At 48.4% G+C, this 57,671-nt stretch carries 47 protein-coding genes; 22 read left to right on the top strand and 25 right to left on the bottom strand.

Annotated elements, in window-relative coordinates:
- Positions 1–150: 150 nt before the first annotated feature.
- The 4 genes from kbl to ACTTKA_RS00220 are packed head-to-tail and all read left to right on the top strand — an operon-like array spanning position 151 to position 4,018.
- Positions 151–1,341: a glycine C-acetyltransferase gene (gene kbl, locus ACTTKA_RS00235; protein ID WP_442723524.1), complete on the top strand. Its 1,191-nt coding sequence runs from the start codon at positions 151–153 to the stop codon at positions 1,339–1,341.
- 40 nt (positions 1,342–1,381) lie between these two features.
- Positions 1,382–2,230: a histidinol-phosphatase gene (locus ACTTKA_RS00230; protein ID WP_442723523.1), complete on the top strand. Its 849-nt coding sequence runs from the start codon at positions 1,382–1,384 to the stop codon at positions 2,228–2,230.
- Positions 2,231–2,258: 28 nt separating this feature from the next.
- On the top strand, positions 2,259–3,170 hold the full coding sequence (locus ACTTKA_RS00225; RefSeq protein WP_442723522.1) for a DUF2156 domain-containing protein: 912 nt from the start codon (positions 2,259–2,261) through the stop codon (positions 3,168–3,170).
- Entirely contained in the window at positions 3,167–4,018 is an 852-nt protein-coding gene (locus ACTTKA_RS00220) for a GNAT family N-acetyltransferase (RefSeq protein ID WP_442723521.1), read from the top strand. The genes ACTTKA_RS00225 and ACTTKA_RS00220 overlap by 4 nt, the downstream gene beginning before the upstream one ends.
- A gap of 318 nt (positions 4,019–4,336) precedes the next feature.
- On the opposite strand, the gene ACTTKA_RS00215 is transcribed toward ACTTKA_RS00220, so the two are convergent.
- Positions 4,337–5,854, bottom strand: a complete 1,518-nt coding sequence (locus ACTTKA_RS00215) for a polysaccharide deacetylase family protein (RefSeq protein ID WP_442723520.1) — start codon at positions 5,852–5,854, stop codon at positions 4,337–4,339.
- Between the two features lie 145 nt (positions 5,855–5,999).
- Here ACTTKA_RS00215 and ACTTKA_RS00210 point away from each other — a divergent pair, with 145 nt between their 5' ends.
- From ACTTKA_RS00210 to ACTTKA_RS00170, 9 genes are all read left to right on the top strand, one after another.
- The gene (locus ACTTKA_RS00210) at positions 6,000–6,227 is read left to right on the top strand and encodes a hypothetical protein (protein WP_442723519.1); all 228 of its coding nucleotides are present in this window, start codon (positions 6,000–6,002) and stop codon (positions 6,225–6,227) included.
- A gap of 333 nt (positions 6,228–6,560) precedes the next feature.
- A complete protein-coding gene (gene coaA, locus ACTTKA_RS00205; protein WP_014225555.1) occupies positions 6,561–7,514 on the top strand; it encodes a type I pantothenate kinase in 954 nt (317 codons plus the stop codon).
- Between the two features lie 151 nt (positions 7,515–7,665).
- The gene (locus tag ACTTKA_RS00200; protein ID WP_014225556.1) at positions 7,666–8,286 is read left to right on the top strand and encodes a TetR/AcrR family transcriptional regulator; all 621 of its coding nucleotides are present in this window, start codon (positions 7,666–7,668) and stop codon (positions 8,284–8,286) included.
- A 101-nt stretch (positions 8,287–8,387) separates the two neighbouring features.
- Positions 8,388–9,665 carry a TolC family protein gene (locus tag ACTTKA_RS00195; RefSeq protein WP_442723518.1) on the top strand — a complete coding sequence of 426 codons (1,278 nt, stop codon included), beginning with the start codon at positions 8,388–8,390 and terminating at the stop codon, positions 9,663–9,665.
- An 18-nt stretch (positions 9,666–9,683) separates the two neighbouring features.
- Positions 9,684–10,619 carry an HlyD family secretion protein gene (locus ACTTKA_RS00190; protein WP_442723517.1) on the top strand — a complete coding sequence of 312 codons (936 nt, stop codon included), beginning with the start codon at positions 9,684–9,686 and terminating at the stop codon, positions 10,617–10,619.
- Entirely contained in the window at positions 10,616–11,536 is a 921-nt protein-coding gene (locus ACTTKA_RS00185; protein WP_442723516.1) for an ABC transporter ATP-binding protein, read from the top strand. Before ACTTKA_RS00190 ends, ACTTKA_RS00185 begins: the two co-directional genes overlap by 4 nt.
- On the top strand, positions 11,533–12,276 hold the full coding sequence (locus tag ACTTKA_RS00180; RefSeq protein ID WP_315303170.1) for an ABC transporter ATP-binding protein: 744 nt from the start codon (positions 11,533–11,535) through the stop codon (positions 12,274–12,276). Before ACTTKA_RS00185 ends, ACTTKA_RS00180 begins: the two co-directional genes overlap by 4 nt.
- A gap of 7 nt (positions 12,277–12,283) precedes the next feature.
- The gene (locus ACTTKA_RS00175; protein WP_442723515.1) at positions 12,284–13,390 is read left to right on the top strand and encodes an ABC transporter permease; all 1,107 of its coding nucleotides are present in this window, start codon (positions 12,284–12,286) and stop codon (positions 13,388–13,390) included.
- A 7-nt stretch (positions 13,391–13,397) separates the two neighbouring features.
- Positions 13,398–14,516 (top strand): ABC transporter permease, encoded by a 1,119-nt coding sequence (locus ACTTKA_RS00170; protein ID WP_442723514.1) that lies wholly within the window; start codon positions 13,398–13,400, stop codon positions 14,514–14,516.
- Between the two features lie 20 nt (positions 14,517–14,536).
- On the opposite strand, the gene ACTTKA_RS00165 is transcribed toward ACTTKA_RS00170, so the two are convergent.
- The 7 genes from ACTTKA_RS00165 to ACTTKA_RS00135 all read right to left on the bottom strand — a co-directional run bounded on the left by ACTTKA_RS00165 (position 14,537) and on the right by ACTTKA_RS00135 (position 24,464).
- The gene (locus tag ACTTKA_RS00165) at positions 14,537–15,160 is read right to left on the bottom strand and encodes a DNA alkylation repair protein (RefSeq protein WP_442723513.1); all 624 of its coding nucleotides are present in this window, start codon (positions 15,158–15,160) and stop codon (positions 14,537–14,539) included.
- Entirely contained in the window at positions 15,157–17,643 is a 2,487-nt protein-coding gene (locus tag ACTTKA_RS00160) for a M1 family aminopeptidase (protein WP_442723512.1), read from the bottom strand. Before ACTTKA_RS00160 ends, ACTTKA_RS00165 begins: the two co-directional genes overlap by 4 nt.
- Before the next feature lie 788 nt (positions 17,644–18,431).
- Positions 18,432–19,187 (bottom strand): FKBP-type peptidyl-prolyl cis-trans isomerase, encoded by a 756-nt coding sequence (locus ACTTKA_RS00155; protein WP_442723511.1) that lies wholly within the window; start codon positions 19,185–19,187, stop codon positions 18,432–18,434.
- On the bottom strand, positions 19,184–19,900 hold the full coding sequence (locus ACTTKA_RS00150; RefSeq protein ID WP_442723510.1) for an FKBP-type peptidyl-prolyl cis-trans isomerase: 717 nt from the start codon (positions 19,898–19,900) through the stop codon (positions 19,184–19,186). Before ACTTKA_RS00150 ends, ACTTKA_RS00155 begins: the two co-directional genes overlap by 4 nt.
- A 37-nt stretch (positions 19,901–19,937) precedes the next feature.
- A complete protein-coding gene (locus ACTTKA_RS00145; protein WP_442713209.1) occupies positions 19,938–20,522 on the bottom strand; it encodes an FKBP-type peptidyl-prolyl cis-trans isomerase in 585 nt (194 codons plus the stop codon).
- 286 nt (positions 20,523–20,808) lie between these two features.
- The gene (locus ACTTKA_RS00140) at positions 20,809–21,882 is read right to left on the bottom strand and encodes a T9SS type A sorting domain-containing protein (RefSeq protein WP_442723509.1); all 1,074 of its coding nucleotides are present in this window, start codon (positions 21,880–21,882) and stop codon (positions 20,809–20,811) included.
- 77 nt (positions 21,883–21,959) lie between these two features.
- Entirely contained in the window at positions 21,960–24,464 is a 2,505-nt protein-coding gene (locus tag ACTTKA_RS00135; protein ID WP_442723508.1) for a hypothetical protein, read from the bottom strand.
- Between the two features lie 348 nt (positions 24,465–24,812).
- On the opposite strand from ACTTKA_RS00135, the gene ACTTKA_RS00130 reads away from it, so the two are divergent.
- Positions 24,813–25,157: a hypothetical protein gene (locus tag ACTTKA_RS00130; RefSeq protein ID WP_442713213.1), complete on the top strand. Its 345-nt coding sequence runs from the start codon at positions 24,813–24,815 to the stop codon at positions 25,155–25,157.
- Positions 25,158–25,422: 265 nt separating this feature from the next.
- On the top strand, positions 25,423–28,029 hold the full coding sequence (locus ACTTKA_RS00125; protein ID WP_442713214.1) for a TonB-dependent receptor: 2,607 nt from the start codon (positions 25,423–25,425) through the stop codon (positions 28,027–28,029).
- Positions 28,030–28,380: 351 nt separating this feature from the next.
- Here ACTTKA_RS00125 and ACTTKA_RS00120 read toward each other — a convergent pair whose 3' ends face one another.
- From ACTTKA_RS00120 to ACTTKA_RS00085, 8 genes are all read right to left on the bottom strand, one after another.
- Complete coding sequence (locus ACTTKA_RS00120; protein ID WP_442713215.1) at positions 28,381–28,848, bottom strand: outer membrane beta-barrel protein; 468 nt, start codon at positions 28,846–28,848, stop codon at positions 28,381–28,383.
- Between the two features lie 32 nt (positions 28,849–28,880).
- Positions 28,881–30,521 carry a dipeptidase gene (locus ACTTKA_RS00115; RefSeq protein ID WP_442713216.1) on the bottom strand — a complete coding sequence of 547 codons (1,641 nt, stop codon included), beginning with the start codon at positions 30,519–30,521 and terminating at the stop codon, positions 28,881–28,883.
- Between the two features lie 282 nt (positions 30,522–30,803).
- Positions 30,804–31,730: a hypothetical protein gene (locus ACTTKA_RS00110; RefSeq protein ID WP_442723507.1), complete on the bottom strand. Its 927-nt coding sequence runs from the start codon at positions 31,728–31,730 to the stop codon at positions 30,804–30,806.
- 79 nt (positions 31,731–31,809) lie between these two features.
- Positions 31,810–32,379: a hypothetical protein gene (locus tag ACTTKA_RS00105; RefSeq protein ID WP_442723506.1), complete on the bottom strand. Its 570-nt coding sequence runs from the start codon at positions 32,377–32,379 to the stop codon at positions 31,810–31,812.
- A 125-nt stretch (positions 32,380–32,504) separates the two neighbouring features.
- Positions 32,505–33,260 carry a hypothetical protein gene (locus tag ACTTKA_RS00100; protein ID WP_442723505.1) on the bottom strand — a complete coding sequence of 252 codons (756 nt, stop codon included), beginning with the start codon at positions 33,258–33,260 and terminating at the stop codon, positions 32,505–32,507.
- Between the two features lie 60 nt (positions 33,261–33,320).
- Positions 33,321–33,863 (bottom strand): LemA family protein, encoded by a 543-nt coding sequence (locus ACTTKA_RS00095; RefSeq protein ID WP_442723504.1) that lies wholly within the window; start codon positions 33,861–33,863, stop codon positions 33,321–33,323.
- Between the two features lie 65 nt (positions 33,864–33,928).
- Positions 33,929–34,120 carry a hypothetical protein gene (locus ACTTKA_RS00090; protein WP_442713221.1) on the bottom strand — a complete coding sequence of 64 codons (192 nt, stop codon included), beginning with the start codon at positions 34,118–34,120 and terminating at the stop codon, positions 33,929–33,931.
- A gap of 37 nt (positions 34,121–34,157) precedes the next feature.
- Entirely contained in the window at positions 34,158–35,474 is a 1,317-nt protein-coding gene (locus ACTTKA_RS00085; protein WP_442723503.1) for a TMEM43 family protein, read from the bottom strand.
- Positions 35,475–35,876: 402 nt separating this feature from the next.
- Here ACTTKA_RS00085 and ACTTKA_RS00080 point away from each other — a divergent pair, with 402 nt between their 5' ends.
- Both ACTTKA_RS00080 and ACTTKA_RS00075 read left to right on the top strand, forming a co-directional pair.
- Entirely contained in the window at positions 35,877–36,521 is a 645-nt protein-coding gene (locus tag ACTTKA_RS00080; RefSeq protein ID WP_442713223.1) for a response regulator transcription factor, read from the top strand.
- A gap of 105 nt (positions 36,522–36,626) precedes the next feature.
- Positions 36,627–38,573: a tetratricopeptide repeat-containing sensor histidine kinase gene (locus tag ACTTKA_RS00075; protein ID WP_442723502.1), complete on the top strand. Its 1,947-nt coding sequence runs from the start codon at positions 36,627–36,629 to the stop codon at positions 38,571–38,573.
- On the opposite strand, the gene cbiD is transcribed toward ACTTKA_RS00075, so the two are convergent.
- Genes cbiD through ACTTKA_RS00050 form a run of 5 tightly spaced genes read right to left on the bottom strand, consistent with a single transcriptional unit; the run spans position 38,561 to position 45,407 of the window.
- The gene (gene cbiD / locus ACTTKA_RS00070) at positions 38,561–40,369 is read right to left on the bottom strand and encodes a cobalt-precorrin-5B (C(1))-methyltransferase CbiD (protein WP_442723501.1); all 1,809 of its coding nucleotides are present in this window, start codon (positions 40,367–40,369) and stop codon (positions 38,561–38,563) included. The two genes, ACTTKA_RS00075 and cbiD, sit on opposite strands and share 13 nt — an antisense overlap.
- Positions 40,366–42,186, bottom strand: a complete 1,821-nt coding sequence (gene cobM / locus ACTTKA_RS00065) for a precorrin-4 C(11)-methyltransferase (RefSeq protein WP_442723500.1) — start codon at positions 42,184–42,186, stop codon at positions 40,366–40,368. Before cobM ends, cbiD begins: the two co-directional genes overlap by 4 nt.
- Positions 42,183–43,364 (bottom strand): precorrin-6y C5,15-methyltransferase (decarboxylating) subunit CbiE, encoded by a 1,182-nt coding sequence (gene cbiE, locus ACTTKA_RS00060; RefSeq protein WP_442723499.1) that lies wholly within the window; start codon positions 43,362–43,364, stop codon positions 42,183–42,185. Before cbiE ends, cobM begins: the two co-directional genes overlap by 4 nt.
- 14 nt (positions 43,365–43,378) lie before the next feature.
- Entirely contained in the window at positions 43,379–44,797 is a 1,419-nt protein-coding gene (gene cobJ / locus ACTTKA_RS00055; protein WP_442723498.1) for a precorrin-3B C(17)-methyltransferase, read from the bottom strand.
- Positions 44,798–44,831: 34 nt separating this feature from the next.
- Positions 44,832–45,407 (bottom strand): cob(I)yrinic acid a,c-diamide adenosyltransferase, encoded by a 576-nt coding sequence (locus ACTTKA_RS00050; protein WP_046825347.1) that lies wholly within the window; start codon positions 45,405–45,407, stop codon positions 44,832–44,834.
- Between the two features lie 266 nt (positions 45,408–45,673).
- Between ACTTKA_RS00050 and ACTTKA_RS00045 the strand changes: the two genes are divergently transcribed.
- Positions 45,674–47,263: a sulfatase family protein gene (locus ACTTKA_RS00045; protein WP_442723497.1), complete on the top strand. Its 1,590-nt coding sequence runs from the start codon at positions 45,674–45,676 to the stop codon at positions 47,261–47,263.
- Between the two features lie 26 nt (positions 47,264–47,289).
- The gene (locus tag ACTTKA_RS00040) at positions 47,290–48,723 is read left to right on the top strand and encodes a DUF4832 domain-containing protein (RefSeq protein WP_442723496.1); all 1,434 of its coding nucleotides are present in this window, start codon (positions 47,290–47,292) and stop codon (positions 48,721–48,723) included.
- 89 nt (positions 48,724–48,812) lie between these two features.
- On the opposite strand, the gene ACTTKA_RS00035 is transcribed toward ACTTKA_RS00040, so the two are convergent.
- The 4 genes from ACTTKA_RS00035 to ACTTKA_RS00020 form a co-directional block, all read right to left on the bottom strand.
- Positions 48,813–49,526 carry a precorrin-2 C(20)-methyltransferase gene (locus ACTTKA_RS00035; protein ID WP_442723495.1) on the bottom strand — a complete coding sequence of 238 codons (714 nt, stop codon included), beginning with the start codon at positions 49,524–49,526 and terminating at the stop codon, positions 48,813–48,815.
- 6 nt (positions 49,527–49,532) lie between these two features.
- Positions 49,533–50,417: a restriction endonuclease gene (locus ACTTKA_RS00030; RefSeq protein ID WP_442723494.1), complete on the bottom strand. Its 885-nt coding sequence runs from the start codon at positions 50,415–50,417 to the stop codon at positions 49,533–49,535.
- 491 nt (positions 50,418–50,908) lie between these two features.
- Entirely contained in the window at positions 50,909–51,244 is a 336-nt protein-coding gene (locus ACTTKA_RS00025; RefSeq protein ID WP_442713233.1) for a YtxH domain-containing protein, read from the bottom strand.
- 130 nt (positions 51,245–51,374) lie between these two features.
- Complete coding sequence (locus tag ACTTKA_RS00020) at positions 51,375–52,136, bottom strand: YaaA family protein (protein ID WP_442723493.1); 762 nt, start codon at positions 52,134–52,136, stop codon at positions 51,375–51,377.
- Positions 52,137–52,303: 167 nt separating this feature from the next.
- Here ACTTKA_RS00020 and ACTTKA_RS00015 point away from each other — a divergent pair, with 167 nt between their 5' ends.
- The 3 genes from ACTTKA_RS00015 (at position 52,304) to ACTTKA_RS00005 (ending at position 57,474) form a co-directional block, all read left to right on the top strand.
- A complete protein-coding gene (locus ACTTKA_RS00015; protein WP_442723492.1) occupies positions 52,304–52,600 on the top strand; it encodes a hypothetical protein in 297 nt (98 codons plus the stop codon).
- A gap of 83 nt (positions 52,601–52,683) precedes the next feature.
- Entirely contained in the window at positions 52,684–55,800 is a 3,117-nt protein-coding gene (locus ACTTKA_RS00010; RefSeq protein WP_442723587.1) for a SusC/RagA family TonB-linked outer membrane protein, read from the top strand.
- A 39-nt stretch (positions 55,801–55,839) separates the two neighbouring features.
- Positions 55,840–57,474 (top strand): RagB/SusD family nutrient uptake outer membrane protein, encoded by a 1,635-nt coding sequence (locus tag ACTTKA_RS00005; protein WP_371327246.1) that lies wholly within the window; start codon positions 55,840–55,842, stop codon positions 57,472–57,474.
- Positions 57,475–57,671: the final 197 nt, after the last annotated feature.

Below are 57,671 nucleotides of genomic sequence, written 5' to 3'. Positions count from 1 at the left end.
AAGTAAGTGTATTGTATGTGCTTTGAGGAGTACCGGTGAGCTGCTCGCAGGTTTATGTTTTCGGTACGGAAATATCGGGGAAGTAAAATCCGTATTCTAAAAAAATGACTACTTTTGTCGCAATAAAATGATCATAAACTTCAAACATTTATGTACGGAAAATTTCAATCTTTCCTGCAACAGGAATTGGCTGATATCGAATCAGCGGGATTATACAAAAAGGAACGCATTATCAAGACACCCCAGAAAGCGGATATTCGGGTGAATGAAGGAGAAGAAGTGCTGAACTTCTGCGCGAACAATTATCTTGGTCTATCAGATCATCCGCGTCTTATCGAGGCGGCTAAAAAGGCGATGGATCATCGCGGGTACGGCATGTCGTCCGTTCGTTTCATCTGCGGTACGCAAGATTTGCATAAACAGCTCGAAGCCGAGGTATCCGAGTATTTCAGAACGGAAGATACGATTCTTTACAGTTCTTGTTTCGACGCGAACGGCGGGCTTTTCGAGCCGTTGCTCGGTGAAAACGACGCGATTATTTCGGATGCGCTGAACCATGCCTCGATTATCGACGGTGTGCGTCTTTGCAAAGCCAAACGTTATCGTTATGCCAATGCCGATATGGACGACCTTGAGCGTTGTCTGAAGGAAGCACAGGCACAGCGGTTCCGCATCATCGCCACCGACGGAGTCTTCTCGATGGACGGCAACGTGGCGCCGATGGATAAGATTTGCGATCTGGCAGAGAAATATGACGCGCTGGTGATGGTCGACGAGTCTCACTCGGCAGGAGTGGTTGGGCCGACAGGGCGCGGAGTGGCCGAACAGTTCGGAGCTTACGGCCGGATCGATATCTTCACTGGCACGCTTGGTAAGGCTTTCGGAGGCGCCATGGGCGGTTTTACGACCGGTCGGAAAGAAATTATAGACCTGCTGCGTCAGCGTTCGCGTCCGTATCTGTTCTCCAATTCGCTGGCGCCGGCTATCGTCGGAGCAAGCATCGAGATGTTTAAGATGCTCAAAGAAAGTGACGCGTTGCATACGAAGTTGGCCGAAAACGTGACTTACTTCCGCGACAGCATGCTGCAGGCGGGCTTCGATATCAAACCGACGCAATCGGCTATCTGTGCCGTGATGCTTTACGATGCGAAGCTGTCGCAGGTGTTTGCGCAACGTATGCAGGAAGAGGGTATATACGTGACGGGATTTTATTATCCGGTCGTGCCGAAAGAGCAGGCGCGCATCCGGGTTCAACTGTCGGCCGGTCACGAAAAAGAACATCTCGACAAGGCGATCGCTGCATTTATCAAGGTGGGCAAAGCGCTGAACGTAATTAAATAATGAGTTTCAGATCGGAGAAAGAAAACAATGAATCATCCCTATGATGGACAGTAACTTTCATAGTCACTGTACTTTTTGCGACGGACGCAGTCATCCGGAAGATTTTGTAAAGTTTGCCGTCGCGCGCGGTTTTCGCGCGTACGGCTTTTCTTCACATGCGCCTCTTCCGTTCGAGACAAGCTGGAATATGACGAAGGACGATATGCCCGAGTATCTGGCCGAAATTGACCGACTGAAAAAGAAATATGAAGGGAAAATCGAACTGTATGTCGGTCTGGAAATTGATTATCTGGACAAGACGTATCATGCTGCAATTCCTTTTTTTCAGGAACTGCCGCTCGACTATCGGATCGGGTCGCTTCATTACCTTCCTTGGCAAAAGCCGTTGGCCGAAGCGAATATGGTGTGTATCGACGGACCGTACGAAGATTTCAGGGCGAGTGTCGATACGCATTATGGCGGGGATATCGGTCGATTGACGACCGACTTCTTCGAGACCTCGATGCGGATGGTCGAAACGGGTGGATTCGATGTAGTCGGGCATATCGATAAGGTTTATATGAATGGCTGTCGTTATCCCGGATTCGACCGAAATACCGATCGTTACCGGAAGCCTTTCCTTGCGCTTCTCGATCTGATTGCCGAGAAAGGGCTGATAGTCGAAGTGAACAGTAAGAATGCGCAACGGAAGGGACAAACTTATCCCCATGCCGATACATATTGCGCGTTGAAAGAGTGGAATATCCCCGTGATGGTCAATTCCGACTGCCATTTTCCCGATCTGGTCAACGATGGCCGCAACGAAACCGTCGAGTTGCTCCGCACCGTGGGCTTCCGAACACTGCGCGAACTGGTGGGAGGCGTATGGACGGATGTGCCGATAGACTGACCGTATTGATAAACCGTAACTGCTTTATATGGTATTTAAACCGATCTGTATTGAGGACAAAGAGCTTATAACGTCTTTTACCTATCCTTCCGCGTATCAGAACTGCGATTTCGCCTTTTCGAACATGTGCAGCTGGAGGTTTCTGTACGAAAGCGAATATGCTGTTTTCGAAGGATGTCTGCTTATACGTTTTTATATCGAAGAGAAAGATCCGAAGCGTATGGCCTATATGTTCCCTGTCGGGAACGGGGACTTAAGACAGGCTGTGGAAGCACTCGAAAAAGATTCTTACGAGATGATGGGAGAAGGACATCCGCTGCTCATCCTCGGGGTGACTTCCGAAGCCCGGAAAAAGCTGGAAGAACTGTTTCCGAACGAATTCGCATACGTTGCCGAGCGAGACTATTTCGACTATATCTATCTGCGTGAAGACCTTCAGACGCTGAAAGGCAAGAAATGGCAGGCTAAACGTAATCATATCAACAAATTCAAGAAGCAGTATGAATATACGTATATCCCCATTACGTCCGAAATCGTTCCGCAATGTATGGCGCTTGAACGGAGGTGGGTACGGGCGAACGAGAATGGGGAAAATACGGACGAACTCTCGAACGAGCATCGTTCCATGACGTTTGCCATGCACCATTTCAAAGAGTTGGGGCTGCTCGGAGGTGCGATTGTGGTTGAGGGGGAAATCGTGGCATTTACGTACGGCTCGCCGATTAATTATCAGACCTTCGGAGTGCATGTCGAAAAGGCAGATACGAACTACGAGGGCATTTTCAGCCTCATCAATCAGGAATTTGTTTCGCATATTCCCGAACAATACATTTACATCAACCGTGAGGAAGATTTGGGCATTCCGGGGCTGCGTCAGTCAAAGCTGTCGTACAATCCGGTGATCCTGCTCGAAAAGAACGGGGCAATCAAAAGGCGATGAAGTTAACCGACAGGCGAAGGTCGTTGGAAATCCTTTGGCAAACGGTCTTTCACGATTCGGACGAATACGTGCGGATGTTCTTCGATCGGGTTTATCAGCCGGAAAATACATTCGTCATCGAACAGGAGGGTAAGGGAGTCGTCGCCATGTTGCAGACTGTTCCGTATGAGGTGAAGATCGAGTCTGCCATTCTGCCTTGTGCATATGTGTGCGGGGTCTGTACGCATCCTTCGGCACGAGGCAAAGGATATATGAAAACCCTGATGCAGGAAGCGATACGTGTGATGCGGAAACGAGGGTTTGCCCTGTCGGTGCTTATCCCCGCCGAACCTTGGCTGTTTGAGGTTTACAGACGCTACGGATATACGGTGCCAATTAACGTGGGTGTAGAGCAATATGTGCCCGACCGGATGGAGCAGACGGATACCTGTCGAATCGTACCTTGTCCCGAAAAAACGTATGACGCATATTTCGATCTTGCCCAGCAGCGCCGCCGATGTGCCGTTCTTCACGATGCTGCCGATTTCGAAACGATCCGCCTCGACTGCCTTGCCGATGGCGGTCATGTCTGGGTGGCTCTCGATGGGGAGTGCCCTGTTGGCATGGCGTTCGAAGCTCCCGAATCCTCTACGGATGTTTTGATCAAAGAGATTTTGTACGACGATCCGGCCGTTAAGGATGCGTTGATACGGTATATTTTGCATCGTCATCGTGCACAGACGGCTTTTGTGCGCGTACCGCATTCAGCAGACCTTCCTGCGCGGCCTTACGGACTTGCCTGCCCGCTTGACGAAACGCTTCAACCCTCCGACTTGCAGCGTCTTTTTATGTCGCTGATGTTGGATTGATAAGGTTGATTATATCTTGCCGAATAGCATTTCGATTCCGGACAAAGCCCCTCTCACACAGGACGGAATGTTTTCCATGCGGGGGAAGGCATTTCCCATGTAGGGGAAACAATATCCCACGTGGGGGAAAACATTTCCCACATGGGGGAAGAAATTTCCCATGTGGGGGAAACAATTTCCCAGTTATTTACTTTTAATCCACTTATTCATATCATTCTTCCATTTTTTTATTTCCCCTTTGTCCACACACATTATTTATTGCAATAACTGACAATGCTAAAATAAGTGCTTTCATTTTTCCATGTTTGCCGTTTACACTTATTTTCCGCTGCTGTACACCTTATTGTTTTGGATGGATTTGCCGGCAAACAGTTCGTCGAGCGTTACGATGCGGTAGCCTTTGGCTTTGAGGTTGCGGATGACTTGCGGGATGGCCTCGACGGTCGTTTTATGGATGTCGTGCGCCAGAATGATCGCATTGGGAGATGCTTTCGACATTTCCGCAGCCACCCTTTCGGCATCGCGGTATTTCCAGTCGAGCGGGTCGATGTTCCAACCGATAACGGGACGATTGACGAGCGTCAGTTTATCGTTGGTGAAGGCTCCGTAGGGGAAGCGGAAATAGGTCGGTTTACTGCCCGTAATCTCCTGAGTGATGTCGTCGGTGAGCGTTATCTGACGGCGGGCTTCGTCGAGCGATATTTTGGCAAAATTCTTATGGTCGTAGGAATGGTTGCCGATGTTGTGCCCCTCTTCGGCCATGCGCCGCAGGGTTTGTTTCTGTACGGCGGCCGACTTGCCGAGGATGAAGAATGTCGCTTTTACGTTCTCCTCCCGGAGGATGTCGAGCAGGCGGGAAGTATAGACCGACGGACCGTCGTCGAAGGTAAGGGCTACACAGGGAGCTTGCGGGTCTTGCTCCGCAGGGCGGGCTTGCGGACGCGAAGGAGTTGCCGGAGCAACGGGAGCAAGGGCCTCGTCTGCCTGTTTTGACTGTGCAAAAAGCGTCGCAAACTTCCGATTCAGGTATTTGCCGATTACCGACTGCGGTATCTTTACGGTAAACGAGCCCATCGCACCGCTGGCAATTTGATATTTGTCGAAGATAACGTACCACTCCTTGTTCTCATCGAAAAAGAGAGCGTCGTAATTCTCTTCGTTCGCTGCGGTACCTTCGTCAATGCCGGGCAACATCTCCATCCACACCGTTTCACGCTCCTGCTGATTGGCGAAATTGTCACTTTCGTTCAGCTTTTGGCGAACGGCCTTTGCCGCCATCTCCCGCATATCCGTGGCAAAAGCTTCGAAAGATTCCGGGCTTTCAAAAAGTTCGGCGACCGATATGCGTTTTCCGCTTTTGAGGTCGAACATGGAGGCGATAAAGGTATCTTCGTAATTATTTCCCAACGACTTGCTGCGGGTATAAAGGAAGACCATCAGTTCGTCCGAGCGATGTTTGATCTCAAAATGCTGGTTGAAGTCCGCCGCCGAAGTGGCATCGTTGCCGAAATTAGCGGCTTCGCTCTTGAACTCATCGATAAACTGCTGCGAGAAATTGCGTTCGTGCTCATTGATAAAGGCGTATTTCGTAACCGGGAACGATGCGGTGAGGTGACTTTTCTGAGGGTCGTTGCCGATTTTCATCGTAAAGACCTGAATGTCTTCGTCCGAGTCGTTAAGCGTTAATTCTTCGGTAAGTTCCGACAGTTGCGTAATTTCCGTCGTGTCTGCCGTAGCGTTGTTCTCTGTGGTAGCTTCTTTGGTTTGTCGGGCTCCGCAACTTGTCAGGAAGATGGAAAGCGCTGCTCCCATCAGTAAGATTCTATATTTGTTCATAAGTTCACTGTTATTTTCAGGCAAATTTAGATAAAATCTCCGAGATTTTACACCGGCAGGATAAAAAGACAAGGCTGACACTCTGTTTCCTGTCGCCTCCTGCGTGTTCTTAGTCAAAGTTTTACTGTCATTTTAGAAAAAACTGATGAAGCGTTTACTCCGGAGTTGCGTCAGATACGTGAAGGATGCCCGGTGGATTGCGGAGTGCATGTTGAAGGATTCGGTTTGTGGCAGCTTCGTTTCGCCCGGACGCATCCGGCAACTGCTACAGTACGAGCTCTGCGTTTATAACCTTGATGATGAGGTCGTCCGGGGATGGGCAGGCCGGAAGCTGCCGTGCAACAGTGTACGGAATCTCAAAAATACCTTTTAGAGGAAAGGTACGAAAAAACGGACATTCCGCATCGGCGGATAAAAAGGATTGAGACGCTTGTTTCTATTTTAAATTGTTCTTCTTGGCCGCTGTAGGTCTCTTAAAGAACAGCTACGTATCCGCTTTCGTCAATCACCTTTCGTGCGGCCTTGCTCGAAAGTAACTCAAACATTTGAAGATGTTTTGTATCTGTTCGGTTGTCAAGGAGCGAACGGGATTATCGGGGTTGACGATAAGGCGCTTTTATTTCTTGTCTTCGGCATATTTTTCACAAAAACCGGTATCCCGAAAGAAAAGAACCTTATCTTTGCGACTTAAACAATAATAACGTGTATGAATCGGAAGACTTACGACGCGACCTTTTCACCTTTCCGCAGTTTTACGCGCGAAGAATGGAAACAGCTGGAAGAACATCCCCAGTTTCCGGTTGCCGATATGGATTTAACGCAGTTGCAAGCCTTGAACGAGCCGCTTACGATCGCCGAGGTAGAGGATATTTATATGCCGCTGATCCGTTTATTGCAGATTCATATTACGCATTATCGTCACCTGCACAAAGAACGTGAGGACTTTTTCAAGAATCCCGGCCGTCAGGTTCCTTACATCATTGGGATTGCCGGAAGCGTGGCGGTAGGAAAAAGCACGACGGCTAAAGTTTTACAAAAGCTGCTGTCCATGCTTCCTGAAAAGCCGGAAGTGGAGCTTGTCACCACCGACGGATTTCTCTATTCCAACGCCGAACTCGAAAAACGAGGACTGTTACATAAAAAAGGATTTCCCGAGAGCTACGACGCCAAGAGGCTATTGGCGTTTCTGGCTGGTGCAAAGTCGGGACGCGAAATACTCGAAGCGCCGGTCTATTCTCATCTTTATTACGATATTATCCCTGGAGAAGTATGTCGTATCCGGAAGCCCGATATCCTGATAATCGAAGGGATTAACGCGTTGCAGGTGACCTTGAACACCCAACCGTGCCGGCGCGTCTTCGTATCCGATTTTTTCGACTATTCCATCTATGTCGATGCCAGTGAAAAAGATATCAGACAATGGTATATCGAACGATTCAAGAAGTTGCAGACCTCTGCTTTCGCCAATCCCGACTCATATTTCCATCAGTACGCCTCATACGATGAAGAGACTCTAAGGCAACTCGCTGTCAGGGTCTGGGAAGAGATTAACCGCCCCAATCTTGAGCAACACATCCTTCCTACCCGCTTCCGTGCCGATCTGATTCTTGAAAAAGGCGAGCATCATTTTGTCCGAAACATACGGATCAGGAAAATCTAAATCTGATACCGTAAAGCGTTCAATCGTCTGAAAGACCTTACCGAGAAAGTTGAGCAACGCCGATCTCTGTTAAAAAAAACAAAAAAAACACTGATTCCTTTTGTTGGATTCATTGCATGATTTAATTTTGCGATTAAATCATCTGATTAGTATGAAGCCAAAAGAAGAAAACATGGAGTACAAGATTCTGAAAGCAGCCGAAAAACTGTTTTTGGAACAGGGATTTATCCGTACCAAGATGGCGCAGATAGCCGAAGAGGCGGGATGCAATCAAGCGCTGGTACATTACTATTACCGGACGAAAGAGCTCCTTTTCGAAAAAATCTACGAGGAGAAGATCGAACAGATGCTTTCGAATCTGCTAATCACTACTTCGTCTGATGCTCCGTTTGAAGAAAAGATCCTGAACTTGATCAGCGTACATTTCGAGTTCTTGAAACAGAACCCGCAGCTTCCGGCGTTCTCGCTTAACGAAGGGCTGAACAACTCATCAGAAAACATGACATTTCTGATCCAGAAGTTTAAGAAAGCATTACAAACGGTTATTATTCCGATGGAAGCGGAACTGAAGAAAGAAATCGAGAAAGGGACAATCCGCCCGATCTCAACGATAGACTTGCTGTTTACCGTCTTATCGTTGAATATAGCACCGTTTCTCATTGCTCCCATCTTTCGGAATGTATGGGAATTGTCGGAAGAGGAATTTCATGCGTTGCTCGACCAACGGAAAGAAGAAGTGTCGCGAACCATCTTGGCTCGTCTGAAAAATTAATTTGTTGAGGGATTGATCCGAACTCCGGTTCTCATGGTCGATCCTTTCATTTTATACGCGAATTAACTAAGAAATTAAATAAATGAATTAATACAACGGTTATGAAAAAGATGATCATGGTCACCCTGATATTGACGAACGGTCTTTGTGGTTTCGCTCAGGTCACGATCGAAGAATGTCAGCGACGGGCGCAGGAGCACTATCCGCTGGTCAAGCAGTACGTACAGATTGAAGAGGCCGAAGTATCCCGGCTGGCCAATGCCGGAAAAGGCTATTTGCCGCAGGTGAAGATTTCGGGTAACGCTTCGTACCGTTCGGAGGTCACCCGTCTTCCGTTCGATGCGTCTCAATGGGGAATACCGGGATTGGATATACCGGCGCTCAGCAAAGATCAATATGCACTTTCGCTCGATGCGCTGCAGGTTCTTTGGGATGGAGGCGAAATAAAGTCGGGAAAAGAAAGTGTACGTACGGCGGCGCAGGTGGAGAAGAGACGTGTAGCGGTTGGACTTTATGCGTTGTATCAGCAGGTCAATACTGCCTTTTTCGGGGTCTTGCTGGCAGATGCCGGCCTGCATCAAAACAAGTTATTACAGGAAGAACTAGCACGAAACTATCAACGCGTGCAGGCTTGTGTGCAGCATGGCATATCCGAAGAAACAGACCTCCATGTCGTGCGCGTGGAACAGTTGAAAGCGGAGCAGCACGCTACGGAGCTTGCCGGCGTTCGTGCCGCTTGTATCGCTATCTTGGCGAATCTGACCGGAATGGAAGCCGATGAAACGACAGATTTTGTCAGGCCGGTACTTCTACCCACCGTTGCAACATCCGTCAGCCGTCCCGAATTATCCCTGTATGACGCACAAATCAAAAATTACGAAGCGGAGAATGCTCTTGTTACGGCCGGACTATTTCCCAAATTTGCGCTTTTTGCGACAGGAGGATACGGAAAGCCCGGACTGAATATGCTGGAGAATAGATTCGCTCCCTATTACATTGTCGGCATGAAATTCGAATGGAACATCGGCCGTTTTTACACGCTGAAGAACCGTCGGAAGCTGATCCGCAACCATATCGGACAAACGGAGATACAACGTGAACTGTTTCTGTTCAATACCCGGTTAGATATGATCCGGAAAAACAAAGAGATTAAACAGTGCGCCGAACAATTGAAATACGACGACGAGATCATTCGCCTGAAAACGGCAATCCGGAAGGCTTCGGAAGCTAAAATGACCAACGGCGTCTTATCGGTCACCGAATTGATGAGAGATCTCCATGCCGAACAGATGGCCATACAGGATAAAATCCGTCATGAGATCGCGTATATGCAAGCTCTTTACGATCTTAAATTTACCGCCGGACACACGAACGAATAATCATTTAATCATAGATTTATGCAAGCAAATAAATTCTTAATCATCGCAATGGCCATGATTGTCGCAGCCTGCGGAAATAAAGACGGAGACTGCGATGCCTCAGGCATATTCGAAGCGACTGAGGTCATGATCTCGGCCGGAGAAACGGGAGAACTGTTACGAATAACGGTTCGGGAAGGAAAAAGCGTGAAAGCGCATGAGTCACTTGGGCTGATCGATACAACCCGGCTATACCTGCAAAAAATACAACTCTCGGCCGGCCTGATGGCCATTGAGAGTCGACGGTACAACATCCCCCGTCAGATTGCCTCACTCAAACAGCAGATTGCCACACAACAGAAAGAGTACAAACGATACGCGAACTTAGTCGAAGCGCAGGCTGCCGCTCCGAAAATACTCGACGATATCGGCGCACAAATCGCCATGCTCGAAAAACAATTGGCGGCTCAGGAAGACGTACTGGCTAACGGAAACCGAAGCATCGCGGGTGAGCGTATGGGATTGCAGGCACAGATCGCACAGATCGACTACCGGATCGGAAAAAGCATTGTGTCCAGCCCGATAGATGGCATTGTGCTGTGCCGCTATGCCGAACCGGGAGAACTCGCCGTACAGGGACGACCACTTCTGAAAGTCGGTGACCTCGAAAACATGATTTTGCGGGCTTACTTCACAGCCGACCAGCTCACTCGGCTTCGCATCGGGCAAAAAGTAAGCGTATATGCCGACAGGGGTACTTCGGAACGGAAAGAATATGCCGGAACAGTTATCTGGATCTCGGATAAGGCCGAATTTACACCTAAAACGATCTCTACAAGGGATGAACGTGCCAATTTAGTGTATGCCGTAAAAGTCGCAGTTCGGAATGACGGATATATTAAACGGGGAATGTACGGCGAAATCCGCGTCGCCCCCGCTGCAACCGAAATCTCCCAAATAAAAGCCGGATCATGAAAGCTGTTTCAGTACATCATCTCAGTAAAAAATACGGTCGCGTGACAGCATTGCACGATGTGAGCTTCGAGGTAGAGCGAGGTGAAATCTACGGTATCATCGGTCCCGACGGGTCCGGAAAGACGACTCTTTTTCGTATATTGGCGACGCTCCTGCTCCCTGATAACGGAAATGTCATCATCGGAGGATATGATGCCGTGAAGGAATACTGCGCCGTACGACGCATCATCGGCTATATGCCCGGACGATTCTCGCTCTATCAAGATCTTACGGTCGAAGAAAACCTGAACTTTTTTGCTACTGTCTTCCATACGACGGTACAGGCAAACTATCCCCTGATCGCAGACATCTACCGGCAGATCGAGCCTTTTAAGAAACGGCCGGCCGGCAAACTGTCGGGGGGCATGAAACAAAAGCTGGCGCTGAGTTGCGCGTTAATACACAAGCCGGATATATTACTGCTCGATGAACCCACGACGGGGGTAGATCCTGTTTCGCGCAAAGAGTTTTGGGAAATGCTCTTCAGACTTAAAGCGCAAGGCGTCACGATCCTCGTCTCCACGCCTTACATGGATGAAGCGAAGCGGTGCGACCGGATCGCCCTGATTCAGGGAGGACTCTTTCTGCGGGTAGATACTCCCGAAGGCATTGTGGCCGGATACCCGCATACATTGTTCGCTCTTCGTTCATCGAGAGACATGTATCATTTGCTGAACGATCTGCGATCGCATGCTCATGTACGGTCGGCCTTCTCGTTCGGGGAAAATTGCCATGTTACGTTGCGGACAGATTGTACAGCAGACAAACTGCTCCATTATCTGAATAAGAAAGGACATGCGGGTATTGAAATGACTCCGATCTGTCCTTCGGTTGAAGATTGTTTTATGGATATACTCGGCGAGAAGGAGGAATCATGAAAAAAGATGTGATTATAGCCGAAACGTTAACGAAACAATTCGGAACGTTTACAGCCGTCGATCGTATCTCGTTTACCGTCGGCGAAGGAGATATCTTTGGTTTTCTGGGTGCAAACGGCGCGGGCAAAACAACGGCTATGCGGATGCTGTGCGGGTTGAGTCGTCCGACGTCGGGACGAGGCTTCGTCGCAGGGTTCGACATCTGTAAGCAAGCAGAAGAGGTGAAACGACACATCGGCTATATGAGTCAGCGATTTTCGTTATACGAAGATTTGAAAGTGTGGGAAAACCTGCGACTCTTTGGCGGTATCTACGGAATGAAAGACCGTGAAATTACAGCGAAAACGGAGAGCATCTTGCACGAATTAGGCTTTGAGCGCGAACGCAACACACTTGTCAAAGCCTTACCCTTAGGGTGGAAGCAAAAACTCTCTTTTTCCGTGGCGGTCTTTCATGAGCCGAAGGTCGTTTTTCTCGACGAACCGACGGGAGGAGTCGATCCCATCACCCGTCGCCGTTTCTGGGAACTGATTTATCAGGCCTCCGCAAGAGATATCACGGTCTTCGTGACGACGCACTATATGGATGAGGCCGAATACTGCGATCGGGTATCGATCATGGTAGACGGAAAAATCAGCGTGCTGGACAGCCCGAGAAATCTGAAAAAGCAATTTGGCGTCTTGACGATGGACGAAGTTTTTCGTCGACTGGCGCGCGAAGCAACACGGAAAGGAGATTGATAAAGCGATGAGACAGTTTCTATCATTTGTAAAAAAAGAATGGTATCATATCATCCGAGACAGAAGGACGGTACTTATTCTGCTCGGGATTCCCGTCATGCAGATTCTGCTGTTCGGCTTTGCCATTACAACGGAAGTAAAAAACGCGCGTCTTGCCGTATTCGATCCGTCGCACGACGAGATGACACAACAAATCAAAAGCCATTTTCAGGCAAGCGAGCGTTTTATCCTTACGGAAGAACTGACTTCTCCGCACGAAATAAATGATGTGTTTACACGCGGAAAGGCTGATTTGGTGCTCATCTTCGGCGAACGGTTTGCCGAAAACCTGCGTCATACGGGCGAAGCCTCCGTGCAACTGATCATAGACGGTGCCGAGCCTAATCAGGCCTCGATGATGAACTGCTATGCACAACAGATACTTTACATGTACCGACAGGAACTGGCCGGAGAACACCTACCTTCCTGCCGAATCACAGCACAGGTGAAGATGCTCTATAACCCACAAGGCAAAAGCGTCTTTTATTTTGTGCCGGGAATTATGGGGATGATTTTGACACTTATCTGCGGGATGATGACGTCCATTGCCATCGTTCGGGAAAAAGAAACAGGTACGATGGAACTGTTACTCGCCTCACCGATGAAGCCGGCGTATATTATTTTAGCCAAAATCGTGCCTTATTTCGTACTGTCGGTATTGAATCTCGCCACCATTCTGATCCTGTCCGTTTCCGTACTGCACGTACCGATAGCCGGAAACTTGATCTTGCTGACTGCTGTTTCGCTACTGTTCATTTTTCTTGCTCTGTCAGTAGGGCTGTTTATTTCAGGCCTTGTCGACAATCAAACAGCAGCCATGCTGGCCTCGGGCATGGGCATGATGATGCCCGTGATGTTGCTTTCGGGTATGATCTTTCCCGTGTCCAGCATGCCCGATGCGTTACAGTGGCTCTCGGCCGCCGTGCCTGCCCGCTGGTACATTCAGGCCGTAAAGAAAATCATGATACAAGGTGTCGGACTGCGCTTTGTGCTGAAAGAGATTGCCATTCTTACAGCTATGGCTTCGGTCTTTGTCGCCTTAAGCTTGAAACAATTTAAAACCCGTCTGAACTGAGAATATCATGTTGAAATATTTAATCGAAAAAGAATGTAAGCAGTTTTTCCGGAATCCTTTCCTCCCGAAACTGATTCTTGTGATGCCTCTGACGGTGATTCTGATTATGCCGTGGGCTGCGAATCAGGAGATCAAAGACATCAGGCTGGCAGTGGTAGATAACGATCGCAGCTCCGTTTCGCAAAGGTTAATTGCCAAAGCAACGGCCTCCGGCTATTTTCGGCTGATCGATGTTTTACCGACTTATTCTGCTGCAATGGATGGAATTGAGTCGGGTGAGACAGACATGATCTTGGAGATTCCTTCAGGATTCGAAAAGAAGATTATCAGCGAAGGACACAGTGACGCGATGATTTCGGCCAATGCGGTTAACGGAACAAAAGGAAGTTTGGGGACCTTCTATCTGACAAACATACTGAATGACTATTCGGCCGAATCAAGGGAAAGCTACGGCATGTACACGTACATCTCGCTCCTGCCCGTCGAAACATTCGATGTCGTGGCGCGATATCGCTTCAATCCCCGTCTGGACTACAAGGTTTTTATGGTGCCGGCGCTGATGGTCATGCTGCTGACGATGCTCACCGGCTTTCTTCCGGCCCTGAACATTGTCGGAGAAAAAGAAACGGGTACTATCGAACAACTCAATGTTTCTCCGGTCGGACGAATGGCTTTTGTGGCAGCTAAACTTATTCCTTACTGGATGATCGGCTTCTTTGTCTTGTCGCTATGTATGGTATTGGCGGTATGGGTATACGGAATTTTTCCGGCAGGCAACCTGTTAACGATTTATATTTTTGCGACGATCTATATTGCGGTCGTGTCGGGAATAGGGCTTGTGATCTCAAACTATTCCGAGACGATGCAACAAGCTATGTTCGTGATGTATTTCTTTATGATGGTGCTTATTCTGATGAGCGGTCTGTTTACTCCCATCGCGTCCATGCCTTCGTGGGCACAAATGATCGCGGCGTTCAATCCGTTGAAATATTTTGTCGAAGTGATGCGATCGATCTATCTCAAAGGCAGCTCGTTTACGGAACTAACAAATCCGTTTCTTATTTTGTGCGGCTTCGCAGCCGTTTTCAACTTCTGGGCTATCCGGAGTTATAAGAAAAACAGCTAAAAAACACTGTTGATAAGCTGTTATATACATTTACTTGCCAATGTATATACCTGCCGGATTTCTTTGCCGTTCAGGCTCCATCCGCTCAGCTCCTGCCGAACCGGGTCGGGATGTTTTTTACTGATATCTCTCAGTGCGTTTCCCACTGATTTCCGTACATACTCGCTTGCGTCCTGTTTCAGCGAAGCGAGGCGCGCAACGGCCTCTTCGGGATGTTCCCTGAAAAAATCACGACTTGTCCAGATTCTCAAACCTTCGGTAACGGCGCGTCTCGTATTCGGATGTCCGGACTGCAACCAGTCGTCTATCGTGTCGAGCGAATTTCCATAGCCTTTTCTTCGGCAGTATCCGTCGAAAGCCTTGGCCAGTATCTCCTGAACGCGCCAGTTGTCGTCCTTGGCAACTTCCTCTTTCAGGAACTTCAGTATGGCCGCGTCGTCCGATAAATACCCGAACAGAAAAACCGCATACATCCTCGCCTGATACAGTTCCGAGCGATAGGTCAAGCGGGCCAAATGAGCTACTTCGGCCTTGTCTTTCGAACGAAAATCGGCCAAGGCTCGTTCTTCTATCTCTTTAAAGCCATTTTTTATCGTGGAAAAATCCTTTTCCAGGCTCTTCACATATTTCTCTGCAGGCATCATGGTTTAATCTCTTCTATTGTTCGGAGGAGCAGGTCGGTCTGTTTCCTGACCGATGGCGTTTGGGGCAATCCTTTCTTGATGCGCAGGCCGTTTTCGAGAACTTCGAGAATGCGTCTTTGCGTTTCGTCGTCGCCGTCGAGGTAGGGCTTCATCTCCCGGAAGTGCTGTGCGGTTTTCTCGACCGGCGCCACATCGTCGAGCGACATTGCCCACTCGTAGCCCCGGCGGAGGAGGGCAGCCTGATCCGGATTATCCTCCTCCGTGAAGGGATAATAAGCCAGATAGCTCATCAGCTGGGGCAGGTACTTCGCCATCCGGTGGCGGACGATGACCGGAAGCAGCCCGACAAGCTGGTCGCCGGTAAGCTCTTCGGGCCTGGCTTGCATGAGGAAGCGTTTGGCCAGTTCGGGCGTGATTTGAGCAATACCGCTCAGCGCGGCGTTTCTGACCGATGCCGAATGCATCTCCAGGCCTTTTTCGAAGAGGGGCAGATAGCGTTTGTCGCGCGTGCCTGCCAGCGTCCACATAGCGGCCGACCTGACGAGGTTCTTCGGATCGGACTTTGCGATTTGGGCTACGACATCCAGCTCCTTCCGGTTGAGCTGCTCGACCGGAAGCGCCGACAAAGCCTTGATTCGTATCTGATAACAAGGGTCGTGGACGGCGGCAAGCAGGAAGGACTTATCGGCATGCTCTACGGCAAAGGCAAGAGCCTGGTATCTGCTTTTAAAGTCCTTCGCATGACGATACTGGAAGCGGTATTCTGCGGAGCTTTTCCTGTTTATTTCCTCCATCAGGATGATTCCTCTCGGATCGATGTCCGTGAGCAAAGGCTGTTTCCCGACAGCGAAGATGAAGGTGTTTTCTTGCTTTGCGGATACCCATACGCTGTGGCGTTGGCGCCGGTCGTCTTCGTAGAGGTCTATTTCGAGCGGAAACTCGAAGAGGAGGCTGCTGTCCTGCGTCTGACGGATGTGCAGGGAAAGGCTTCGGCTTCCGGCATCGTATCGGGTCGATACTTCGACGGTAGGATGCCCGCAACCGAAGAACCACTGATTGAAGAACCAGTTGAGGTCTTTTCCGCTCAGCTCCTCGAAGGCGAGGCGGAGGTCGTGGGCTTCGGCAGTACCGAACTCGTGTCGGCGGAGAAAAAGCCCGACGGCTTCGAAAAAGGCTTCGTCACCCAGATAATTGCGGAGCATGTGCAGCACGGCTCCCGCTTTGTTATAGGAAACCTTATCGAACATATCCTCCCGGTCTTGGTAACCGAAGCGTACGGCGGGTTTATCGAAATCGCCGGTATGAGCGCAGTATTCATTGATTTTCTCACTGCGGTGAAAATCGGCCTCGTCGCGTCCGTATTTGTGTTCCTTCCAGAGGTATTCGGCGTAGTTGGCAAAGGCTTCGTTGACGATGAGATTCGCCCAGCTCTCGGCCGTTACCAGATTGCCGAACCAGTGGTGAGCCGCTTCGTGGGCAATGACCGACTCCCAGTAGTTGTGATCGGCCAAAACCTCCGCCGGTTGTATCGCCGATTCGGCATGAGCGACGGCAGTGGTGTTTTCCATACCGCCGGCGATAAAATCGCGCAATACGATTTGAGCGTATTTCTGCCACGGGAAGTCGTAACGGAATGTTTGCGAGAAAAACTCAATCATCTGCGAGGTAGCGCCAAACACCTCTTTGGCAAGGGCTTCATCGCCTTTTTCCACATAGTAGTCGATGGGTACCTTTCCCCGCCAGGGCGTGTCGCTTACGACGGTAAACTCGCCCGCTGCCATAAAAAAGAGATAGGGCGCGTGTGGATGTTTCATCACCCAATGGTCGGTGCGGGTACCGTCGTCGTGCCGTTCGGAGGCTTGCAGCAGACCGTTCGAGAGGGTTTGGTAACAATCGGGCACGGTGATGTAAATCTCCTGCGTGCTTTTCTGATTGGGTTTGTCGATGGTGGGGAACCAGCAGGAGGCATACTCGGTCTCTCCCTGCGTCCAGACCTGCGTGGGGCGTTCGGGGTCTTTTCCGTCAGGGTCGATAAAGTAAAGCCCCTTGGTGTCGGCAAAAGTGCGCTTGCCCTTGTCGGCAACCTCTTCGGGCTGTGCCGTGTAACGGATATAAACGCTATAGTTTTCGTCGCGGCGGTAGGTTCTGTCCAGCTGGATTTCCAACGAGTCGTTCCGGTACAGATAACGGAGCGGTTTCTGTTCTCCCTCCTGCACGATGCCTACCTCATGTATCCGCATCGCTTTGGCATCGAGCGTCAGACGGTCGGTGGGGTAGAAGTGCGGAGTAGCCGTGAGCCAGGCTTCGCCGTTCATCGTCCGGTTGTTGAAATCGAAACCTACCTTCAGACGCGTATGTATCAGCCGGGTCTGCTTTTCAGGCGTATGCCGGTAAAGGCCGCCCCTACCCGAAGTCTCGGTTTGTGCCCTCAGCGCCAATACGCATAGAAGAAGAAGAAGAAAGAATATAAAACTTTTTTTCATGTTAAGTAATGAATCAAAATTAATTGTATATATAATGTAAGTGTCAAAACGTATAGCAAAACCGATTTTTACCTGTATTATTGTATAAGCTAATTATGAACACTTACTTACAAATTTAGATGAAATCCCCGAGATTTTACACCGGCAGGATAAAAAAACGAGGCTGACGACCTGTTTTCTGTTCCCTCCTGCGTGTTCTTAGTCACAATTTGGTGTTGTTAAGTTGCTATATTTTTGGAAATATTGTAATATGAATGTCCGTATATATGCCTAAAATTAATTATATATTACTGATATACAGAAATTTACTTCTTACTCCAATCCATACATCCAAATGACTTTGTTGCAACGGTTGACGTCTGATTATCAAAAGATATGGGTGTATATAAAAAACAACCTAAAAAAATCAGCCATTTAATAATCAGCAATATAGAAAAATTGATGTTTTATTACAGGTAAAAATATATCACTGTTTTCTATGGATTTATCCGTTGCAACAAAGTCCATCCAAATTATTGTTATTAAATAGTTTAATGGAGCTTTTAGGTACAAACACGGATATTCATCTATTGTAAAGTTCAACTTTTTTATAATCAAAACAGTGGAGTTATAAGAAGAGCGATGCTCTATACTGATTTTAAAACACCAAATACCTTTTGGAAAAAGTACATAAAAATCCTTTCCATTCGTAAATCGGAAGCCAAAAACAATTGCACCGCTTAACCACAAAAAAAAAGAGCTACCCGTTTTGTGGAGGTAGCTCTCTATCGTTTTTCCTGTACGAGCGTTTACTTTTCAGTGTCTTCTGTGCGCTCGGGCCGGATGATTTCCAGCAACTCTACTTCGAATTCGAGTGTCGCATGAGGTTTAATCATCTGACCTGCTCCGCTGGCTCCGTATGCCAGTTCGGACGGAATCCATACCTGATATTTCGATCCTGCGGGCATGAGTTGCAACACTTCCTGCCATCCGCGGATCACCTGCGTAACCCCGAAAGTTGCCGGTTCACCACGCTGTACAGAGCTGTCGAACACGGTACCGTCAAGCAATTTACCGGTGTAGTGTACTTTCACCCGATCGGCTTCAGTCGGTTTCGCTCCCGAACCTTCGGTAAGCACCTTGTATTGCAGACCACTTTCGGTCGTAACAACGCCTTCTTTCGTTTTGTTCTCGGCGAGGAATTTCTCCCCTTCGGCTTTCAAAGCCTCGGTTTCACGCTGCTGCACAGCCATGACGTATTTCTGAATACGATTCTGTGCATTCTCCGGATTCATCATCAGGGCAGTATCCCCTTTCAGCGCCTTCACCAAAATATCGGTGAAGACTTCCATATTAACCGGACCGTCGGGGAATGTTTTTAAATTTTCCTTCAAATTTGTACCGATGTTCACACCCAAAGCATAGCTTACCGTATCGAGTTCCGAAACCATTACCGGTTCCTGAGGAACAGGAGAAGCCACAACTGTCTTCGTCGTATTACAAGATGTTACAGCCATCATTCCGACGGCTACAACACTTGCGATCATGACTCGTACGTTTCTCATTTTTTCACGATTTCGAGCAACTCTACTTCAAATTCGAGGGTTGCGTTCGGTTTGATCATCTGACCGGCACCATTAGGACCATACGCCAATTCAGACGGGATCCACACCTGATATTTCGATCCTACGGGCATCAATTGCAGTATTTCCTGCCAACCGCGGATCACCTGACCTACCCCAAATACAGTCGGTTCACCACGCTGTACCGAACTATCGAATACGGTTCCGTTAAGGAGTTTACCCGTATAGTGGCATTTTACCTGATCTTCAGCGGTCGGTTTTGCACCTGTACCTTCAGTAATCACTTTATATTGCAGACCGCTCTCGGTCGTGATAACGCCTTCTTTCGTTTTATTGGCTGCAAGGAAATCCTGACCTGCCTTCAATTCGGCCTCAGCCTCGGTCTGCTGAATCTTCATGACATAGTCATTCACATACGTTTGAGCCACTTCAGGCGTCATTTTCATAGCTGCCGAGTCTTTCATTGCGGCCATCAATCCGCTCATAAAAGCATCGTGATTAACCGGTTTTTCGCCGGGGAACGTTTTCAGATTTTCCTTCAGGTTACTGCCGATGTTAATACCCAGCGCATAGCTTGCACTGTCAATCGGAGCGCTGAGCGCTACATTCGCTGCTCCACCCTGCTGATTACACGAGGTCACAGCCATTCCTGCGGCTACTGCAGCCGCCATCATTACTACACTTACTTTCTTCATTTTCTTCAATTTTTTATTCTATTTATCAATTGCAATCTTATACAATATCGAGCAACTCGACTTCGAATACGAGTGTACTGTTAGGCTCGATCGTCTCGCCGGCTCCACGTTCACCGTAAGCCAGTTCGGAAGGAATGAACAGACGCCATTTAGAGCCGACATTCATCATTTGCAGGGCCTCGACCCATCCGGGAATCACCTGCGAGACACCAAACGTTGCCGGCTCGCCGCGCTGCACGGAACTGTCGAACACGGTGCCGTTGATGAGTGTTCCATGATAATGGCATTTCACCTTGTCAGAAGCTTTCGGCTTGGCTCCATCGCCTTTTTTCAACACTTCATACTGCAAACCGCTGGGTAGTGTTATTACACCCGCTTTTTCTTTGTTGATACGTAAGAACTCAGTGCCGGCCTGCTTGTTCATTTCAAGTTTTTCAGCCTGTAATTTCATAAAGAAATCATTCAGAATTTGTTTGGCCTCGTCGTAACTGATAGCCGGCTTCGCTTCGGAGAAAACGTCATTCAATCCCTTAAGGAAGTCGTCCATATTCAATTCTTTGATACCCGAAGCACGAAAGTTATTACCAATGCTTAACCCTAAAGCATAGCTGACATTTTCCATCTTTTTCAGTTGTTCTTTTCTATATGTAAATCAGGGTGCAAAGGTAATAACATATTCGGTATAGACAATGTATTCTCTTCGTTTTTTTACGAGAAGAAAAGATTTTTTGTACAAAGACGGTGTTTCATAGCGCACAAACGACTTTAGAGGTTTCAGGCTTCCGATGCCCCCAGCTAAAACAAAGACGGCCGTCATCCCGACGACCGTCTCCTGATACAAACTTTCACTTATCATGAAAACTAAAAATCGTAATATGCTCCTTATCTAAAACCTATCCTCAATATTATTATCTCACCACCACTTTCCGCACCGTGTCCGTGCCCAGCTTTACAATGTATACCCCTTGGGAAAGACGTAGGGAACGTTGGTCCAAAAGACCTTCCAGATGATGAAGCAACTGCCCCGTGAGCGAGTAAATACGGACATCCTTCGGACCGCTCGTACGAACATACAACAAACCATTCGAAGACCATACTTCATCGCCTCGCTCTGAAGAGACGTTCGAAACAGGACTCACTCCCGAGAGCTTCACTTTCAGCGGATCGATCACATGACGGAAATATACCGTTACGGTACCATCCACATTATGCGTCAACTTCATAAAGCCCAATTCGTCCTGAGACTTAGAACCCGTCGTAACCTTCAACCCTTCGAGCGTATAACCCAATTCCGGAATCAGTATAAGCGTAAACGTGCTTTGGCTTCTTACGTAGTGAAGACCCTGGTCCGGAGAAGTCGTCACATGGGGATAACGACCGATCTCTACACTGTGGACTAGGTCAATCGTTCCCTGATTCGGGTGATATTCATAAGCTCCCAGATCGACAACATCGTCATAGATTCTCGCACGACCGCCCAGATCGTTACGCAACGATGAGACGTATTGGCCATCCGTCGGCTGAGAGAGCGTTAAACCAACGATCGTTCTGAAGCCTGACAAAACAAACGGGTTATAACCGCGGTTTACTGACAGACTGGAATTATTCAGACGATAATCACCGTCTTTTCGAGGCGTCAAATCCGAATCGTATCCCTTGCGCAAAAACAGCGGATCACGATCCATATTGTTGCCTCCGTCGCGCCCCAATGTAGCGTCCCAGCCCGACACGTTGCTATGCCTCCAGTACGGACTACCTCCTCCATTAAGCACATCGCTACCCAACAAACCGTCCGTGAGGTTACCCCACACGATCGTATTACGAAGCGTCGGACGACCTTCGCTGTTATAGAAACCCGATCCCGACGAAGCCATGTTACCGCTCAACGTATTATTGACTGAGAGGAAGCTGCTACCGTTATTGTACAGACCACCACCTGTTGATGCCCGGTTATGGCTCACCTCCGTGTTATAAATCAGCACATCGTCCGATGAAGTGCAGCCTGCGTATGCTCCGTCGATATAGATACCGCCACCATGCCCGCGGGCTACGTTCTCTTTTATGATGCTGTTGGCAACCGTTCCCGAAGCCCCCCACGGAACAGGATACCCGCACCGTCAAGAGCCGCTCCGCCAAGTACCGTAAAACCGTCAAGTCGGGCATCGCGGCTTGTGCCGCAGAATCCGTTCGTATACGTCGTCGAACCGTCGAAGATCACGACCGAATTGCCGTTGCCCCTCAACACCGTACGATACTCGGACAGATTGCGTTCGTTCAGGTTCGTTTCCGTACCTTTGAAGCCTCCGTACACATGTACGCTGTCGTAATCGATCAGGAACGAACCGCCCTTCGGCGGAGTATATTCGCCCTGAGCCACCCAGACGTAATCGCCCTGAGAAGCGACCGAAAGCGCTTCCTCAAGCGTCGGAAAAGCATTCTCCCAATCCGAGCCGTCACGACGGCCACCCGTCGAAGCACCATTGACAAAGTAACCGTTAACAGCCGAACGTACATCAACTGTCATCTCTAAAGTCGTATCGCAAAGAACACGATCTGCCCCCACTCCTTTGTCTACCAATATACTCAGAGTTACTTTTTTCTTCCCGGCACTATTCCAAACGACTCGAGGCAAGGCATCAATCGCTGTCTCAGGCTTCCCCCCTTCAAACGTCCAACGGCAAGTAGCCTGACTCACGTCCATCCCCTTTGTGATAGCTTTAAACACTTGAGGTATGCCTATTTTGGCCGGCTTAGGATCGAGAGGAAAGCACTTGACACTTGCATTGAATGTCAAATCTTGTATCCAGCAAGTATCAGTTGTCCAACGTGTTTCATCCGTACCCTGTCCCTGATTCATCAATAGAACGTATTGCCCGGATCGGGTCGCTTTGACAGAAGACATATTCGGGCCCTCGTGAATGGAACTGTCAGGAAATATCCACTTATAGTACTCCGCATATCCGCCAAGCAATTTTTGAGGCTTCGGATCATCGGCACACCTCCAGATCGTATCCGTTTCAAATTTCCACCGTCCAAACGCCGAAATGTATCCGTAAGAATTGTATTGATGATAATTGGTATTGGCCACATTGTTCACACAACCGGAATAATACCCGAACGAAAAAGGAGAAGCAGGATTCGATATCTGCACCAATGATTCGTCGGCACGATTCGGAAGTGTCAATCGCATGTATTCCCATCCGCTGACGCCCGGCACAGCCCCCTTACCATCAAGACGAGCGCCGACGAGTGCCGGATGAAGTGTACCAGTAGTCCGGTCGATCAATGGCACATCAACGAGCTGATTCGTTACCTGATCGGTGTACTTGATGTAAAAGTTCGTATCGCATGTTGCTCTGTACACCAACATCATGGCATTATGCACTTTGTCTTTATCCCCAATCTGATAATAGGAAAAATCGCTTTGTCCGAGACTATAGAGACTGGGAACAATTCCCGCGGCCGGATGAATATCTTCGGCGGTAGAATGGAGACAAGCCACCGGTTCCGTCGATTTAAATGTCGCTACGAAGGGAGCTCCCGATGAAAGATTTCCCATATCATATGCAACCATATCTCCCGGATTCAGCCCCGTACCAAGCGAAGTCCATCCGCCTCCGGTATTCACCGTAATATCGGTATTCGGATACATGGCCGTAATATAGACACGATCAGTCGATTCGGTAATTTGTCCATTTGAATAACCTTTAACGACCACATATAAAGTGCTCAAATTATCGGCCGGTACAACTTGATCACCCATCATATCATAATTCGACAAGTCTTCGCCCGAAGTAACGGCTATCGGTTTATCGGATTGCAGGTGCGTGCCCCCCAACGTGCTGAGCACGCCAAGCGGCGGCGGAAGCGTTCCGGGAGGATCTAATTTCTCGACTTCTGCCAAACGGAAGATTTCACCTTTCTGTAGTGTCACAGTATGCGGCGTATTGGCTGCATAGAACTGAGCCGGCACATAAGCACCCATCTTATAGCATTTGCGGGGCACGGTAAATGTTAACCTCGTATCATTTTCCGTAGCAATCACATCAATCATGTCGCGTGAATTTGGATAGCCGATCGTTGTCGGCGTACGGCGCGAATATCCATTCAGAAAAAAACCATCACTGCTCTGTGGCACATAAAACTCGGTACCAAGTGCTTGCCGACCTTTAAGGGTAAACATATCCTTATTGGCAAAAATATCAAAAAAGTAATATGCGATAATCTTTTGATCGGAAGTGATATGTACACCTCCTTTCAGTCCTAGTTTTCCTTCGGTAGTACGCGGTTGGGTCAGGTGTGTTTCGATTTCAGCCCGAGTTAATTTAATATGCCTTCCTCCATGCGCCGAAATGGTGAAACTCGTATCACGACCGGTCTTAAAAAAATGAATTTTTACATTCGCCGTACTATTCGTACCATTCGAAAAAATGAAGCCCGCATTGGGATTATATATCGCACCCTGCATCGGAGTGGGTGCAACAAACCAAAATTCCGTATCTTGCGCCTTCACGTATAGTAACGAACATACAAAAAATAAAAACAGTGATATAACTTTCCTCATATTCTTTCTTTATCAATTATCTATCATATTATTATTCTATCCTATTATTGCCCCGAAAATATTTTTCCTAAACAATCTGTGTACAAATATAGCAATACGAGAGACAGCAACAAAAAAGTTCTTGTGTCAGAACTCTTTTTAACAAACGAACACTTTGTCCGCGAATCACAAACCTTTCTCCCCCCAACAACACTCAATATGCTATAGATAAAGACCAAGGAGCATATAACCAATAGTAGGGATTGTATAATCCAAATGAATGTTCTTACTTTGCAACCGAATTAAAACAGGTGTTTTCGTGTTACACGAAAACTCTGATGTCAATAGCCAATAGAGCAAGAGATGAATATGACGCGGACAATAAAAAAGATAACGACCGTCTGGCTGCTTATCCTGTTTATAGGATATGCAGGCTGTACGTCTCTTTTTTACCATACGCATCGCATCAACGGACAATGGATTACCCATTCGCATCCCTATTCCGATGCGCCGGACACGGGAAATCATATTCATACGTCGATAGGTTTTGTGACCATTGCCTCTCTGAACGCATGGTTAATTTTGGCCTTTTTGCCGGGGATTTTTTGTAAACCTTTCACCCGACTTTCCGGCATCATCGTCAGCCGGACGATTCCCAACGGTATTACCCGAGCAACAACCTTCTTGTCACTGCGAGGACCTCCTCAGTGTTAAAACTTATTTTTCGATTGTCCGGTCTTAAGAGTTTCGGACAGAAAGAGTCATACCATCATCCGGCATGGAAATACTCCGTATATCCTGAGATATAAGTCGCCGGAATAAATTTATTCCATTTTTCACATTTATTAATCAGATGGAAACCTACTCTTTACCAAGCATTAGCTTCATTGGCCATGTACCTCTTGCCGCACATAGTCAATTAATGCTGAGCAAGGTATAGGTGCAGGGTATTTCATCAAAACATAAAAACAAATTAATTATGAAATCATTTTATCGTATACTTTTTGCTTTATTTTTATTCCCGTCGCTGATACTTGCCGACGGAACAAACGACAGTCCGGAACTTATTAAACGCGGGACAGACGCCAACATTACCGGTCATGTACAGGATGCCAACACAAAAGAGCATTTACCTTTTATTAACATCATCGTAAAAGGAACTACCATCGGGGTAACAACCGATGCAACGGGACATTACATGCTGAAAGATCTGCCTATAGGAGACCTTACGCTCGAAGTTTCTTTTATCGGATACAAGAAAATCACGAAGACGGTGACCACAAAAACAAACACCCTGCTTGAAGTGAACTTCTTACTTGAAGAGGAAGCATTGGCCATCGACGAAGTTGTGGTTTCCGCTACCCGAAGCGAGACGATGCGCCGCGAAGCCCCCGCATTAGTCAATGTACTTGACATGAAACTATTTGAACGTACGCAGTCGACCGACATCTCGCAGGGATTGAAGTTCCAACCGGGTGTGCGCGTGGAAACGAATTGCCAGAACTGCGGGTTCAGTCAAGTACGCATCAACGGAATGGACGGTCCTTATTCACAGATTTTGATTGATTCGCGTCCGGTATTCAGCGCACTTGCCGGTGTGTATGGCCTGGAGCAAATTCCGGCCAATATGATCGAGCGCGTCGAGGTGGTACGTGGCGGAGGCTCCGCGCTGTTCGGCTCGTCAGCTATTGCCGGGACCATCAATATCATCACCCGTGAACCGCTGAATAATTCGGCCAGTATCTCACATCAGACACGTGCCTTAGGCGGATTGAACACCTTCGAAAATACTACGAACTTTAACGGGTCTATCGTCTCGGATAACAATAAGTTAGGGATTACGATGTTCGGGCAGACCCGTCATCGCTCGGGTTACGACCACGATGGAGACGGCTATACCGAGACACCGGTGCTTGACGGCCGCACGCTGGGATTCCGGGCGTTCATCAAGCCGAGCAACTACTCGAAACTAACGGCTGAATATCATAACACCCATGAATTTCGTCGCGGTGGCGACCTGCTCAAAGAGCAACCGCATAATGCTCACGTAGCCGAACAGTTGGAGCACACAAACAATATCGGCAGTTTGAATTACAGCTTATTCAGTCCGAACGGCAGACATCGTTTCAATGCGTATGCTTCGTTTATGAAAGTCGACCGTAAAAGCTACTACGGAGGTGGAGACAAGACGGCCAACGAAATCATGGCCGAAGGTAAAAAGAATATCGAAAAAGCGAAAGATCAGTTTATCGAAAATCTGAAAAAAGCCAACCCCGGCATATCTGACGAAAAGATTGAAGAAGAACTGTCCGCCAACTTCTTCCCGAAAATGAATAACGGATTAAGCAACGAAGACATGCTCGAACTGAACAAGCGTATGGCTTCGTACGGACGGACCGGCGGACTGACACACATGTTCGGCGCGCAGTATGCTTATGAGATGCCCAAACTGCTGTTTATGCCGGCAACTCTTACGACCGGATTGGAATACACACACGATAAGCTTGATGACGTGAGTGGTTATCGTGAAGCTCCGCTCATGCAGAAAGTCAACACCCGGAGCGCCTTCTTGCAGAACGAGTGGAAAAACAATCGATGGAGCATCCTTCTCGGTGCACGCCTTGACAAACATTCGCTGGTGAAAGACATGATTTTCAGTCCTCGTATCAACCTGCGTTACAACCCGTCTCAGGCTTTCAGCTTCCGGTTAAGTTACAGCAAAGGATTCCGGGCTCCTCAGATTTTCGATGAAGACCTGCACGTAGACAATGCCGGCGGCGACCTTATTCTTTCGCAAAATGCACCCGGTCTGAAAGAAGAGACCTCTCACAGTTTCAGCGGATCGATCGATTGGTATCACCGCATGGGGGCATGGCAGTTGAACCTTCTGGCCGAAGGATTTTATACAAGTCTTGTCGATGCTTTCAGTTTCAACCAAAAAGACACTGTTGTAAAAGGTATGAAACAGATCCTCAAAATACGTGAAAATTCAGAAGGGGCCAAAGTGTACGGGCTGAATTTTGAAGGTAAAATTGCCTATCTGAACACATGGCAACTGCAAGCCGGCCTTACGGCACAGAAGAGCCTCTGGAATAAGGAACAGCAGTGGCACGAAGACGATACGTACAAAACGCGCCGCATGTATCGCACACCGAATCTGTATGCCTACTTTGTAAGCACGGTTAACTTTACACGTGATTTCACCTTGTCGATTTCCGGAAACTACACAGGAAATATGCTGACCGGGCACGAAATCCCGACCGAAGATGATGGCAGCTTAACCATGTTCAACGGTAAACCCTCGGCAACGATCCATCCGGACCGTATGCAACACGGCAAAGGACAGACAGCAACGACCTACGGGCCGCGTACGTTCCAAACGCCCGCCTTCTTCGAGATGGGTTGCCGCTTATCTTATAACTTCCCGATTTACAACATCTACACGATGCAAATCTATGCGGGTGTACAAAATATGTTTAACGCTTTTCAGGACGATTTCGATAAAGGACCTGCACGCGACTCGGCTTATATCTACGGACCTGGTATGCCACGCAGCTTCTTTGCCGGTATAAAAATCAGTCTATAACTTTTTCATAAATTGTCGTTTTTGTTTGGAGATGGGCAATCCGCCAAAGTCGTTTGTGACTGGTGTATTGCCCACTCTTTTATCGTTTATCGAGACACTGTCGCACAATACATTAATCAAATCTATAAACGTTTATAGACAACCTTTATCCCCCCCCAAAAATATTTTTAAAATGATCTGCAGGTGGCCGTATGATGGTTTAGTTCAAACCTATCGTATCGCATATCTATCTTATTCTCTCTGATAAGCCATAAAAAACGAACCGTCATAAAGTTGACCTTACAACGGTTCGATAAATGAATCACTTTTTTGGATACCTTTCGCTTCAGTGGAGAAGCACAATCAGTCCATTCAGAAATGATAAGCGACCCTGACAGCTATCAAGGCCTGATCATAATCTTTCGTCAGATTGTATTTCATGTCCGTACCCACCGATATTTCGTCCGTAGCATAAAGTTCGGCACCTATCCCGACATTCAAACCCAACCGGGAACGATCTCCGTCGAATCTTTTGAAATTCCATACGGACATCCCCATGCCTCCGATGGGATAAAACGCGAAATTACGCGTCACAGATACCACATAGTGGGCGTCGAAATCAATGTACCATGCGCTGACGCCATTGTTACGAAACATATGCGTAACAGAAGGAGCAATGCGTACATTCCGCCACACATTATAACGAAAATCGAGGCCGAACGTGACGGATTCACAGTCTAACGCATATCCCATATTTACACCTGCCGACGTATGTCCCTCCTGTGCATATCCGGCAGCCGACAGGAATGCCAGAGCAATGGTAGCTATTAATTTCTTCATGTCTTTCTTTTTTATCGTTCAATGATAGAACATCATTGCACCTTCAATTGTTCACCGCCTTTACGAACAATTTCTTTATAATATTCTTCGTCGTATCCGGGGAAATCGGGCGCAGCAGGAAGTCCATAGGGGTTACGCTTGAACCGTCCGTCCTGCTCTTTCTTCACGTTTCCATCAATATATTTGACCATCAGATATTCGCCCAGTTTCTTCCAACGTGCGGTTGCCTGATCGGCTGTCGTCGTACTGTACCATGTCAGAAAGCGGCGTGCCTCTTCAGGACTTTTTTCATACAATGCCAACGCAGCTTTGTCGATAGCCGGGAGAGCATCACGATATCCGTTCTCCAACTCGGTTTGCACCTTCCGAATATCTTCGATCATAAAGCTATATTTATGGTATGCCATATTCGCCACCCAATTATGAATCCAGAAAGCCGAACTCCATGAAAAAGTCAACATATCGCCATTGCCCACCCGGTAGCATTCGGGTACTGCCAGTGAAGAGGCATAAACAGGGTTAAAGACAGTCGTGTTGGCATCATCGACCCCAAACCATAAGATTCCGCCAATGGCATCAGGCAGCCAGCTACGCATCTGCGGCACGATGACAAAACCCGTTTGCTGTGTGGCGATGGCACGTTCGTGCAGGTATTTCTGCCCGTCTACGGTGAAGTGCATCGGACGCCAGCGATAAGGCACCTTGTATGCTCCGGCACCGATATCTTTCGTCATATCCATACTCGTTCCTTCGTAGTGGTTACGCATAGCCTGTTGTACATCCTGCACCGATAGTTTGCGGTCAGGTTTGATATAAAGCGGCATCGGTTCTTTTGTCGCATCGCCTCTGACAAAAGCCTCGTACTTGCTCATCCCTTTGTCATACAGACGGAAAAACGACCATACACGCGCTTCGCAAGCACGCAATCCGCTGAAATCATAGGGACAGTACGCATTGGCAAAACTGAACTCTTTATCTTTGCCTTTGAAATACCCTTTTTCACGCGCATACGAAACGACATCGGGTGCATACATACAGTTCTCCTTGTCATCGAACGGAATTTGATGGATACGCGATTGGTTGGCATGCGCAGCGATGCAATCGTCCGGAATACGGATGGCGACCCACAAAGCTCCCTTGTTACCGACTCCTTTTCCGACCATCTCCATGATCCAAACCTCGTTTTTGTCGGCAATTGAGAACGACTCACCACTGCTATAATAACCGTATTCAGCCACCAAGTCAGTCATCACCTTAATCGCCTCACGAGCCGACTTCGAGCGTTGCAAGGCAATATAAATCAAGCTACCGTAATCCATAATTCCGGTTGTATCAACCAACTCCGGACGTCCGCCAAATGTGCTCTCTGTAATGGCCACTTGATATTCATTCATGTTTCCGATCACGGAGTACGTCTGTGTCACTTGCGCAATCTTACCCAGCGGCTTGCCGGTATCCCACTCCGATACCTCAAGCATCGTGCCTTGCGGATACGTTGCAGCCGGCCAACGATACATTTCGCCGTAAAGCGTATGGGAATCTGCCGAATAACTAATCATAACCGAACCGTCTGTCGAAGCTTTTTTTCCTACCAGCAAGCCGGTACATGCTAACACTTCAGAACCTGCCGCCAAGAACAGACAGGCGGCCCATGCGATACATTTTTTCTTCATACGTTTTGATTTTATGTTTCTCATTTTACATCTATGGGGGACAAAGATAAAAGATGTACGACGAAAAGCCAAACTTATTTTGTGAGGATCAGACAGTCAGATTTCCTGCTTCGTTTCGTATAGCAGACCGTATGCTTTTTTATCGACCGACGGTTATCCCTGTGGAGTATCGTTTGGGCAGTCGTCCCATTTCAAAAACAGAGTAGAAACAACGAAAAAGCCGTACTTCATTCCGACGGACAGTTTGAAGACGGCTTTCAGGATCATTTTTGTGTTACCACATCAGATAGGTGCGAAATAAAAGTACCAATCCCTGCCATATCGTTTCAGTTTGCCGTCTTCATGACTTATATAAAATTCGAAATTAGATCCTTCCGCACCGATGCGTTCGAGTAAAATCAGCCGTACTCCGTCATATTTCCGGAAAAATTCGACTACATGAGGGGCTGCATAATAGCCTTCATCATCGACACGCCAAGTCGAAATCTCATCGTACTCAGCCGGCTCTTCGAGTATCGAATATCCGTCGGGGGTTTCGAGTGCCACCAAACCGAGCGCTTCCGTACCTTTATTTTCGAACTGCACGGAATAGACGAAATATTCACCGTCGGATGTTGCGGAAACAGCCTCAACAGTCTTGATCTTCCGACCGTATCGCTTCGCTAGATCGCCGCGCGTCTGCTCTATGCGGCGGGTTGCATAGTCGTCGTAGACGATATTTCCTTCATCATCTTGATCGACATATTCCTCCATCTTTACAGGCGAAAAATCGTCGGCGAATTTCCTGTCGGAAAGCAGTACATAATAAACGTCATTGTCTTCCTCAAGAGGTAATTTACTTGAAATCAATTCATACACGTATCCTCCAAGGTCTTTGAAGTTTTGTGTCGTTACGCGACCGGTACTTTCATCGCTCTCTTTTTGCTTTCCAACGTAGCGAACCGGATAAAGCTGACCGTTGTAAAAGCAGGTGGTAACAGCATCAGGGCGAATGTCTGCAAAAACATCATCTTCGTCCGTTTCACTGACGACGAGCAATCGCCTCCCGTCTTCGCTACTTATAGCTATGGCTAACAGATAGTCGGAGGGAATAAACGCATCGGCCACATCGTTATCATCATGCTCATCATTGATGCTGTCCACAATAGTAAGCAGACTCGAATCGATCGCAGATCGACTGGCATCCTCATTCTTATGGGCACATGCCATCCCAGTAAAAAAAAGCATCGCAAAAAAACAAAAAACAATCTTCATCTCTTTAACTTTTAAACATTTATAATTAATCCATCTATTCACTTTCGTTAATTTTCACGTCATTCACTTTCATATAGTCGATCAGGAAGCTGTCGGCATGTTTTACGAGCATCACATCGGTATGACTCGACGCGTAACCGAAGTCAATGAAGACGTGGAATTTCAGATCACCCTGCGGTGTGATGCGTATATCTTTGAGCTTTTCCGTATCGCCATTCCCGACACCGAAATAGTTATAATCGTCTTCTTTGATCGGATAGATGCCGTTCCACTTCTGCCGGTAACGTTTGATGGCCGCCTGAAGTTCCTCGTCGCTTCCTTCGAAGAATCCGCTGTACAGTTCGATAGCTTCGCCCCAGAACTCGTTCATACGTTCGGTTGTAAATTCTGTATCGAAATCGGGGAAACAATACCCGCTTCCGTCTCGGCACGTAAAGAGATGGGTAAGCCACTGCAAGGCAGCTTGTTCCATTTCGGTTATCGAAGCGGTTTCTATCGTTTCCATGATTCTGTTTTTTTCGGGCGCGGCGATGTCGCCTGCCCGGCTTTGTTCGCAACATGCCTGGATGCCGGCGGCAAACATCAGCAAAAGTAATGTTCTCATTTTCGTTTCTTCTCTTAATTATTTATCATAATGGCCGGACGGCCGCAAATCGGAGAGAAAAGGCCTCTCTCCTGCCTGCCCCGGCCGTTACAGTTCACTTTTCGATTCCGGCGGGAAGTGGAATCTCAGTCTCCCATATAGCCCAGCCCCTGTACGACGGGATTGAGATAATACATATCTTCGTCCGTCAGGCGCAACCATCCGACGAGTCCGAAAGCCGTACGCACGAGGTAATGCTTCGGAAGTTCCTCCGCGAGCGGTTCCGTATTTTCGGACAGCAGAACTTCCACCTCGTAGCCGACGGGCAAATTCGCCACGACCACGCCTCGGGTACGATCGCTGTATAGTGTCACCGGTTTTCGGAGCTTACCTTTGATACCGGCATACAGATAGGGCTGTGGCGTTTCCGTCAGATGTCCCGCAGTATACGTGTATTTACGTCGTTCGTTGATCATTTTGTTCGTATGCCCGGCCATGTAGATAATACCCGATGCATGAATGCATAGTTCGTCAGCCAACTCGTCCAAAAGTGTCCGACCGCTCTCTTCTACGATGCGAAACGCCGGGTCAGCACTCATACCAGGAGTGTAGAGGATATAGATAGGCGACGTCATCGAAGCGTTTTGATACGTGCCAACTAACACATAATCCGTTGTGTTCTCCGCATCGTAACACGGGTGATCGGTGGGCAGTGTCTCACAACGTTTGCGGACTACGGTAAACGTACTCTTGTCGTACCCGAAACGTGCCTGCGAATATTCGCCTTCGACATTGGCATCGATCCATGTCAGTTGAGTAAACGCCTTCTCGGCTGTTTCTTGTGCCCACAAGGCGAGGGCTGCCAGTGTCGACAATGCGACCGTTAAAATTATTCGTTTCATCTCTATTCGCTGTTTTTGGTATGTTGATCACAAGGACCGATATGCCCCAGAGTCGTTTCATCATACCTGTGGAAAATCCTGTTTCTTCATATCGTCTCTCAAATATTCATAAATACGGATGCCAAACATTCCTGCCACAAAATTATTGGGTATCTGACGTACAAAACGGTTGAATCGTGTCACCGAATCATTATATACCATCCGGCTAAGTCGTACGTTTTCTTCAAACTCTCGCATCGTACTCATGGTTTCGATATACACATGATCAGCCTTGAGCGTGGGATATTGTTCACTCACCACACGGATATCTCCGACGAGACGACCGAGCAAGTTCTCCTGCTCCTCGATGTCGCGCACCGAAACCCCGGTATCCAAATCTCGACGCATCCCGATCACATCGGTTAAGGTTTGGTATTCATGCTCGGCATACTGCTTGACCATGCGCGTCAAGGCGGTAACCAAATCCCAGCGGCTCGATAACTGCACACCGATTTGGCTCAACGCATTCGTACATAATTCCTCCCGGTGCACCAACCCTCGCTGTACTGCAATGACCCATAACGTTACAAAGCCTATAATTCCGCCTATGATAATTAGTCCCATCTCTCCTTTTATTTATATGATTTTATTTTTCATTCTTCTCTTCCTTGCTGCTGATCAGTGACTACTCACTCAATATATATCCGTCTGTTTTCCGACATCGGACTGTCGTCCGAGATTGTGTTCTGCCACTCATCTTTGATCTTCATCTTTTTCTTGCCGGCACGCCTGCCGATGCCGCTGAGATAACTCAGAACAGCATCGCGGGCACGTGCACCACAAAAGATTTCAATTTCAACGTCGTTTACAAAAACTTTCATATCTTTTCCTTGCTAAAAGACTTTTTCTTACATCATACTATCTCGTTGCGGTAGGTGGTGGCGGAGGAGTACCATTTAATACATTATCCTGAGCTTTCTTTTTCGCACGGCTTTTCAGGAAAATTATTCCACCGACAGCCACGACAAGCAACGCGATACCGATAACCGGGCGGAAAACAAGCCATGCTATCCCTATCACAAGCAACGACCATACGAAACCTAATACTCCGCATACGATCCCGATTCCCACATCGGCAATATTCGCCAAAAACGGTAATACCTTCAACAAGGTTGTCACGATACTGAACATCGCCTTAAGACCGCCCACCACGAGCAACAGCCCGACGAGGCGCAGAATCCAAGTCATCATCGTGTTTTCGTCGTGCGCATGCTGAAACATATTTTCAGCACTGATTATTCCCATCTCGATGCGTGAGAACGACTCGCCGTTCTTCGCTATGTAATCTTCGAATGTCGATCCGTTTACTTTGGCGATTAACGACACATCGGCAGGTACCACTTTATCGATCGTCACGCGCACATCGCCCACGCGGGGATTACTCGGCGACTTGCCGAAATACACGACGTTATCCTTGACGTGGACCAATTCCGTGCTGTCTCCTATACCCGGCAACGAACTCCGTGTACGATTCCCCTCGCGCTCCGGGCCTTCTTTCTTTTTACTTTCGGCCGATTCATTGAAGTCAATCCCGAGTGACTTGCGTATTTCATTGTTCCATTCGATGATCTGCGCTTCCGTCATGTTCACTTGAGCCGGTTTCATACCGCTTATTCCACTCTTGAGAAAGTCGGGCAGCACATACCCGCCGAAGGTCACAGTAGGAGCCACCTGATTTTGGTTTTCCACGTTCGTCAGCACAAAGTTTTCTCCCCGAAATTCCGGATCTTCAAAGTCGGACGATTTAACGGGAGATTCAACCCATTTGGCCTCGTACGTATAGGTGGTAACCGTTTCCTGACCACCTCCTATTTTGTCCCGCTTCTCGGTCTTCGTTTCCTCTACCCATTGATAGTATTCTACCGTACGTTTCAATTTGATGGCCTGTTCGCGAACACCAAAGATACCATCCGAAAGTGTATCTTTCGTATCGGCAAAGGCAGAGGCGTGAATAAGTTTTCCGTTGATCGAAGGATCGACCGACGAAACGTCGTCGACGTGTACCGCTACGGATTGAGCTTCCTTAATTGCTTTAGCCGTTTTGACTGCGCGGCCTTCATTCCACCAAAGTAGACATGTGCCGGCAACAAACATTACCAAACCACCCACAATTCCCTTTAATGAGCCGGACAGACGCTGCCCGTAGCCCGTAGTTGTTGTTTTTGTATAAGCCATAATCTTTGTTATTTAAGTATTTATAGTCATATCTTAAAAAAGTTTCTCAAACACTTGTTTCTGATGTTTCGCCAACAGCTGCCCCTCTCTTCTTCCCATGGACGATAGTTAGAAGAGTCCTTCCAGTTTTCACACAGTTCCAGCAACATCTCGTTATACCGCTGCAAACGTTTAGCCCGCATTACAAGCCTCTTCCTGTCTACTTCTTTTAAAGCCATCTATTCTCTTTAACTAAATCCGACACAAAAGTACGAAAGTATACTTCAGAAATCAATGAGTAAATTACTCAATTCCGCATGAGTAAATTACTCATTTTTTCAGCAAAAAAACAATCTTTTCCCTAAGATGAGACCTTGGAAATATGCAAAAAAACGTGTATATTTGTAGTCTGAATAGAAAGTCATGCAAGTCAAAATCATTACTGTGGATGATCATCCGCTCATCCGGTCCGGTATTCGGCTGACGCTTCTTTCCCGTAAAGAGGCGTATGAGCTCGTAGGTGAAGCGAGTTCGGGGAAAGAACTGCTTTCGTTGCTCCGGAAAGGGATTAAGCCTGATGTTGTACTGCTGGATGTCATCATGCCGGAGATGTCTGGTATCGAAGTGGTTAAAATTCTACGTCGCGAATATCCTGAGATTGCGATCCTGATGCTTTCGTCAGAATCGAATCAGAAAACGATACTCGAATTGATGAAGATCGGTATCGACGGATATATCAGTAAAAACTACACGAACTACGAACTCTTTCAAGCGATCAATAATGTAAAAGACGGATTCGAATATTTCGGACGCGACATTGCGAAAATCATTTATGAGATACGTGTGTCGAAAAACAAACTATCAGACGGTATATTCACCCAACGAGAACTCGAAATCATCGACTTGTGTGGCAAAGGATTCTCAACGAAAGAAATAGCCGAGCAACTATTTCTGAGTGCGCGCACAATCAGTAATCATAAACAGCATATCTTTTCGAAAATGGGGATCAACAATAAATACGAAATGATAAAATATGCGATGGAGAAAGGTTTGATTGCCTTTCATTAAGTTTTTTGCCAGTAAGTAAGAATACTAATGAAGCGGGATAATTATAAAAGGATATCAAAGATATTTTATTCTTTCAGATTTATTACCTCCTGTCAAATTATCATCGTGATATGGCTCGGTTGTTTCGGTTGCACACAAAACGAATCGGTCAGAGAGTATTGGGAAGCGCTCGAAACACGGAAAGACTCGCTGGAGAACGCACTTAAAACACGCCATTTGGACCATCCCGACTCCTTGGCACAAACCCTTGCCGGACTGCGACGAGCCGGCGACAGTACGGCTGTAGCCATGGCCTACTATACCTCGGCACAGGCACTCCAGCACCAACAAGAGTACACGTCGGCCATCGCGAATTACCGCCATGGGATTAAAGTTTCGGAGCATACGGGAGATACGGCGTTACATATTAATATCCTCCATAACGTGGGGACGTGTTACCGACGCATGGGCGCTATGTTCGAAGCTTCGGATCAACTCTATACAGCTCTCAATATGGCTGAACAATACTCGCTCCGCAACACGGACAAAGGCAAAGAATTGCGTTCGCATATTTACAATAACCTCGGAAACATATACAAATATCTGAACAACGGAGAGGAAGCAGAAGTATTTTTCCGTCGTGCTCTGGCGTTGGACAAAGAGTTGGGCAACATTCTCGGAATGGCTAAAAACTACTCGACTATCGGCAACATTTACGAACACCGCAACATGTTCGACTCGGCTTACGTGATGTATCACAAAGCGCTCGAATACGATATACAGGCCGGATCGCAGTTGGGTATAGGTATCTGCCACAACCGACTCGGACAGCTTATGATGCACTACGACAGCATCGACGCGGCACTTGCCCATCATCAAAAAGCTTATGAACTGCTTAACGACGGTCAGTACGACACGTGGAATCGTCTGAAAGCAAGTCTATCGATGGCATGGATTTATCTACTCAAACACGATCTGCCCAAGGCTTATACTTTACTCGAAGAGACAGAACAGGAAGCGCTGAGAGTACGTTCGTTCGGGCATCTGGAAGAGGTGTATTACTGTCTGACCGAGTATTACCGACAGCAAGGGAACTACAGAAAAGCGTTTGAACAGCAAGCCTTATGCCTCCAATACCGCGACAGCATCTCCAAACAACGCAACGAGCAGGAAGTAGCTCAAAACAGCATCCGATACGAGCGAAGGAAAAGCGAAGTCGAGATCAATCGCTTGAACCTACAGCACGAGAAGGTGAAAGCCAACCGCCGCGTAATTATTATCTCGTCCGTTATCGTTGCCTCCATTCTCATTGTACTGCTTGTCTTGTCGTACTTCTTTATCAGGCTGCAACGCCGTCGTAACCGCGAACTTTACGAAATGAATGCGACGAAAGACAAGTTCTTCTCCATCATCTCGCACGACCTTAAAAACCCGGCTGTTGCTCAGCGTAATGCCTTACAGGGACTTGTCAGCAACGGCCATCTGCTCGACGAAAACTCACTTGCTGAGTATTACGAGATGCTCCTGAAGTCGGCCGACTCGCAGGTCGAGCTGCTCTATAACCTGCTCGACTGGGCACGTGTACAAACCGGACGTCTTCCGTACAAACCTTCCGTATTCGAGTTGGGGACGACATTGAAAAGTGAAATCGAACTATTACAAATCGCGTATACAAACAAAGATATTACACTGACAACAGATTTTACTGAAGCATGTCTCGCTAACGGCGACCGCAACATGATTGCCACCGTCTTCCGCAATCTGCTCTCCAACGCCATTAAGTTTACAAACCAAGGAGGGAAAATAGAGATTCGCCTTACAAAGAAAGATCATGAGATACATGTCTCGGTGAAAGACAACGGTGTCGGTATCTCTTCCGATAAAATTTCTCATCTTTTCAAACTCGACCGTGAACAATCTACTCCGGGCACATGGGGTGAGACAGGAAGCGGCCTTGGACTGATGGTCTGCAAGAGCTTCGTCGAACGAAACGGCGGAACGCTTACCGTCGACAGTGTCGAAGGTCAGGGAGCCACCTTCAGCTTCACGGTACGGTCAGCTCATGAAGGATGAGAAGATTCCAACCGGTATGGAATGTTCCCATCCTCGTCAATCAACAGAATGGTAAGATGACTCTCAGGCAACAAAGGCATGCAATGATGAAGACACAGTCGCAGAAGGGCAGGGAAAAGACGGTCTTTGTCGGAAACGGAAAGCCGTGTCCATAGTTCGCGCGCAAGGGTCATTTCACGAATCATGTCAGACGCCTGTGGCGTACATCCCGACTCTCCGGCAACCTGCTCCAGAAAATCTTTGTTCATCACCGTCTTTTTACTGTGCGTATCAAGGAAACCTTCTGCCAGCTTAACGGCCTTCCCGATCATGATCCCCATCGTTATATTCGGAATACGCAGATCAGCCGCGATTTTCAGCGTCTCGCCGATAAAGTTTCCATAATGTACAAATGCCTGATCAGGCAGCTCGGGATATTCTTTTTTAATAAACCGCTCGCTCTTCCCCCCCGAATTGATGACTAACCGATCGGGACTGAGTGCACGACAAACCTCTATTTCGCGACGGATCGCCTCAACAAAAGCCTCCGACGAAAAAGGCATCACCACGCCCGATGTTCCGATAATTGAAATCCCGCCGACAACTCCGAGCTTCGGATTAAACGTCCGTGCGGCAAGCGCTTCGCCACCGGGCACGGAGACCGTTACATCGAGACCTCCGTCATATAACGAAGATAACTCATGAATGATCATCTGTCGCGGAATACGGTTGATGGCCGGCCCGCCCACTTCAAGTCCAAGGCCGGGAAGCGTTACTTTCCCCACGCCTTCGCCCTGTAAAAAGCGGATGCCCGGCTCTTTGCCTAACGCTACCGTCACGCAGATTTTGCAGCCGTTCGTCACATCAGGGTCATCGCCCGAATCTTTCACCACAGTTGCCGTTGCCGCATCTTTTTCGATCAACGTTTCGGATACAGGCAACGTCATCTCTTCGTCGTCGGGCAGCGTAAACGTGACGTTTTTCTGTGGCGATCCCGTGAGTAATGCGAGGAGTGCCGCTTTCGCGGCAGCCGTTGCACACGACCCGGTCGTATATCCGCTACGCAACGAAAAAAATCCCGGGACGAAACGCTCGATCTGTTTGCGCAACCCGAAATATCCCGTTACCACAATAAAAGTGGATGGCAATACCGGGCGTTTGACGGCGTAAATCGGAATATTCATTTTCTTCGCTGCCGCAAGCTTCTCCGAAAAGCCGCCTGATTCCCCGCTCTCTTTTGTCAGGACAGCTTGAGGCTTCACCCGACAAAGCAGTGCTTCTTCCTCTCCCGGACGATAAAATACGATATTTTTTCTGGCCACTCCCTGTCGTTCGGCAAGCTCAAGCGAACTTTGCTGATCCAACACACGAAAGACGCAATGATATTTCTGCCAGTAAGCTTTCAGTTTCGTAATGGTTTGTACTCCCGTCAACGCCAACAGGAAAGTAATTCCATCGTCTTCGAGCTTTCGCACGGCATCGGCATAACTGTCACACCACACGACTTCGCTGTTACGCGGCGGATAAATCCGTTCATAACGTACCACCGGCAAGGATAGACGAGAGGCTACCTCCGCAACCGTCTGATGCAACAATTCGGCAAAAGGATGAGCGGCATCGACGATAAGCCGTATGCCTTTCTCACGACAGAACGACGTCATCGTGTCGATATCCATCGCTCCGGTGAGACGTATACCATTCTTGCAATCAATCTTTTGATTTGCTTCTTTTGTCGAATAGTAATACGGCTGTCCCGTCTCATCGACCGTAGATACAGCTTTCCGTCCTTCGGTCGTACCGCCCAGTATCAGAATCATGGTCGGAAGATATGCTTAAAATCGGACGAATAGAGATGTGACAATCCGCTACGGTTATCTATCGCCTCGCCGACAACGAGCAGCGTTGTGAGCGTAAGGTGATTTTCTTTTACGATTCGCGCAAGATCTTTGAGTTGTCCGCGGTAAATCCGCTCGTCTTTCCATGTCAGTTTATAACAGGCAGCAACAGGCGTTTCAGGTGGATACGCACGGAGCAGTTCGGCCTGCACCTCATCGACGATGGCCGCACTGAGGTAGATGCACATGGTGCTTTGCGACTGGGCAAGGAGGTGCAGCTTTTCTTTTTCGGGCATAGGTGTACGTCCCTGACCGCGCGTCAGAATAATCGTCTGTACCTTCTCGGGAATCGTGAACTGCGACTGCAAGGCCGCAGCGGCAGCCTGAAACGACGAAATGCCCGGTGTGATATGATAACGCATTACGTAACGGTCGAAGAAAGCCATCTGCTCCTGAATAGCGCCATAGATACATGGGTCGCCTGTATGCAGACGCACGACGAAAAGCCCCCGGTCGTAAAATTCCTTCATCAGGGCAAACTGTTCCTCAAGGGTCATATCGGCCGAGCTGCGTACCGTCGCGCCGGGTTTGGCATAGAGCGTCAGTTCGCGGGGTACCAGGCTGCCCGCGTACAAAATCAGATCGGCCCTTTCGAGCATACGTTTGCCACGTACCGAGATCAGCTCGGGATCTCCGGGGCCTGCTCCTACGATTTCGATAAAACCGCCACGCAAATTGTCCGCATCCATCGCAACGGCAAACGTGAAATCGCTCTCCGCATTCAGTATTCCTTTCTGTTTCTCCAAGACAAGGGTAGTTCCCTTCGCCGCTTTCTGTGACACAGCTTCCGAGACACCATAGACACCCGTCGTTTCAAACACTTTCTGCGAGGGGTTCGGCACTTCGGTATCCTGCAAATCAACAGCATCATAGATATGTGTCTCCGCCTTCCACGCCTCCGCCAGCGCGGCAAACAGCGGTTCGTCTTTCTTCAGCGTGATCGTCGACACGGAACGAATCGCAAGCGGAGAAAGTCCATGTTCTTCCATCACCTTCTCCATATAGGCCGCTACTCCATCGGGACGACTGTTCCTGCGACATCCCATCCCTACATGGAGCACACGCGGACGGAAATAAAGTACCGGTGTCTCGGCGTTATAAATAAACGGGCTGACCGCAATAATCAGCTCGTACTCCTGCGGACGTATATCATGATAGGTGTAGAAAACATCAACATGCTCCGGCAGCGTGCGCTCCAGATACTCCGTGCCGCGGTCTTTGATCTCGAGCAACAAAGCCGTGCGCCGTCCACCTACGAAAAGCGCGATCATACGGTTCATCTCAGCCGGCGACGCCGCCGTTCTCCATCCGTAAGTACGGCCAAGCGTATCGAGTGCCCAGAGATCAGCTCTATCGCTTTGCGTCGTGATCACGGCCTCGCCTCCCGTGATCGCTGCGATACGCCGCGTCCAGTCGTTGGCGCCGCCGATATGTCCCGACAACACGGATACGACGAAACGGCCTGCACTGTCGGTACAGACCACGGCCGGATCGGTATATTTATTTTTCAGGCATGTCGCAATACTGCGGACACAAATACCCAGCGCACCGATAAACACAAACGCGCCGAAGTCATGGAAACGATCGGACATGAACCGGTTATAAGAGGAGATATTCTCACATCCTTCCAACGTATGCGTGGTATAAACGGCGGAGGATGCTCCTAACTCGCGCCGGATCGTCTGAGCCAACGGAAGCCCGGCCTCCGAAACAAGGATAATAGCTACATTTTCTTTCATTCTGCTTTGATTATTTCTATGGGACTATGCGCATCAACCGTCATACAGACCGTTTCTTTCACGTTGCGGCCGATGGCGCGGATTCCTTCTTTAAACATTTCGCGACTGGCAGCGCTCACGGAGTTGAAAACGATGGGACAGCCCGGCGGCAGGCACGCATTAATTTTTCTCAAGATATCGACAAGTCGCCCTCCATGACCTCCGATAAAGACAGCGTCGGGAGTAGGATATTCATGCAATTCAACCTCCATAAAGTCACCGGTGACAGCCGTAATACCCGGCGTACCGAACTTACGACAGTTATCAGACAGTATCCCAACTCCTTCGGGACGTTTCTCGAAAGCCGTAATACGGAGGTGAGGAAATTGCAGTTTGGCCTCGACCGATACCGAACCCGTACAAAACCCGATGTCCCAGAACGAGCTGCGATGACGCAGGTCGAGCATGCTCAATGTCAGCAACCGGACGGGCATCTTGGTAATCATATTTACCCGACCGTCGAGCAGAAAAAATGCCTTTTCCGACACGCCAAACGGACGCGAACGAACAGCCGTGCGCGACAGGATCAAACAGTTGGGAGCAGCAAACGTATCGTGTACGACATCGGCCGGTTGCATCATACGGACACGTTCGTCGGCTTCGTTACCCAGCCGCTCGCCGATGGCCATGCGGTAATTGTCATAACCGTATTCGAGCATCCGCGCGGCAATGACCGGAGGCGTCTTCTCACGGTCGGTCAGCACGCCGATTAGCGGACGCCCTTCAATAAGTGCAGCGTCGAAATCATCCCACGGACGACCGGTCAACGACACGACCGACATCTCATTATACGGCATCTCTAACCGGTGTGCCAGCATCTGGAGCGAATTAAAAGAAGGAAAAGTCACTGTCTGTGCATCGGGAAATACGCGTTGCAGGGTATTGGCAAAGCCGAAAAACAGCGGATCGCCCGACGCAAAAACAACCATCTCCTGATGCTCTTCATACTGTAAGAAGACATCGTCGAGAGGTACGGTAATATCAATCCATGTCGCCTCATCGGGAAGCATCGTCCGTACGATTTCGCGATGACGTCGCCCACCCGAAAACACCCGTCCTGAAGCAATGATCCGTTCCACCTCGGCAGGAAAGCGCAGTCGGCGCTCGTCACTGATTCCGATCACATAAAATTTACGCATCGCACTCATTCTTTTCACACGTCGCGGCCGGGACGGAGCTGCTCGGCATCGTTAAAACAAAGCACTGCATTGACAAGCGTTGCCGCAACGTTGCTGCCTCCCTTTCTTCCTTCAATGATAATTTTCGGGATTCCGGCAAACGGCTTGACCATCTGCTTGCTTTCACAGACATGTACAAACCCTACCGGTGCGGCAACGATGCCGCACGGATGCGCCTTGTGCTTACGTATCAGCGAGCATAGCTCCATCAGTGCCGTCGGAGCATTGCCGAAGACAAACAGCGCGTCAGGATGCTCCTCTACAGCCAGACGTATGCCCGCCTGTGTACGGGTGATATGCTTATCGGCAGCAAGCGTCGCGGTACGTTCATCGTTCAAATAACACTTCACCTCGATGCCGAGACGCTGCAAAGCGCCTTTCCGGATGCCCGACGCCACCATCGTCACGTCTGTGACAATGGTTTTCACATGCCCCGAACTCAAGGTCTCATACAGTCTTGCGACAGCCCCCTCATCCATCCACAGGACACGCTCCATATCGAAATCGGCCGTCGTATGAATGGCATGCAGCAAAGCCCATTTGCGATCTAACGCAATATCTTTCCGTTTTAATTCTCCTTCGATGGTGCGGAAACTTTCCATCATAATCTCTTGACCGATACCGACACCTTCCTCACGCTCTTCTTCACGGTAATAACCGCGCGGCGTAATGAATGTCCCATCACTGACGAACGACTGCGAGTTGCCGATAAGCACGACGGTAAACATATCCGTCTGCTCCGGATCAAAGGCCTGCAAGGTGGTAACGACCACCTCTTCGCCGTCGCGTCCGGCCTGACGTACGAACCCGACAGGTGTCTGTGGTGAACGACTTTGCAGAAATAATTCTTTCAGACGATAGAGTTGCCAGTAACGTCCCTCACTTTTAGGATTATAGACAGCCGTAACGAAATCGGCCTCTGCCGCCGCAACGATACGCCGTTCAATCAACGCCCAGGGCGTCATCAGGTCGGACAGCGAAACGACACAAAAGTCATGTCCTACAGGCGAGCCGAGCAGCGCGGCCGCCTTTTGGAAAGCGCTCACGCCGGGTATCACTTCGACAATCACCGCGCTACGTCGCTGATGCTTCATTTCGAGTACTAACGGTGCCATACCGTAAATGCCTGCATCGCCGGAACTGATGACACAAACGGTTTTGCCTTCTTCGGCAAGATCAAACGCCTTCTCTGCACGTTCTTTCTCACGTTTCATGCCGCTGTCCACACACGGAACCCCTTCCGACAAATACGGCTTGATATATTGAAAATAGCCATGATAGCCAACAACGACATCGCAACGACGAAGCGCATCGAGCGCCGCCGACGTTATATCACCGGCCGAGCCCGGCCCGATACCGATCACGATGATGCGAGAATGATTCTTTATTTCCATTATTTGTTTTGTAATTCGTAATTTGTAATATTCTTTATTGTTCAGCGCTTTTCCGCTTATACTTAAAGGCCTGCCAGCGCTCTTCGCCGCGTCCGCATGTATGCAATTCATAACGTGCCATTACAAAAAACAGGTCAGACAGCCGGTTGACAAAAGCCATCACCAAAGGAGGTAATGCGTCGGCTTTATGAAGCGTACAAAGACGACGTTCGGCACGTCGGGCAGCCGTACGCGCCAGATGACATAAGGAAGCCACCTCCGTACCGCCCGGCAGGATAAAGAAACTGTTTTCACCCATCGCTTCCGTCATCCGGTCAATCTGCTCTTCACACAACGTGACCATCGTGTCGGGCAGGACGTTCGGATTCTGATCCCGTATCGCCGAGGGGGTCGCTACATGCGACATGACAACCATCAATATTCGCTGCACCTCATAGAGTGTCGCCTGCCATTCATGCGCTTCCGGTAACCGTGTGCGTAACATCCCAATCCACACATTCAGTTCGTCAAGACAGCCGTTCGCTTCGATGCGGATATCATCCTTATCTACCCGCTGACCGCCGTGAATTCCTGTACGTCCTTTGTCGCCTCCCTTCGTATAAATTTTCATTGGTTCTATCTTTTCTTCAAATGAAATTCAGGACAAAGATACACGCTATTTTGTCACCGGACAAAAACGAAATGATCCCCCCCAACAACACGCAACGAAAAAAAACCTATCACGCGACGCCTTTCGGTTTCCATATCATTGTTCAAGAAACAGAGGCTTGTGAAAATAGCCTTTTCGACAAAAAGCCACAAAACTTTTGACATTCAGGCATAGCGTAAAACCACAAAAAAGTGCGTATATTTGCCCCACAAACATTATATAATACAATGAAACAGATTCGATATAATACGGTATTCTTTTCCCTCACGAGCGCGGCCATGGGCGTGTCGCTGATTGCATGTAAGGATAAAAAAAGTGAAAACACAATAAACGAGAAGCCCATGAATATTCTCTATATCATGTGCGACGACCATTCCTATCAGACCATCAGTGCGTACGACCGCCGTTTTATCGAGACGCCGAACATCGACCGGATTGCGACCGAAGGCGTGCGTTTCACCAACAGCTTTGTGGCCAACTCGCTGAGCGGACCGAGCCGGGCCTGTCTGCTAACAGGCAAGCACAGCCATAAAAACGGCTTCACAGACAATACGAAGACGTTTGACGGAAGCCAGCAGACTTTCCCCAAGTTGCTGCAGCAGGCAGGATACGAGACGGCCGTCGTAGGTAAATGGCATCTCAGCTCCGAGCCTTCGGGATTCGATTATTGGAATATTCTGACCGGACAGGGAGATTACTACAATCCTTTCTTTATCGATAATGGTGAAAAGCGGCAAATTGAAGGATATGCCACCAATATCACGACCGATCTGGCCATCGACTGGCTCGACCAGAAAAGAGACAAGAACAAACCGTTCTGCCTGCTTCTGCATCACAAGGCGCCACACCGCACCTGGATGCCCGATACGTGCGATCTCGACTGGAAAGAAGACTCCGTATTCCCGCTTCCCGAAACATTCTACGACAAATATGAAGGACGAAAAGCAGCCGAACTGCAAGAGATGAGCATCATCGAAGATATGGACCTCGTCTATGACTTGAAACTGGCCGACAAAGAAAACGAAATCCACTCCCAACCCAGTCTCGAAAAGGCCGGACGCGCAATGTATGAGCGGATGACACCTGCCCAGAAAGCTGCATGGGACAAGCATTACGACCCGATCATCCGGAAATTCAAAGACGATAAACTGACCGGCAAAGCCTTGGCAGAATGGAAATATCAACAATACATGAAAGATTATCTGCGGGTGATTCGTTCGATCGACCGGAACGTCGGTCGTGTCCTCGATTATCTGGAAAAAAACGACTTGCTCGATCGTACGATTATCGTCTATACCTCCGATCAGGGATTCTACATGGGCGAACACGGTTGGTTCGACAAGCGTTTTATGTACGAAGAGTCGTTCCGCACTCCCATGCTCGTACGCTATCCCGGAGGCATCAAAGGAGATATTCCGGAGATGGTGCAGAACATCGACCATGCGGCCACGTTCCTCGAATTGGCGGGCGTTTCCGTTCCGAACGATATTCAGGGCGATTCGTACCTGCCGCTCCTCAAGGGAGAACATCCCGACAATTGGCGTACCTCGCTTTATTATCACTTCTACGAATATCCGGCCGAGCATGCCGTAAGACGACATTTTGGAGTGCGGACAGAGCGTTACAAACTGATTCGTTTCTATAACGACATCGACTGCTGGGAACTGTACGACCTGCAAAACGATCCGACAGAGATGCATAACCTCTACGGACAAGAAGGCACCGAAGAAATAACAAAGCAATTGAAAGAAGAACTTCTGCGTCTGCAAGTCAAATACGACGACCCGATACGCGAGTCGGTGACAGAAGTGAAGTAAAAGAAACAACACGAATTTACCCGTAAATGAGAGAATTTTCTTTTTCATTTATCATAACCATATTCGTCTGCCTTTATGGGAGCAGCTGCGGGAGGAACGATAAGCCGGATATACGGGAGCCTCCCGCTCCGCCCGATATGCCCGTGCAGACGGTAAACTACGTCACCGTCGACGATCTGTTTCCCAATCCCGAACGAGGCTTTTATAAGTATTCGCTTGGCCGGGATCAACTCAGAGAAGAGTGGCTGCACAAGTTCAGAAAAGACAACATCACCTTGATGTTTCGCTTCTACTACTTCAAAGACTTCAAAAATAAGCCGCTCGACCAAGCGACTCTGACGCAGATAAAGAACGACATGGCCATTTTCCGTAAGGCCGGCTTTAAAACGATTCTGCGCTTCGGCTATTCCAATGCGGCCAAAGAACCTGACGCTCCGCTGGCCATCATCCTCCGCCATCTTGATCAGCTAAGACCGGTGCTGCACGAGAACAAAGACGTGATCGCCGTGATGCATGCCGGCTTTATCGGCTCGTGGGGCGAATGGTATTACTCGACAAACAAGCTCAATAATGATGTTTCACGGAAAAAAGTGCTCGACAAGATACTGGAAGTATTGCCGCCCGATCGTTTCGTACAGGTACGGCGACCTTCGTACAAACGCATGTACGTAGGCATCCAATCTCCGATCTCTGTCCAAGAAGCGTTCGGCACGAAAGCCGTTGCACGCATCGGGCATCATAACGATTGCTTTCTGGCAAGCATCAACGACATCGGTACGTACGTCATCGACATTACGGAAGAGAAGAAATACATGCATGCCGACGCGTTGTATGCGCCCGTCGGAGGAGAAACCTGCCCGCCCGAAGGCATCGATCCGGCCGATTGCGCCAAAGCACAGTCGGAGATGCGTTACCTGCGCTGGTCTTTTCTGAATCAGGACTATTATCACGGGGTAAACGATCAATGGATTACGCAGGGTTGCATGGATCATATCGTCCGCGACATGGGATATCGTTTCACGTTGCAGAAAGGGACATATTCGGCCGAACATGCTCCCGGCAGCGAGCTTTCCGCTCTCATCACGCTACGAAATGTGGGATACGCTCCGCCTTTTAATCCACGGAAAGCTGAGCTGATTCTCCGATCGACAGATGGGAAGCGAACCTATACGGCTGCTCTGCCCGACGACCCAAGGAGGTGGCAGCCTGATCAAATAACGGAGCTGAAAGCCAACGTGGCTTTGCCTCCCGATATCCCCGAAGGAAGTTACAAGCTATACCTCTTCCTGCCCGATCCGGAACCGGCCTTGCACGACCGCCCCGAATATGCCATCCGGCTGGCTAACCGTGATTGCTGGGAGGAAACGACCGGCTACAACGATCTGCATGTCAAAATCAAGGTGGATGCTTCTGCGAAACGCCCTCCAAGTCGCTCGAAAATAACATTTACGCGCAAATAGGCGTTTGTTTTCAGTCGTTTGCCGTATGGTGGATCATGAAACGACTGTATGATCTCCGACTGTTCTTCAAAGCCTGATCCGGTGAGGCTTTAATCCTCGGTCCGTATAAGCAGCAACGAAAAGTAAGGGAAACGTCGGGTAAGAATTTCTCCGCGACGACAAGTATAAAACTGCTTCGAAGCAATACCGGTGTTTTCAAAATAATGGAATATCACATTGTCGGGTGCAACTTTCAACGTTTCCTTGACCAACGACTCGAATCGCGAAGCCTTCATCAACACAAGCGTACGCCCTTCACCGATCCGCGTTATCAACTCTTCTGCTGAGGTAAGGTACGTGATGACGGTCGTCTCCTCGTCCTGTTCCGAGATGCGGATATTTTCCGAAGCCGCGCAGGCGATAAATGCCGGCACACCGGCAATACGTTCGACCGATATCCCCTGAGCCGTCAATATATCACTGACATAAGCAGACGACGAATAGAATCCGGCATCGCCCTCGGCCGTCAGAACAATCTTATACCCTGCCCTGTATTTCTCCGCGATCATACGTGCCACATCCGCATAATCGTCCGTAGCATAACGACGGTTCTCGTTCATCGCAACCGGGAAAAGGCAGATCCCCGAAGACGAAATCCCCAGTTCAGCAAGAATTTCCTGTGCACGCGAGAGCATCGTACCGTCAGACCTAACCGTTGCCGGACAGAAGATATAATCGGCTTCCCTCAGGCTGTTCAGCCCTTTGAGCGTAATCAATTCAGAATCTCCCGGCCCCAGGGAGACAATCGTAATAGAATGTGACATAGAATTCTATTCCCCTTCAAAAAAATCCTCGTCAACAATCTTTACTTCATAGCTCTCCTTAATTTGCACTCCGACATTATATTGATGCATTAAATCAACAAGCTTTGCGCCATTGACCAATATTATCGTATGATGTGCATCATGCGCTTTCTTTATGGCTCCTTGATCAAAATCCGTTGTAGTAACAAAAACTCCTTTTGTTGTATCACCACTCATTGCCCCAATAAAATTTCGAATATCTTTCTCTCGAACTTTATTGTCACCATATCTTTTAGCTTGTATATAAATTTTGTCAAGTCCTAACTGGTCTTCATTAATAATCCCGTCAATGCCGCCATCATTCGATTTTGAAGTTTCTATGAAATCTCCATATCCCATTTTCTTCAGAAGGATTAATATGACTTTTTCAAAATAATATGGGTCAATTTGTTTCAACCTTTCAAGCAGATCATTCTTTACTTGCATTTCGATCTCACCAAACCCTCTATCAATTAAATCTTGTGGAGAGGCATTCCTAATTTCTGTATGGTCTACAAAAGACGAAATTCTATCTTCCACATAGAAATCTATTGTATCAGAACTTTCACTGCCTTTTTCCAAAGATTCTCTATTGCCAAGAACTTTTCTCCCTCGTTCGGTAATTTGAACCATTCCTCTTTCGGGACATTGAATATACTTCCCTTGTTTTAGATAGGATTTACCCCAAGCAATTCGGTTTGAAATCAAATTTGCTCCGCTTTTCGTTTTCTGGTCTAAAAGCTCTTGAGGCAAGTCTTTATAATATTTTTCAATAACCTGCCTCAACATTTCTCTATGAGAAAAAACTTCTCCGCTACTTAAAACATCAAGTATCGGAATACATGTTTGATGAAATTTCGGCAATTCCTTCATAGTTGTTTTGTTAATCTTACATTCGACTTGCAAATATAACGATGTTCATCTATCTAATCAAGTACCACATGGAGACTTTTTCTCAGCTCCACCTTTAGCATATCACTATAGAATTGCAATAACAGCGGCAGTAATCAAACAAGTTTCGAACGTATAACAAATTTACAATTCCGAGATTGAGAAAAGCCTTGTATTCTTTTTTCAAGGTTATTGTTATTGTCCAAAATCTTTTGGTAGCAATGTCAAAGTATGTCCCGTTAGGTGGTTTGATGGTTATTCTATACGAACACCTATACTACGGTAAGTTGCAATATCCTGTTTTTATAAACATTTTACTATCGATTGCTACTGTACATTATAATTAGAAATTTTAGGTCCATAATATGTATTAAAACATAGAAGAGGGTGTGCATTTTGACACACCCTCTTCACATTAAACCTTTTTTTACCGCATTTGCATATACCCAATCAGGTACGATAACAAACACTTCTTACTTCTCGTTCTGAAGTTTGGCCGCTTCTTTTTTCAGTTCTTCGAGCTTTTTCTCCAGCACTTCAATCGCCTCATCGGCTTTGTAGCTGGAGTGAGAGAACAACGTTTCAATATTTTCTTCCAATGAACCTTTAAGCTCTTTCACCTTTGCTTTAAGGCTTTTGCTGAAATCCTCCACACTGTGTTTGATATTATCGGAGGTATCGTCAAACGATTTTTTTATTTTCTTACGTGTTTTCGTTCCTTCATCCGGAGCAAAAAGAATACCCATTCCTGCTCCCAGCATAGCGCCTACTAAAAATGATACGACTGTTTTTCCTGCATTATTACACATAGCTTTTAAAATTTTGAAATTAATACTCCTACAAATATATCATTTTATTTTTTGTTTCTACCCACTCAGACCATTGTTTAGGCATATTTAATTCTTTTTAATTGTATTATCCCGATCGCTTTCACGCACTTTATCGGACAAACACCCACTCATCCTCTTTCGAGAGGTCGGGATAAAAGAAATAGCCCTCGCTGTCGAACGCCTGAACGTCTTGATGCTTCGTAAGTCTGTTCTTGATGATGAACCGCGCCATCAGTCCGCGCGCCTTTTTGGCATGCACGACAACCTGCCGGAAGCCGTTTGTTTCGTGTTGCAAAAAACGGATGTCGATGATTCTTGTGCCCTGCGGAAGCTTGTTCTTACGAACCACCTTTCCATATTCCTGCGAGGCCACATTGATGATGACACGTTCGTCGTGCGCTAACTTCGACGCGAGGTATGCATTAAGCGTATCGCCCCAGAAATCGTACAGACTTTTATATCCTTCGGGAACGATTTTTCGCTGAAATTCGAGTCGGTAAGGACGTATCGCGTCCATCGGACGGATGATGCCGTACAGTCCCGAGAGGATGTTCAGATGCTGCTGGGCAAAGGTAAAATCATCCGCCGAGAAGTCATGCGCATTAAGTCCCTTGTAGGCAATACCGTTATAGGCCAAAGCAGCGGCGCGGCGGGGCGCAACGGGCAGGTCGAACGTCTGAAAATAGCCGAACACGTCGTGCGCCATCTGCGGATTGATATTCATCGACGCGGCGATCTCGTCGACTGACATTTCGCGACAGACCGCCACCAGTTCGGCCGTCTTATCGGTAAAAAGCGGGTCGATAGCCTTGACCGAATCGTCGGCACCGTCAAAATCCATTAATTTGGCAGGAGATAAAACAATTTGCATATATCATCATTTAGAGAAGTTCCTATTCTTTTTGAGGCAAAGATAAAGAGTATGAATACAAAAAGCAACTTTTTGATTACCGCTCTATATCTATCGGAGACCGGACAGCTTGTCCGCAAGCCGGACAGCTTATTTTTTCTCTCATCTGTTTTTATAATTAAAAAACGATGCGTAAGTTTGTGGCGGAATCGGAAACCTCTCTTACCCAAGACGACGATATGCTGTGCCGAAAGGTAGGGGGTAAATCCGAACTCCGACACATGAATATCAGGAATACCATGAAGAAGAACCCCGATATACCGGTTCGGACAGCCCGAGAGCGCACACCCGACACAGAGAGGCCTGTCGTTTGGCAGAAACGGCCCGAACGGAAAGCGTCTGTCTTTTTCCCGAAATACGGTCTATACAAACATTACGATATAAAAGATTCAACAAACAATCATTTTAAAGCAGTAAAAGTATGAGAAAAACGAATGGAACAAGGATCAGAATCCTTTTATTCTCTTCCATGTTATTTCTCGGCGGCAATTTGTCGGCAGAAGTAACAATGTATGGAAGTAATCCGGAGTTTACAAACGCAGCTCAGCAGCAGAGCGTCCGAAAAGTGACCGGAACGATCAAAGACGAGCTTGGAGAAGGCATGGTCGGTGTGAATATCCTTCTCAAGGGTACCAACACGGGAACGACGTCGGACTATGACGGAAACTTCTCGATCGAAGTACCGCCGAATGCCGTACTGGAGATTTCGTATATCGGGTTTCTATCGCAGTCCGTACCTGTCGGAGACCGGACTCAACTCGACATCGTACTCGTCGAAGATACGAAGATGTTGAATGAGGTCGTCGTTCTGGGTTACGGAACGAACGCGCGGAAGCAGGACCTGTCTGCCTCAGTGGGGATTATCAGCAACACCGAAAAGCTGGTCACGCGCCCGGTCACATCGACTGAAAGCATGTTGCAGGGACAACTGGCCGGTGTCACGATTACGGCGAACGGAGGAGATCCGACCTCAAGCCCGCATATTGTGATTCGCGGACAAGGGTCGCAGAATGGCGACCGTGTGCTTTGGGTCGTAGACGGTGTGCCCGGTGCTCCTGTCGCTTCGATGAGCGACATCGAATCGATTGTGGTACTGAAGGACGCCGCTTCGGCGGCTATTTACGGAGCGCAGTCGGGCGCCGGTGGAGTCGTGCTGGTCACGACGAAGAAAGCGAAGAAAGGCAAACCGAGCATCTCGTACGAGGGTATCTTGGGAATACGCCAAGCCACGAACCTGCCGCAGTCGCTTACGGCCGAAGAGCAGATTCGGATGAGACAAACGTCATACACCCAGGCCAAACTGTCGATCCCGACCGGGTGGGATACCGCCAAAAACCCGTGGGTCGGTACGACACGTACCGACTGGATGGACGAGATTTTCCGCACCGCTTCGTATCAACGGCACAACATCTCGCTGAATGTCGGGACGGACGATTTCACGAATCGCATTTCATTCTCTTCGAATGTCGACAACGGTGTGTTACTGAACACCTACAACAACTCGGTCGGACTGCGTTACAACGGAACGTATAAACTGAATAAATGGGTTTCGATCAGCGAAGACTTCGTATGGAAAAATTCTTCGAGCCGGGGAACCAACACCTCGAGCGCTTATTCCGGAGTCATCCTTTCGGCCATTTATATGCCTCGAAGCGCCACAGTCTATAATCCCCTCACCGGTTCGTTCGGGGGTACTACGACGGAAGACCCCGAATACATCGCCAAATACGGTTCGAGTTATCCGGACATTCACGGCGACGTCATCAATCCGGTGCGCTCGCTGATCGCCGAGACGAATTACAACAAGACGAGCGACGTATGGACGACAACGGCACTCGACATCACCAACATCGTCGAAGGATTAAAATTCACCAGCCGTTTTACGTATAATGTAGAAAACAACTTATACAAGAATTTCACTCCCCGCCGGAAAGAAGTCGGCAAACCGAGCAACACGAATACACTTTCGGAAAGCACCTATCGCACCGATGCGTGGAAAACGGAAAATACGCTGACGTACGATAACACCTTCGGCGAGCATACCGTAAGCGGCCTGCTTTCGACCACGGCCGATCATTACGAAAATAGAAGGCTCGAAGTAGAAGGAAGGACGTTTGCCAACGAATCGAAGCCCCTGCAATATCTGGCTTATGCCGAGACCATCACCGCAGGCGATAAGCTGGAAGGGCCGGATGCCAACGTCTCACTGATCTCACGTCTGGCCTATTCGTTCAACGACCGGTATTTTGTCACCGGTTCGTGGCGTCGCGACTATGCCGGCCGTCTGCCGAAAGAAAACAATTACGGCGATTTTCCGGCTTTCACGGCTGCGTGGAAAATCTCGAACGAAAAATTCTTCCCGAAGAGCGACCGGTTCAACCTGCTCAAACTCCGCGCTTCGTGGGGAAGGGTCGGAAATTTGGGATCGATCGGCTACAATTATAAAGCCGCCATTCTATCGAAAAAGGAAAATCCGTCGAACGAGGGCGGGCAGTACGGAACAACCGTCGGAGGAGCATGGGGCACGGCCATTTATAAAGGAGATGCTTTGAACCGACACCTTACGTGGGAGACCTCGGAACAGACAGACTTCGGTATGGATATCGACCTGTTCAACGAACGTTTGTCGTTGGCTGTCGATTACTTCAGCAAACGCACGTATAACCTGATTCAGAAACAGACGATGAACTGGCCGCAAACCATCGGTCTGAATCCCATGCTCGTGAATCAGGGAGAGGTGCGTAACCGGGGTTTTGAGATACAGGCTTCATGGAACGACCGCATCGGGAAGGATTTTTCGTATTTCATTTCAGGCAACTTCGCATACTTGAAGAATTGGGTTTCGGACATCGGCGTTAAAAACGCCGACGGCACGCCCGGCGTATGGACCGGAGAAGGCAGTTTCAGAAATGTGCCTTATATGTATCAGACGGCCGAAGGAGAACCGTTGGACTCGTATTATGTGATTAAGACAGACGGTATTTTTCAGAGCGATGCCGAAGCCGCAGCGTATGTCGATAAAAACGGCAAACGTATTCAGCCGAATGCCGTGGCCGGCGATTTGAAATTCGTCGATGCCAACGGCGACGGGGTGATCAACGACAAAGACCGCCAATACTGCGGTAATGCGATGCCTGAAACGACGTTTGCCCTTTCGATGGGATGCTCGTACAAAAAACTTTCGGTCAGCGCCATGTTGCAAGGCGTCGGCGGAGCACAATCGTTGTACATGGCCAAATACATGTTGTTGGGCGATGTGGAAGGGAACTTTAACCGCCAGAACACCATCCTCGACGCATGGAGTCCGAACAACACGTCGTCGAAGATTCCCCGCCTCTCGAAAGCCGACCCGAACGGTAATTTCACGACTCCTTCGGACTGGTATCTCGAAGACGCCTCTTACCTGCGAATTAAAAACGTGACCGTAGCCTACGATCTGACCGATATGTTACGCAAATCCTGCTTTGCCGACCGATCGAACAGCCGGCTCTCCCTCTATCTCAGCGGTGAGAATTTATACACTTTCACCCGATATTCGGGTATGGACCCGGAAACCGGAGGATACGACGCGTTGAAATACCCGCTTTCGCGTGTGCTGTCTTTGGGTATACAACTTACATATTAATCTATTGTATTCATCAAAATAAAGAAGAAGAACATGAAACTGAAAAAATATCGATTTGCATTGATCCTGCCGTTCCTTATGTTAGGCGCGTGCAGTGATTTTTTAGACGTTCAGCCCGAAGGAAGCGTGACCGACGAGCAGTATTTTACGAACGATCAACAAGCCATCGACGCCATTACCGCGCTCTACATACCGATTCACTGGGAAGAGACCTTCGGGCGTGATTTGTTCTGGGAGCAGGGAGCCGCCTGCGATATCGTATGGGGGCGCACACGAGGCTATAACACGCTCGCCACATTGGCTTATACGGGTGACGAAGGCCCGCTGCGCTGGAACTTTGAAGCATTCTATACGATCATTTCCCGCTCCAACTGGGTTGTTCAGAAGCTGCTGAACAAACAGCAGAAAGTAGCCCTGACAGCCATCGAAACGCGCAGCCTGGGAGAGGCTTACTTTATGCGAGGCATGGGACATTTTTACATGGCTTATCGTTACGGTACCGACAAGCAGGGCGTTCCGTTCGTGCGCTACGAAGACTTCCCGGAAGGATATGATCAATCCATCCCCACGCAACAGCCGTCGGTGATCGACAATTATAAGTATATCATCGACGATATGGATCAGGCGATCAAGTACCTGCCGAGGTTCGAAGCCTACGGCGAAGAAGACAGAGGACGTGCGCATCAGGCCGCGGCCGTCGCTTACAAAGCGAAGGTGTACGCCTATTGGGCTACGTGGGATCAAACGCAGTGGAACAACGTGATCAGCATGGTCAATCTCCTCGAAAAAGATTACGGGCGCAATCTGGCCAAAACATTCGCCGAAGTCTTCTCGTCCGATTTCGCCGACTTCTGGAACGCCGAATACCTCTGGTCGATTCCTTCGACCGGCGGAGCCAAGGGGGGCGGAAGCGAATTTCCCGGGGTCGTGCTCGAAAACAAAGGATGGGGTAAATACAACGGTTGGGGACAGAACAAACCCTCGTACGACATCTACGAGTTGATGCTCAAAGACGGCCCCGGAAACGACCGTCTCGTACGTTCCATCCTCGAATACAATCAGGAATTTGAGTTCTGGGGTGAAAAACGCCGGTTCTTCTCCACCTCCGATATCGAATCGGGGTTCATGATCAACAAATACATGGACCCGTTCAAACACGCCAATCCTGTCGAGAACGGCTACGTCTGTTCGAATGGCGACTGGCCTACGGTACGCGTGAACTTCCCGATCATACGTTTTGCCGAAATGCTCCTCTTCCGTGCCGAAGCGTATCTGATGACAAACCGGGCGGAAGAAGCAAAAGCAGACCTTAACCGTATCCGTGTACGTTCCAAACTGACGCCTCTTGCCGCTACGCCAACCATGGCCGAGCTGTATCACGAGCGACGCTGCGAACTGGCTTTCGAATTTACAGACCATCTCTATGATCTGAAACGGTGGCAACGTTCGCCCAACGCCGTAATAAAAGAACTGGCCGTGAAAGAGCTGAACTCCCGTCCACGCATCCGAAAATACGCCGACCGCGCCAATCCGAAATCGACTTTCGAAGTGACGTATTACTCCGATTATGCCAATAAAGGCAGCTATAAGGAACACATGATCGTATTTCCTTATCCTTCGGAGCAGATCACCAAATCGAACGGAAAATTGAAACAGAACGAAGGATATAAGTAAACGAAAAGGAACACGGACATCCTGTAAAGACGGAAGAGGGTGTGTCAAAACGCAATGTTTGGGCACACCCTCTTTAGGTGTGTAAGCTACGGCGGATCAAACAACTTTTCCCTTTCCCTGTCATTCGGAGCGAAGCGATGAATCTTTCCGTTACTTTTGGCTTGACCCAAAAGTAACCAAAAGGTCAAGGCTTCGTG

This window comes from Tannerella sp., from assembly GCF_052170195.1.
Classification (GTDB): domain Bacteria; phylum Bacteroidota; class Bacteroidia; order Bacteroidales; family Tannerellaceae; genus Tannerella.
The sequence above is the reverse complement of the archived record's forward strand: the minus strand, read 5'-3'. Positions and strand labels throughout refer to the sequence as shown.

Bases quoted from the DNA above. Each gene is read 5' to 3' on its own strand.
- kbl (WP_442723524.1), top strand. From the start codon at position 151: ATGTACGGAAAATTTCAATCTTTCCTGCAACAGGAATTGGCTGATATC.
- ACTTKA_RS00230 (WP_442723523.1), top strand. From the start codon at position 1,382: ATGATGGACAGTAACTTTCATAGTCACTGTACTTTTTGCGACGGACGC.
- ACTTKA_RS00225 (WP_442723522.1), top strand. From the start codon at position 2,259: ATGGTATTTAAACCGATCTGTATTGAGGACAAAGAGCTTATAACGTCT.
- ACTTKA_RS00220 (WP_442723521.1), top strand. From the start codon at position 3,167: ATGAAGTTAACCGACAGGCGAAGGTCGTTGGAAATCCTTTGGCAAACG.
- ACTTKA_RS00215 (WP_442723520.1), bottom strand. From the start codon at position 5,854: ATGAACAAATATAGAATCTTACTGATGGGAGCAGCGCTTTCCATCTTC.
- ACTTKA_RS00210 (WP_442723519.1), top strand. From the start codon at position 6,000: ATGAAGCGTTTACTCCGGAGTTGCGTCAGATACGTGAAGGATGCCCGG.
- coaA (WP_014225555.1), top strand. From the start codon at position 6,561: ATGAATCGGAAGACTTACGACGCGACCTTTTCACCTTTCCGCAGTTTT.
- ACTTKA_RS00200 (WP_014225556.1), top strand. From the start codon at position 7,666: ATGAAGCCAAAAGAAGAAAACATGGAGTACAAGATTCTGAAAGCAGCC.
- ACTTKA_RS00195 (WP_442723518.1), top strand. From the start codon at position 8,388: ATGAAAAAGATGATCATGGTCACCCTGATATTGACGAACGGTCTTTGT.
- ACTTKA_RS00190 (WP_442723517.1), top strand. From the start codon at position 9,684: ATGCAAGCAAATAAATTCTTAATCATCGCAATGGCCATGATTGTCGCA.
- ACTTKA_RS00185 (WP_442723516.1), top strand. From the start codon at position 10,616: ATGAAAGCTGTTTCAGTACATCATCTCAGTAAAAAATACGGTCGCGTG.
- ACTTKA_RS00180 (WP_315303170.1), top strand. From the start codon at position 11,533: ATGAAAAAAGATGTGATTATAGCCGAAACGTTAACGAAACAATTCGGA.
- ACTTKA_RS00175 (WP_442723515.1), top strand. From the start codon at position 12,284: ATGAGACAGTTTCTATCATTTGTAAAAAAAGAATGGTATCATATCATC.
- ACTTKA_RS00170 (WP_442723514.1), top strand. From the start codon at position 13,398: ATGTTGAAATATTTAATCGAAAAAGAATGTAAGCAGTTTTTCCGGAAT.
- ACTTKA_RS00165 (WP_442723513.1), bottom strand. From the start codon at position 15,160: ATGATGCCTGCAGAGAAATATGTGAAGAGCCTGGAAAAGGATTTTTCC.
- ACTTKA_RS00160 (WP_442723512.1), bottom strand. From the start codon at position 17,643: ATGAAAAAAAGTTTTATATTCTTTCTTCTTCTTCTTCTATGCGTATTG.
- ACTTKA_RS00155 (WP_442723511.1), bottom strand. From the start codon at position 19,187: ATGAGAAACGTACGAGTCATGATCGCAAGTGTTGTAGCCGTCGGAATG.
- ACTTKA_RS00150 (WP_442723510.1), bottom strand. From the start codon at position 19,900: ATGAAGAAAGTAAGTGTAGTAATGATGGCGGCTGCAGTAGCCGCAGGA.
- ACTTKA_RS00145 (WP_442713209.1), bottom strand. From the start codon at position 20,522: ATGGAAAATGTCAGCTATGCTTTAGGGTTAAGCATTGGTAATAACTTT.
- ACTTKA_RS00135 (WP_442723508.1), bottom strand. From the start codon at position 24,464: ATGAGGAAAGTTATATCACTGTTTTTATTTTTTGTATGTTCGTTACTA.
- ACTTKA_RS00130 (WP_442713213.1), top strand. From the start codon at position 24,813: ATGACGCGGACAATAAAAAAGATAACGACCGTCTGGCTGCTTATCCTG.
- ACTTKA_RS00125 (WP_442713214.1), top strand. From the start codon at position 25,423: ATGAAATCATTTTATCGTATACTTTTTGCTTTATTTTTATTCCCGTCG.
- ACTTKA_RS00120 (WP_442713215.1), bottom strand. From the start codon at position 28,848: ATGAAGAAATTAATAGCTACCATTGCTCTGGCATTCCTGTCGGCTGCC.
- ACTTKA_RS00115 (WP_442713216.1), bottom strand. From the start codon at position 30,521: ATGAAGAAAAAATGTATCGCATGGGCCGCCTGTCTGTTCTTGGCGGCA.
- ACTTKA_RS00110 (WP_442723507.1), bottom strand. From the start codon at position 31,730: ATGGCATGTGCCCATAAGAATGAGGATGCCAGTCGATCTGCGATCGAT.
- ACTTKA_RS00105 (WP_442723506.1), bottom strand. From the start codon at position 32,379: ATGAGAACATTACTTTTGCTGATGTTTGCCGCCGGCATCCAGGCATGT.
- ACTTKA_RS00100 (WP_442723505.1), bottom strand. From the start codon at position 33,260: ATGAAACGAATAATTTTAACGGTCGCATTGTCGACACTGGCAGCCCTC.
- ACTTKA_RS00095 (WP_442723504.1), bottom strand. From the start codon at position 33,863: ATGGGACTAATTATCATAGGCGGAATTATAGGCTTTGTAACGTTATGG.
- ACTTKA_RS00090 (WP_442713221.1), bottom strand. From the start codon at position 34,120: ATGAAAGTTTTTGTAAACGACGTTGAAATTGAAATCTTTTGTGGTGCA.
- ACTTKA_RS00085 (WP_442723503.1), bottom strand. From the start codon at position 35,474: ATGGCTTATACAAAAACAACAACTACGGGCTACGGGCAGCGTCTGTCC.
- ACTTKA_RS00080 (WP_442713223.1), top strand. From the start codon at position 35,877: ATGCAAGTCAAAATCATTACTGTGGATGATCATCCGCTCATCCGGTCC.
- cbiD (WP_442723501.1), bottom strand. From the start codon at position 40,369: ATGATTCTGATACTGGGCGGTACGACCGAAGGACGGAAAGCTGTATCT.
- cobM (WP_442723500.1), bottom strand. From the start codon at position 42,186: ATGAAAGAAAATGTAGCTATTATCCTTGTTTCGGAGGCCGGGCTTCCG.
- cbiE (WP_442723499.1), bottom strand. From the start codon at position 43,364: ATGCGTAAATTTTATGTGATCGGAATCAGTGACGAGCGCCGACTGCGC.
- cobJ (WP_442723498.1), bottom strand. From the start codon at position 44,797: ATGGAAATAAAGAATCATTCTCGCATCATCGTGATCGGTATCGGGCCG.
- ACTTKA_RS00050 (WP_046825347.1), bottom strand. From the start codon at position 45,407: ATGAAAATTTATACGAAGGGAGGCGACAAAGGACGTACAGGAATTCAC.
- ACTTKA_RS00045 (WP_442723497.1), top strand. From the start codon at position 45,674: ATGAAACAGATTCGATATAATACGGTATTCTTTTCCCTCACGAGCGCG.
- ACTTKA_RS00040 (WP_442723496.1), top strand. From the start codon at position 47,290: ATGAGAGAATTTTCTTTTTCATTTATCATAACCATATTCGTCTGCCTT.
- ACTTKA_RS00035 (WP_442723495.1), bottom strand. From the start codon at position 49,526: ATGTCACATTCTATTACGATTGTCTCCCTGGGGCCGGGAGATTCTGAA.
- ACTTKA_RS00030 (WP_442723494.1), bottom strand. From the start codon at position 50,417: ATGAAGGAATTGCCGAAATTTCATCAAACATGTATTCCGATACTTGAT.
- ACTTKA_RS00025 (WP_442713233.1), bottom strand. From the start codon at position 51,244: ATGTGTAATAATGCAGGAAAAACAGTCGTATCATTTTTAGTAGGCGCT.
- ACTTKA_RS00020 (WP_442723493.1), bottom strand. From the start codon at position 52,136: ATGCAAATTGTTTTATCTCCTGCCAAATTAATGGATTTTGACGGTGCC.
- ACTTKA_RS00015 (WP_442723492.1), top strand. From the start codon at position 52,304: ATGCGTAAGTTTGTGGCGGAATCGGAAACCTCTCTTACCCAAGACGAC.
- ACTTKA_RS00010 (WP_442723587.1), top strand. From the start codon at position 52,684: ATGTATGGAAGTAATCCGGAGTTTACAAACGCAGCTCAGCAGCAGAGC.